Source organism: Polyangiaceae bacterium, assembly GCA_016715885.1.
In the GTDB taxonomy this organism is placed as follows: Bacteria; Myxococcota_A; Polyangia; order Polyangiales; family Polyangiaceae; genus Polyangium.
Map to the genome: position 1 here is coordinate 115,344 of JADJXL010000022.1, position 57,671 is coordinate 173,014.

Here is a 57,671-nt window from a genome sequence, read left to right on the forward strand (position 1 = left end):
GCGCCAATGAAAAACCAAGGTTTTGTTGAATCGCGCAAAGGATCCGCGCCAATCCCAAAGGCTCGGCCGCTTCCAGCGCTGCGCGCAGCGTTCGTTCAGCCTCCGCATACGCACCCATCGCATTCAGCGCGACACCTTGATTGCTCCGATGCAGCGCCACGTTCCGTACGTCGCCAAGCTCGGTCAAGTTGCGAATCAATTCATCGGCCAACGTCGCTGCCGAGGCAAGATCGCCCACGGCAAACGCGCGCACCACCCGCGCCTCGTGCACTCGTACGTGCACGGATGGATCCATCGGCGCCACCTCCGCTTCGTGCGTAATGGCAAGCTGAAACATGGCATCGGCCAAGTCGCGTCGTCCAGACATGTAGAGCATCGTCGCAATGCGTGCACACGCGATGACGACCGCGGGTTTTCGCGTAGAATGAGCATTGACGATTTCCGACAGCATCGGCGCGATGTAATCGAGCGGCGTCGCATCTCCGAGCTGAAGCGCGCACGAGACGAGCTCGTACGCAGCCGTGCACCACGTATCGGTGCCGCGAACGAGAACTTGAAGTGCCCGGCTCGAGCATTGAACCGCATCCACATTCTGACCGCGCCACCGATGTGCTTCCGCTTGAATGGCGAGCAGCGCGCCGAGGTCGTCATCGGCTGCTCCGCACGCCTTTCCCCGCTCGGCAAGCGAAATGGCGCGCGCCAAGTCACTCCCGCTCAATGCTTGCGCTGCAGCGCGCGTAAAATGCCGTATCGCCCGCTGCGGCTCGCCAGCTCGAGCATAATGTTCGGCCAATTGAGAATCGTCGACATTGCCCAGCGCCGCGAGATGCCGGGCCGCGAGCTTGTGGCCGAGCACGCGGTCATCATCCGTGAGCATCGAATACGCTGTTTCACGCACGTACGCATGCCGAAATGCATATTCTTCGCCAATCCCGGCGCCCGACCGGAGGCTCGTCTCGCGTCGCTCCAAAACTTCCGCCGCAATCAGTTTGTCGAGCAATACCCTTGCATCACGGGCGTCGTCGCCGAGCAATGCCACCAGGTTCGACTTGCTGAACGTCTCCCCGAAAATGCTCGCCGCACGAAGCGCACGCCTCGCTCGAGGGTCGACTTGTTCCAGCATCCCTTGCACCGTCGCCACGACACTATCCGGCAGCGAATAATCTTTGCTCCGAACGGCCGTACGAATGAGCTCTTCCAAGAAAAACGCGTTTCCGCCACTTCGTTCCGCAATGTGTGTGACGATCGCCGGTTTGCCCTTGGAACCGAGCGCTGCACGCACGAATGCTTGGCTATCGCGTGACGAAAGCGGGCCCAGCGTCATCGTCACGGGTGAACGCGATGCCCACAAGTCCGGAAGTTGTCGCGAAATCGCGGGCCTTCCTAGCGCGACCACGATGAACGGCAGTCGTTTGGCGAGCACCGGTTCGATGAGGCTCACCGTGGACACATCCCCCAAATGCATGTCTTCGAGCACCAGCACGATCGTGCCGTCTCGGCATTCCGCCACGACGAATTCTTCGAATGCCCGCCTCAGGCAATCCCACATCATCATCGAATTGCGCCGCGCGGCCAGAAGCTGCGGGCGACCTTCCGTGTCGAAGTACAGCCCCATGAATTCTGCAAAGAATTCGGTAATGGATGCTGCGCGCAGCGGATCCACGTGACGCCCAATGCGCGCCCGGAGCTTGCGTTGAGCCACGGCGAGCGGTTCGCCGGGCGTCAAATTGGCAATGCGCCGCATCGCGCGAGCAATCGGGCCGAACGAAGCGCCCGCCGCAATGGGATCCGCTTGACCAATCCACACTTCCGTCGGACGACTCCGTGCACCGAGCCATTGCACGAATTCTTGCCGCAAGCGCGATTTGCCCACGCCCGCTTCGCCCGTGATGATCACGGCGCGCGCGGTTCTGTCGCGCTCGGCTTGTTCGACGAGCTTGCAAAGCTGCGCGAATTCGGCATCTCGACCCAAAAAAGGAATCGGATTGCCAAGCAGCGTACGGCTGTGTTCGGCGACGTCACGCTCGCCCACGAGAAACAACCCACGCTCGTCGCCCCCCACGTCGAAACGCGCTCCGAGCAGCCCCGCCGTCACGTCGTCGACGGCAACGGTATCGGCGGGCGCGCGTTCGAGCACCGGGAGCAGCCCGTCGAGCGTCGTGCTGATGAGCGCATCGCCGGCACTTTGAACAGCAACGATTGCAGCACGTTCCCCTTGGATGCTCGCGCCGAACGAAAGCGCGCAACGTGCAGCGCGGGCCGCTTCTTCGGCGCTCGTGCGCGCATTGCGAAAGCTGACGAGCAAGTGCCCATCGACGAGCGATTCCACCGTCCCTTCCAGGCTTTGGGCGATGGGCTCGAGCAGCGCGCGGGCATTGGCAAATCCGCCGCTGCGATCGTTCGGAATGTCCGGCGGCGTGATGAGCAAAATGCAGCGCACTCGCTGCTCGACCGCACCGAGCGACCCTGTCGTATCGAGCGTCGTGCCGTCGGTCGTCGTCTCCTCATTGTCGAGCGACGCCATGCGATTGAGCTCGCGCGCCAGCGCTCCTGCATTCGGCGGCCTATCCGCAGGCGATCGTGCCAGCATGCGAGCGAGCAGCGCGTCGAGCCACGGGGGTGCGTCCTGGCGTAACGTTCCGAGGCGCGGGGCGTCTTCGACCACCACGCGTACGAGGTATGCGAGCGAGTCACCGCCCTCGAAAAGCCGCTTGCCCGTGAGCGCATGAAACATGAGGCAACCCAGCGCGAACACGTCCGCGCGCGCATCGATTTGCTTGTCGCCGCGCGCTTGTTCGGGCGCCATGTAGCCCATGGATCCCAGCAGCGCGCCGCGTCGCGTGAGCTCGCGTTGCGCGCCCCCCACGCGTGCGATGCCGAAATCGAGCAGCTTTGGATTGTGGATGTCGCCGCCGATGAGAATCACGTTTCCCGGCGCGAGATCGCGGTGCACGATCCCGCGTTCATGGGCGACGGCGAGCGCTTCGCTGATGCGTAGAAAGACCGACGTCACATCGGCGATGGCCATCGGCTTGTGAAAGCGTCTCCCGAGCGGCTCGCCGGACAGCCATTCCATGGCGATGTAGGCGTGTCTATCGGATGCGCCATGCGCGATGTAGCGGACGATGCTCGGGTGTTTCAGCGATGCGAGCACTTCGGCTTCGCGGTCGAAGCGAGCGCGGTTGGCTTCTTCGTCGAGCAGCACTTTGAGCGCGACGGGCTCGTTCGTGGCCAGATCGAGCGCACGGAACACGCGAGCCATTCCCCCTTGGCCGACGAAGGCTTCGAGGCGGAAGCGTTCGCCCACGACCTGCCCGATCTGCATGCGGGGCACAGTATCGTTGGAAAACGCGAAAAGGTCTACAGGGGAAAGGGGAGGGGTGGGAGATGGGGCGATGGGGCGTGCAGGAGCAGGCCCGGGTTCACGGCGCGGGCGTCGTTGACTGGTGGAGCGCCTCGAGCTCGTTCAGGCGGCCGATGAATTGTTGTATTGACGGTTTGCTGCGCCGGAGTTGCTCTGACAAACGTATGAAAAATATTTCTGGAATATCGGTTTGTCTTGGAGTATGAGTGGGCATGCCCAAGACAGACCGCGCATTTCGCGCGCTCTCTCGTCAAGAGCCCGACGTCATTGCAGCGTTGCTACGCGTTGTAAAACCCGGGCTCGTGCCTGCATCGGCGATGCTCGTGCCGGAAGATGTCGTTCCCACGCAGATAGATGGTTTGCCGCCGGAGATGGATGCCGATTGGGCGGCTCGCGTGAACGACGATGAGCTATTGCACATGGAGTGTCAGGGGTACAGGGATACGGGTTTTTCCTCGCGGGTGCTTTGGTATCACGTCGGGTTTGCCTTGCGGAACCGGGGCAAACGTCGAGTGCGCACGGTGGCGCTTTGGTTGTCGCCGCCTCCGGCCGATCAGCGCTTGGGCATTGTCACGGTTGGCGACATCAGCGTGCGTATGACGATGATTGTATTGTCCGAGGTGCCTGCGGCGAAGTTGCTCGAGGATGAGCGTACGGCGTGTTTTGCGGCGGGTGCTCATGCTGGAGATTGGTCGGATGTGGAGCTTTGCCGGCGCGTCGTGGCAGCGCTTTCGGCGCGCAAGGCGAGCTGGGTCGAGCGGCACATGGCGGTGGTTGCGGCACTGACGCAAAAGCGGTACGATGTTATGGTGGCAGCGATGGAACAGGCAAACATGGAACCGGTCATCATCGAAGACCTCGTCAAGTTTGGCGAAGATCGCGGCTTCGATCGCGGCGTGGAGCGCACGTTCGAACGCCAGTTCGCTCGTCGCCTGGGGCGGTCTCTCACGCAGACCGAGCGCGACACGCTGGGGCAGCGTTTGGTGACCCTTGGCGTCGAGCGCCTCGACGATGTGCTCTTCTCCTTGGGTCAGGAGGCCATAGCGGCGTGGCTCGCAGATCCATCAGCCGCATGAGAAGCGCCAGTCGGCCAGCGGCCAGGATCGTTGCTGACCTTACGCCATAGACACCTCGGGACCTTCGTGAAGTGAAGCGCCAAGGTGCTCGGGATACCTCCGAACCTGCCCGAACCGGAAAATTTGGCTACAGGGGGTACCTCGGGGCCTGCCCGAACCGGAAAATTTGGCTACAGGGGGTACCTCGGGGCCTGCCCGAACTGAAGATTTTGGCGCTAGGGGGTACCTCGGGGCCTTCCGAAAGCGAAACTTTTCTGTTTTGGGAGACCGGATGGCCTTCGCGATGCCCGCGTTTCGAGTTTTGGAAGGGGTTATGGGGCAGCAGGCGTCTCTGGCGACGGTGTCTCGGGCGTCGTTGTCGATCTTTTCGAAGTGGCTTCGCGGTGCAAATCGATGGGTTGCAGGGCGGCGCGCGCTTCGGCGATGGTTTTTGCGTCGTCGTCTTCGACGTGGGCGCAGACTTTGGTTGCATAAGCGACGATGGCACTTCCCAATGCGCGCACTTCTGCGCCGAGGTCCACGTGGGCTTGGTCGGCCTTGATGAGGATGCTTTGGACCATGGCGCCATATTTGGCGTGTCGTTTGCGGATGTTATCGAGGAATTCGGGGCCGGCGATGCGGTCGATATCGGTTTGCAGGCCGTCGTCATCGATACGCTTGAGAATGGTGTCGGCGGTGGCCCATTGCACGGGATAGGATTCGGTCAAGAAGGATAGGCCTTGGTCGTTGAAGAGAATGGTCGTGAGCTCGCCGGCGCGTTTTGCATCGGGGTATTCGGCGGCGGGGAGCATTGCGTATGAGGACAAGCGTGATCGAAGCGCGCCCCAGGAACCATCGCCGGCTTGGTCGACGACGCGTTTGTCTTCTTCGGAGACGGAGCCCAATGCTTTTTGGCGCAATGCGAGCTTTGCTTGGGCCTTGTCAGTGGAACCTGCGAGCTTTTGGGCTGCTTTGTGGACACGCGCGGGCATGCTTTGGGGGCACGCGGTGACGAGCGCTCGGGCAAGCACGATGCCGGATTCGAGCGTCATGCGCGGAGCGCTCGTGTAAGGCGAGGGATCGAATGCATCGGTTGTCATGGTGGGAAGGCTACAGGGAGAAGGGCGGGAGAGGCAAGAGTTTTGTCAGCGGCGGAAACTGCGGCGTTCGATGCAGGAAGGTGGCTGCGATGCACAAGTTGGTTCACAAGGGAAGCCTCATTCGGCGTTGGTTATGTGCCGCCGCAGTGAGGAAGATGCGGGCGGGGCACTGGTCGAGATTTCGTCAACGGATGTTGGACCAAATTGGGATGAAATATTATGCGATGCGTTGGCGGTGAGCCTTGAGTCTGTGCTGGGATTCCTGTTGACATGGTGGGCGTAACCGGAAAGCATCCCATCTTGGTAGGATCAGTCGTTGGGCGTACTTCACGCCAATCGAGTGCTCCCGGTGAGGAGATGCAGATGAAACGAACGAGAACCGCTGCCGCCATCGCGATGATCATGGGTGCAGGAATTGTGGGGGGGCTTGCATTGGTCGCTTGACGCCGGAAGAGGAGGTGGTTGGTGTGGCTGAAAGTCGCTTGGTGGAGTACTGGCAGAACAATGCGCCATGCAGTTTCTCGGCGTGCACCGGTGGGCAGGTGCGGACATGTGGTGACGTTTGCGTGACGCCGGTGACCGTGGGAAACGCGTGCTCGCAAACGGATTGCGCCAGCACCAGCGTTTGTGAAACTGGAGCGAGTTGCGTGACCATCTCGGGACAATTGAAATGCGCGTTTCCACCCACCGGTATGACGCTCTTTTCTGATTGCAGTGGGGAAAGGACTGGCTGTCCGCATGACTTGTTTTGTCGCGACTTCGACACGTGCACATCCGCGACTGGCTTTGGTGAGCGCTGCTCGGTGGGCTCGTCGCATGGGCATTCGTGCGACAGCGACTGGGATACCCCAGACTGCTGGCCGTGCATGCCGGGAACGGACTGCACCGGCGCCACGGGCAACAAGAAATGCCGCAAGTCGTGTAGCAGCAATGAGGACTGTCCGTGCGGAGACAGTGGCGCGATAAACGGCTGTAATCCAGAGGATGCTTATTGCTACCGCTGCGTGAGCACCGGCGAAGCCTGCAACGAGAATACGTTGTGCTGCGATACGGGGACGTATTGCGGTCCCATTTCGCAAGTGTGTTGCCCGGAGGTCGGCACGTCGTGCACCGATGACGAGGATTGCTGCTCGGAGCATATTTGTCGCAGCAATGGTACCTGCAATGCTTGTATTGCGGACAGTCAGTCGTGCACGTCGAATGACGATTGTTGCAGTGAACTTTGCTCCGGTGGTCAATGCGTGGCGGATTGTACGAACAAAGTAGGTCAGCCGTGCACGGTACCCATGCAAGCTGGTGAATGCGCCAAGGGTACGATAACGTGCACCAATGGCATTGAAGGCTGCTCGGGACCGTCTTCGTCCTCCGAAATATGCGACGACAAGGACAACGACTGCGATGGAAAGACGGATGAGGGAGTCGTTTACAGCCCGTCCACGTGCAGCACGACCGGCATTCCTGGTTGTGAATCGACCTTCGAAGCGCAGGGCGTCAAAGTCTGCGAAGAAGGCTCGACGATTTGCAGGGCCGAGGCAGGTGTCAATTTCTGCGTCATTTGTGATCAGGTCCTGCCTGGGTCACAGTCCTGTGGGTATTGCGTTGGAAGCTCTACGCAGTGTACGACGGATTCGCAATGTGCCCCCGGAGCGATTTGCTTAATGGATTCCGGGCTCGGATACAAGGTTTGCCAGGACGATCCAATGTGCAGCACCACCGTAAGCTGTTGGCTGCCTTCGGACAACGGGACGTGTCCATGAGGTACCTATTGCTCATGGCGGGTCTTCTCAGCCCAATTGGTTGTGCCGATGAAGTCCGATACGACACGAGCGGCACGTCGAGTGCTGGTGGCGGAGGAGTTGGTCCCGCCCCACTTCTGGATGGCGCCAACCGCAATTCGTGTCTTGGCAAAAACCTCGAATGCGCGGGGCAAAGCTGCTGCGCGACGGCATTCGTTCCAGGTGGCACGTACAATCGATTGAACGATCCCGCTTATCCGGCAACGGTGAGCGATTTCTACCTCGACATCTTCGAGGTCACCGTGGGCCGAATGCGATCGTTCGTCGAGGCGTACCCGGAGTCTATTCCGCAACCTGGAGCTGGGGCTCATCTCAAGGTACCGGGGAGCGGATGGGATAAAAGCTTAAAAATGGCAGAGACGCAGGAGCAATTGAGGTCTTGGCTCGGCACCGTCGTCGCTTCGAGCGACAAGGATCCATTTCTGCCATGGACCGACGATGTAGGCCCGAATGAAAACCGGGCAGTCACCAATGTTACCTGGCAAATTGCGCAAGCGTTCTGCATTTGGGATGGTGGGCGTTTGCCCACGGAAGCGGAATGGAACTATGCGGCATCGGGAGGTTCCGAGCAGCGGAAATATCCATGGGGCAGCGATCCTCCGACGCCCGAACTTGCTGCACTCAACTACAACAATCCAGGTGGGCCATACAATATGGCGGACCTCGACGTCGGGTCACTCCCTAAAGGCGCTGCTCGCTGGGGCCACCTGGATCTGAATGGTGGCCGCATGGAGATGCTCTACGATGCGAATCTCCAGCCGGAGTGCTGCGACACAGAGATTTCCCCGCTCCCAGTGCCGTGCAAGGACTGCTTGGTGTTGCCGACCAATGGTTCGGATGCGCGTATCTTGCGCGACGTCTCGGCTTTCTACTTTTCCGATCTGGAACCGCCAGAAGGCGCGACGGAGTACCGCAACAATTACTTCTGGACCACCTTTGTCGACATAGCCATTGGCTTCCGCTGCGTGTACGAGCCCGTTGCCGATTGAGGCCATGGCCATGAAACGCACGGTGCTTCCAGCATAACCTCGCCAGTCCAAGCTCCAAGCTTAGCGCTTCCAATCGGCGCCGCCCATAGCAGCGACGCGCTTCAGCGCGACGGGCTCGTTCGTGGCCAGATCGAGCGCACGGAACACGCGAGCCATTCCCCCTTGGCCGACGAAGGCTTCGAGGCGGAAGCGTTCGCCCACGACCTGCCCGATCTGCATGCGGGGCACAGTATCGTTGGAAAACGCGAAAAGGTCTACAGGGGAAAGGGGAGGGGTGGGAGATGGGGCGATGGGGCGTGCAGGAGCAGGCCCGGGTTCACGGCGCGGGCGTCGTTGACTGTCGATGAAGTGTGGTGTTGACGGTTTGCTGCGCCGGAGTTGCTTTGACAAACGTATGAAAAATATTTCTGGAATATCGGTTTGTCTTGGAGTATGAGTGGGCATGCCCAAGACAGACCGCGCATTTCGTGCGCTTTCTCGTCAATCGCCCGATGTCATTGCAGCGTTGCTACGCGTTGTAAAACCCGGGCTCGTGCCTGCATCGGCGGTGCTCGTGCCGGAAGATGTCGTTCCCACGCAGATAGATGGTTTGCCGCCGGAGATGGATGCCGATTGGGCGGCTCGCGTGAACGACGATGAGCTATTGCACATGGAGTGTCAGGGGTACAGGGATACGGGTTTTTCCTCGCGGGTGCTTTGGTATCACGTCGGGTTTGCCTTGCGGAACCGGGGCAAACGTCGAGTGCGCACGGTGGCGCTTTGGTTGTCGCCGCCTCCGGCCGATCAGCGCTTGGGCATTGTCACGGTTGGCGACATCAGCGTGCGTATGACGATGATTGTATTGTCCGAGGTGCCTGCGGCGAAGTTGCTCGAGGATGAGCGTACGGCGTGTTTTGCGGCGGGTGCTCATGCTGGAGATTGGTCGGATGTGGAGCTTTGCCGGCGCGTCGTGGCAGCGCTTTCGGCGCGCAAGGCGAGCTGGGTCGAGCGGCACATGGCGGTGGTTGCGGCACTGACGCAAAAGCGGTACGATGTTATGGTGGCAGCGATGGAACAGGCAAACATGGAACCGGTCATCATCGAAGACCTCGTGAAGTTTGGCGAAGATCGCGGCGTGGACAAGGAGCGCCAGCGTGTGTACGAGCGCCAGTTCGCTCGTCGCCTGGGTCGGCCCCTCACGCAGAGCGAACGCGATACGCTTGGTCGGCGCGTCGCTACCCTTGGCGTCGAGCGCCTCGACGATGTGCTCTTCTCCTTGGGTCAGGAGGCCATAGCGGCGTGGCTCGCAGATCCATCAGCCGCATGAGCAGCGCGATGTTGGAAGGGGAGGTCATCATCGAAGAACTCGTCAAGTTTGGCGAAGAGCGCGGCTTCGAGCGCGGCTTCGAGCGCGGCGTGGAACGAGCGCGTCGCTGCACGTACGAGCGCCAGTTCGCTCGTCGCCTGGGTCGGCCGCTCACGCAGAACGAACGCGATACGCTCGGGCAGCGTTTGGTGACCCTTGGCGTCGATCGACTCGACGATGTGCTCTTTTCCTTGGGCCCCGAAGCGACCGCAGCTTGGCTCGCAGATCCATCGGCCGCGTGAGAAGCGGGCCATCGGCGCTTCAATTGGCTGACCGCTCGAGCGCAATCTCAGGCGATGTGCACGTCCATTGTCGCAATCGCACCGTGACGAGCTTCATTGCAGCGGGAAAGGCGTCAGGAAATAATCGGTTCCGGCCGAATGACACCCCGTGCAAAGTCCGACGCCGTTTCCATCGGCAATGGGATTCGATGGATTGGTCGTGCTGAAATTCTCGTACCAGTAAAACCCATTTCCACCATCGCTATCCGCTTGCGTCTTGACGAATACCGCCCAGCCCGTGAGCGCAGCGCCTCCGCCGTACAGCTCTTTGACGGAAGCAGCACCTGCGGGGAAATTCGTCAAGTTGTTGGTGAGCGCGTCAAAGAGAATCGGATTGAGGAACGTGCGTACGTCACCACCATGCGGACCGGTCGACGCATGGTTCCCCGATTCCGCCGCAAAACTCAGGTACTTGCCCGCTTGAAGCCAGGGAAATAGCTCGGCCCCGGATGTCGGCACGAGCCCGCTATCGCCACCTCCCGCGCCGCCTCCCTGTCCGCCACCTCCGCCGCCACCTCCGCCACCGTCGCCGCCAGTGGAACCCGTGCTGCCCGACGAAGTGCTGGTGTCGGGATCAGGATCGCCACATGCGGCAAAGACGAAAGGAAAAAGGATCACACCAGCCCATGTCCATCGCCCACGACGCAGCATAGTCACCTTTCTTTGGTCGCTACCATCTTAGCTCGGCAAGACGTGCGGTGTCATTCACGAATCGCCGAGGACCACACTTGCGCATGGCTACGGCGACAATTGCGCTTGACAGTCTGGACGAATCTGGATAGGCCTGCGCGTTTCGCGCAAAGGTGAATCCATGGTGATGCAAGATTCTCGAACGAGTGGGCTTCTTCTCGCGTTGTGCCTCGGACTTGGGAGTGTCGCAGCCGGTTGTGGAGGTGACGGTGCGACGACGCCGACTGGTGGCGGTGGAGATGGCGGGTCGAATACGGGCGGCGACGGCGGCAGCTCGAGCAGCAGCAGTGGCAATGGTGGCGCTGGTGGAATGGCGGGTGCTGGCGGGAGCGGCGGTGGAATGGCCGGCGCTGGCGGTGGCGGCGGCGCCGGCGGAATGGCTGGCGGTGGCGGCAATGGTGGCGGTAGCAGTGTAGGATGCAAGGTCGCCGGTGATTGCAATGACAACGATGCATGCACCATCGACGTGTGCGTGAACGAAACGTGCGCCGCTGCGCCGATCGAAGTGGATGACGGTGACGCTTGCACGGTCGATGGTTGCGATCCGCAAATGGGGCCGACGCACATGCCCGTGCCGGTCGACGATGGCAATGCTTGCACGTTCGATACGTGCGATCCCATCGCGGGCGTCCAACATGCGCCGGTCAATCCCGACGACAACGACGTGTGCACCGTCGACTCGTGCAATCCCATGACGGGCGTGGTCAATACGCCCGTCGACGTGAGCGATGGCAATGCGTGCACCGACGACTTCTGCGATCCGGTGCTTGGTGTTTCCCACAAGCCCACGGTGATCGACGACGGCAACAAGTGCACGTTCGATACCTGCAATCCCATGACGGGCGTGCAGCACGTGCCCATCAATCCGAGCGACAACAATGCGTGCACCAGCGATTCGTGCGACCCGATGCTCGGCGTGATCAACACGCCCATCAATCCGAACGACAACAATGCCTGCACGATCGATTCCTGCGATCCGATGCTCGGCGTGTCGAACGTGCCGGTCAATCCGAACGACAACAATGTGTGCACCGCCGACTCGTGCGATCCGATCCTAGGCATTCAAAATGTTCCCGTGCCGGTCGACGACAACAATGCCTGTACGACGGATGCGTGCAATCCGCAGACGGGAGTGACGCATACGCCCATTACGTGCAACGACAACGACGCGTGCACGACGGATACGTGCAATCCCGCCATGGGCTGCGTGTTCACGCCCAATACGGTGGTCTATTTCGAGGAAACCTTTGCGAACAACGTGAAAGGTTGGCAGCTTGCTGGTCAGTGGCAAATCGGTTCGGCCATGGCATCACCGCCTTTCATGAATATGCCCACACCGATTCCGGATTTTGGCCTCGATCCGGCGCAAGATCATTCGCCATCGGCGGACAATGGCATTGCAGGCGTCGCCATTGGCGGCAACATCGGGCCCACGCTGCTCGAACCGCTCACGTACTTGGAAAGCCCGACCATCAACATTTCGAACGCAATCGCACCCGGCAGCGTGTACCTCGAATTCTGGCGCGTATTGAACAGCGATTACCCGCCGTTCGCGGAATCGACCATCGATGTGTGGAATGGCAGCTCCTGGGTGTCCATCTTTGCCATTCTAGCATCTCCGCACGTCAGTGAAACGAATTGGACCAAGTACACCTACGACGTGACCGCGCACAAGAATGCGGCCTTCCGCGTCCGCTTCGGCTACTCGGTGCTTCGCGATGACGCGTACACCACGGGGAGCTGGAACATCGACGACGTGCGGCTCGTGCCCCAAAACTGCCCCTGAACCATTCTCGCTACGTGCGGGTGTGCCCGCAATCGGGCCGTGCGGCACACCCGTACATGCGACGGCCACGTCAACGTGATCCCATTCACACTTCGTACGTGCGACGGCCACGTCGACGAGCCTTCGACACGTGGCTGTACATGCGACGGCCACGTCGACGTGCCTTCGTCACGTGGCTGTCCATGAAATGGTCGTCGCGATGAGCCCTCTCGACGTAGCCGTAAGCTTGCAGGTCGCGTTTGGCGATCCCGCATGATGCCGGACCATGGAGTTCGCACCGTCACGAGCGATCCGAGACCATTTTTGCTCCAAGGTGCCACATCGAGGTGAAACTTGGTGGAGAATTCATTCGCGTGCTGCTAAGGAACGAGGGAGCTGCATGAATTATCGCGACTTTTGTCGACAACACTTGCCGGAACACCTCGATGAACGCGGCGACCTTGCGCCGCCATGGGAGCAATTTCCCGAATACGAAAGGCACACGATTGGCTGGCGAATGGGGTCGGGTGAATCGTGGCTCGGGTATTTCGATGTGTTCATGGAGCAGCTCGGGACCGACTTCGACACGCGCCTCGCCTACCTGAAAAGGCACGCGAGAGCGCCATTTTCATGGAGCGAAACAGTGTATTGGCTCCTGCATCCGGACGCTCCGGACGAAGAAGACGAGGATGACGACGACGGCGAGCTCGCAAGGCAGCGTGTTCGCGAGCGTCAGGCGTGGCTTCTCGAGCGGGATCTCATTGCGTCGGACGTCGCTTATTCGACCTGGCGCGCAAAGCAGAAAAGCATCGTGTGGCCCTGGAAGTTCACGGATACGCCCGTCGAGGCTATGCGTCACTGGACTCGCGATATGTGGTTTTGGTCGCGACACGTCGCGGAGGCGCGGGCGAAAGGGAATCTCCCAGAATTCAATGTGCCGGAAGAGTGGCTTTTTTGTGCAGATGCCATTCGCAATGGAGCGACGGGGCCCATCGTGCCCGATGATGGGCTTCTATCGCTTGCGCGGTGTTTTGCTGCGGGCGATGTCATTGCACCGTGGCAAGCGGGGCTCACCGTGGCCGATTTCAAGGATTCGTTCGACGACGACATGGGCTATGTCGACGCATTCCGGCTTTGGGGAATGTCGGCTTTCGACGATGTACCGATGATCGAACGATACGCCGAGGCAACTCGAATGCCGCGCGAATGGGGCGAATGGATGGCCGAGCAGTTTCCGCTGGATTGAGCTGCTATTTGGCTTCGGCTAGCACGACTCCGCCACTTCGTTGATTGAGCTTTGGGAGGCTTGATTTCTCCGCACTGCGGCACCCCGAACTCGCCGCCTTCGGCGGCTCGAACAGCGGGGCCCCCGCCGCAGCGCCGAGAAATCAAACAGCTCCCAAAGCTTGGCGTGTACGATTTAGCAAAGTCGTACTATAGGGCGTAAAGCTCTCGTCTGTCCGGGGGCGACGTGGATGCACGTTTGGACGCGATCCACGCCCGCGCTTGATCTTCGGTCGCGGTGAATTCGAAGGGGAAAGAAAAGCTCTTTGGCATGATACGCGCGCCGGCGGTGAGGGCCATCATCATGGCGACGCGAATCGGAAACGGCGCGCCGCACATGACACCTGCCATTATCGGGTAACGCTCCTGGCCGCCCTTGAGGAATACGTCGCGTACGCGTTCGCCGGAGCTCTCGAAACGAGAGACGTCAACGAGCCAATACATGGGGCCATGCTGCCGACCGAGATCGTGGATGCGATTGATGATGGCTTGGGCCTCGACCGCCGTGAGCGGCCCCACGAGCGATATGCAAACCGTATCGGGGGATTCAAATGTCACCCGGTGCGCCATGAATGGGGGAAAGCTGGATGACATTGCGACCATGATGATCCTCCGGAGGATCAGTAGCGTAAGCAAATCACGGGCCAGCACTGCAATCTTTGCAATTGCCCACAATCCGGGCTAATTGGCGAGGGCGACAACGTTGTGACGCTGAATGGGTCTTGCAGGTGGGAAAGGAATGCCCATTCGGCTTGCGAAGGTGCAATGCGCCGGGCTTCGCGGTGGCAGGTACGTAGCCTGTGCTACTTTTTGCGCCTTACGAAAACGAAATCAGACGGGATAGGTGTTGTGGCTCACGGCATCGCCGGCGGCCTGACGTGGAAGCCGCAGCGATAGAAGGTGCTGGTGATGTCGGCGGCATTGGCCTGCGTCGCTTCGACCTTCATTTTGAGGCTCGTCGTGCCCGCGGGGACGGCAATTTCGTAGGCGAAGAGTTGCTTCGTTGCGGATTCGGTCAGATTGCCTTTGCCTGCGGCGAGGGGCATGTCGTCCGTACCGAGCGGCGTGACCTTGAAACCACGCAATGCCGAGCCGCCACGTTCGGATTCGCATGCAACGGAGAGCTGCGTCGATCCGGCAGGAACATCGATGCTGTAATAATCGATGTCGCCGGCCATGGCGATGTCGCCATCGACGAAGTAGCTCGCGCCTTCGGGTTGATTGGCCGATGCGGTCAAGGTAGCGGGCATGGCCGCGGCGTCGTTCGGTTCCACTTCGACGGGATTTCCCGATGAGACGTAGTGGTTGAAGAAGTAGAAATCGTTTGTCCCGGCCGTGGCACCTGTGGCGCGAGCCATGACGAACAGGTAATCTTTGCCGGGCTCGCAAGGCGCAGAGAGGTTCATGGGTTCGGGGGGGCCCAAGGTCGTGTCATAGACGTTGGGATCGACTTGCGCGATTTTGACCATGGGATCAGCCGCGTCGACCACGTATGCGACGACGTTCTTGTCGGCGCTGCTCCCATTACCTTGGGCGCTGGGATAGAAGAAGTTGAAATGGCATGCCGCGCGAGCATCCGGATCGACTTTCACGCCGGCAGGCGCGGTGAAGGCCCACATGTCGACGTCCTTGTCGTCGGCAAAGGTGCCCCAGCCGAGGCTGCGATAAAGCGTTCCCATTTGAACGTTTTCGTAATCGACGGGACCCGCGGCGTCGCTTGGCTCCGTGCTCATTTCGCCCTGGATGCCCATGGCTGTTTCATTGAGCACCCCGGCGAGAATCGAGTAATCGCCCACGAGAATCTCTTCGACCGGCGAACATTGGCCGGGGAAGAGCACGTTGCATTCGGTGACTTCGACGCAATAGGTGCCCGTTTCCGGGAGGATCGTGTACATCGCGCTGTCGTTCGTGTACCGCGGCATGGGGTACGGATCGTCATTTTGGGCGATGTCGACCCAGCCGCCATTTGCGTCCTTTACTTTCAGCGTGATGACGAGATCCGGGTAGGCGGGATCGAATTCATCCACGTCGAGCTTCGAATCGGTGATGAGCGCAATGGCGTCGCCCGCCGTGCCTTCGAAGACGAAATAATCTTTGTCGTCTTGCGTTGCATCGGGCGGCAAGAAACTCCCCACATCGAGCGTGTCGCCGAAGGCAGGTTCGCCAAGCGCAATTTGGACTGCCGTATCACAATCGACGTTCGCGTCGGGCATGAATGGAGTGCCTGACGACGAGGACGAGCTCGACGATGACGAGCTGGACGAGCTGCTCGATGAGCTGCTGGATCCCGTCGTCGTTTGCGCCGGGTCATCCGAGCAGCCGGACGTAGCGGAAAGAGCGAGCAAGCCGGAAGATATGACAAACCCCAAAAGAACCTTCGAACGCATGGGACCTCCGCGGGAAAATGAGAAGCACGGGCAGCCGCAAAACGCGACTGCGAGAAGCAATTCGATCACTACATCATCGAGGCTCGCGCTTCAAGCACGAAGAATGGTTTCAAACCACGGGCATTCCCATCGCGCGGCGCACGTCATTGAACGCATTCGTGAATCGTCCGTCTTTGCCTCGAAGAACGAGCGGGGGCTCGTCTTGAAGAGACACGCCTAGTTCAGCATTGGGTCTGCGCATGACGTAAACCGAAAAAAGCGCTTCTTTGCCTTCGCGCGGCACGATGTCGCGCCACTTTTCGACAACGAGCCCGGCGCGTGCCGCACCATCCAGCACGCGGGTGCGTTGTCGCGCCGCACAGCAGCCGACGAATGGCGCATCCGCGGAAAGAAGGCGCGACGCGGAAAGGGCGTAGTCTTCTACGCCGCCACGCCATTCGAATCGACACGGGCCGCATTGCACGCGGGAAGATTCCACACCCGTGCCAATGGGCATGTACGGCGGAGTTCCCGTGACGAGATCCACTTGGCCAAACCTTTCGGCGAGCGCGGTATCACGCAAATCACCAAAAAATACATCGCAACGATCATCGACTCCGTTCCATGCGAGCGACCTGCGAGCCAATCCAGCGCTGATGTCTTGGGCTTCGACGCCGGATACTCGCGCCGAAGGAAAACGCCAGGCAAGAAAAAGAAGCACCGTGCCAATGCCGCATCCGAGGTCGACGATGCGACGCGGTGGATTCGAGGTCACGGTTTCCGCAGCGTACCATGCGGTAACGAGGTCATCGGCGGACCAGCGGTGGCCATCGATTCGCTGCAAAATACGAAAATCGCCTGCCAAGTAACAAAGATCCTCACCCTCGGCAGGCCAGACGTCTTCGCGATCCGGCGTGTTTGGACGAGGGCCAGGCGCCACCCAATCGGCAGGACGGCGAGCAGGGCGAACGATACCGCCGGCAGGGGACTTGTTTTCGGCTGTGGCGACCGAGGGAACCATGGGGCGCGATGTCTACCACGAGACCCGGGCCGCGTGCCATTGGTTGATGCATCAACATAAATTTCGCGTCTGACGCGAATGTGAGACCCACATAAAAGATCTCGGAAAACGCGAGCAAGGCTGATAATCTGCGTAGTCGCCATGAAGACGACACCGATTCTTACTGCTTGTTGGATGGTCGCAGCAACGTCGATTGGAGCTTTCGGGTGCTCGGGAGATGCACAGACGACCGCAGCCACAGGGGTGGGCGGGTCCGTGACGACGGGCACGGGGGGTGAAGCCGGGGCTGGCGGAGCGCCGACGGGATCTGGCGGCACTGGCGGCATGACGGGATCGAGCAGCAGCTCGGCAAGCAGTTCGTCGAGCAGCAGCAGCAGCACGAGCTCGGCAAGCAGTTCGAGTGGTATGGGCGGCGCTGGCGGCGCTGGCGGAGCTGGCGGAGGTGGCGGAGGTGGCGGTGCCGGTGGCGGAGGTGGCGCGGGTGGTGGCGGGCCGCTGACGGCATCGCAATGTTACGCCAACGTCTTCGTCAACGGTCAATCCGCGGGTCCGAATTACGATCAATTCAATCCAATCATCGGATCGCATTGCTTCGGGACGAATCATCAGGACATCACGGGCATCGAGCGGGTGGTGTTCTTGGGTGATTCCGTGACGGTGGGGACACCACCGACGTTGTCAGCCGATTATTATCGTTCGCAGCTCGCGGACAAACTGGCGCAGAAGTTCAGTCTAGCAGCACCAAACCAGCTCTGGAAGACAGTGAATTTCATCGATGGGGTGTCGCTGCTCGAGGAGTCCGGGCCGTTCGCGAGCTGTTCCAAGTGGGGCGCGCGCACGGACGATTTCCTCATGGGAGGCGGGCAAATCGCGAAATGCTTCGAATCCGACAAACTGAGCAAGCGGACGCTCGTGATTACGACGATGGGCGGTAACGACATTGCTTCCTTGACGAAAGATGCAGGCGACGGCGCAACGCAGATGGAGCTATGGAACAAGGCGCAAACGTTCGTGCAATACATGCGCGACACGATGGCGTGGTTCTATACGCCCGGACGTTTTCCGAATGGGATCTTCGTCGTTTTCGCGAACAATTACGAATTCACGGACGGAACGGCCGACGTGCAAACGTGTGACGTGTCGGGTCTGGCTGGCTTCGACAAACCCGTCCCAGCGCCCGAACAGCTCAAAGAAATCATCATTTGGGTGAACGAGCAATACATGGGCATCGCAAAGGAATTCAATTCGGACATGATTTTCCTGCTCGAGGAATTCTGCGGGCATGGGTTCGAGAATGAAAACCCGCAAGCGCCGTGTTATCGAGGACCGGGGACGCCGCGATGGTTCGACTTGACGTGCATCCATCCGAATCCGGCGGGACACGACCACATCACGGACATGTTCATGGCGGTGGTGAACGAATGACGGAGCTCGTGGAGATAGCCGAAGGCATTTGGTGCGCAGAATCGGAAATGAAAATGCCCGGCGGCGTGCGCATGAATACGCGCATGACGGTCGTGCGTTCGTCGAATGGCAAGCTCTTCGTTCATTCGCCGATTCGGATGGATGAATCGCTCGGTAAAGCAATCGATGAGCTCGGTGAAGTAGGGTGGATCGTTTCGCCAAACCGATTTCACCATTTGTTCTTCGGCAAATGCGCGGAGCGTTATCCGGGGGCTCGAACATTCGGGCCGCCAGGGCTCGCGGAAAAAGTTCCGGGGCTGCGTGTCGACGAAGTGTTGACGGATTCGGCACCGATCGAGTGGGCAGCCGATTTCGAGCAGATCGTGGTACAGGGAGCGCCGAAGATGTCGGAAGTTGCATTTTTGCACCAAGGCACGCGGACATTGATCGTGAGCGACTTGTTTTTCAATATCGTGCGGCCGGCGGGGCTGATGACGAAGGTGGTGCTCACGCTGATGGGCACGCGCGGGAAGCTCGCCAAAAGCCGATTGTGGTCGACGATGACGGAGGACAAGGCTGCTTTCGATGCGTCGGTGCGCAAGGTGCTCGAATGGGACTTCGATAGGCTCGTGATGGCGCACGGGGATGTCGTCGAAAAGGACGCACGGGCGAAGGCCAGGGCGGCGATGGGGATTTAAGGGCGAATTGCGAGCGAGGTCTCAGCCCGATTTTCGCGGGCTCGAACAGTGGGGCCCCGCGATCGAGGTCTCAGCCCGATTTCCCGCACTCGCGGGACCCCAAACTCGCCCGCTTCGCGGGCTCGAACAGTGGGGCCCCCCCGCGAGCGCAGGAAATTCGGGCTGAGACCTCTTGTGCGAGCTTGTGGCCTGGTCAGGGAAGATCCGAGGCCAGCAACCCATCAATCCCACGGGCACGTTGTCATTTATCGAATTTGACGGGCGATACGCGCTGGGCTGCGCGTACGACGGATGCGACGAGACGCGGCGTGTGGCGGCCGAGAAATACGCCGAGTTTGCCGTGCATGGTGACGATGCATTCGGGCTTTCGGCGCCAAATGCCGTCGACCATTTGTGCCGCAGCTTCGTCGGTCGGCATGACGAGGAATTGCGGAATGGGGTCCTTGCCGTTTTCGCGCAAGTGACCTTTGTTGTCGATGAGGCGAATTTCCGATTCGACGAAACCAGGCAAGATGAGCGTGACGCCGACGCCTTTGGGGGCAAGCTCGAGCTCGAGGCCCTGGGCGAGCGCCGCGACGGCTGCTTTGCTCATGGAGTAGTTGATGGTGCCGGGGGCGACGACGTGGCTGGCGACGCTGCCGATGATGGCGATGCGCCCGCGGGATCGTTCGACGTCGCCGAGCGTTGCGCGAATGGTGCGCAGCACGCCAAAAACGTTGGTCTCGAATTGACGGCGGAAGTCGTCGAGCTCGAGTTTGGCGAAGGCTCCCGTGATGCCAATTCCAGCATTGGCGACGACGACGTCGATGCGCCCGGCCGCATTGCGCACGGCTTCGACGGCGCGTTCGACGTCGCCGTCGCGCGTCACGTCGCATTCGAAGGGGAAGGCTTGTCGTCCGAGCGCGCGCACGTCGGAGGCGACGGAGTCGAGCGCATCTTTGCGGCGTGCGAGCAGCGCGACGTCGGCGCCTTCGGCGGCAAAGCGGCGGCACAAGGCAGCGCCAATGCCGGCGGAGGCGCCGGTGACGATGACGGTTTGTCCGAGAAAACGTCCCATGGTGGCGCGAGCATGCCCGAAAACGGGCGATGGGACAAGAGGAGCGTGATGGAACGTCAGACGGCGTCGTACATGGCGGCAAAGGAGGCGGCTTCGCCGCGCAGCAGAATGTCGATGCGGGGGCTCGTCATGGCCGACGTGTGGAGTTTGGCCGATCGAACGTCGAGAATGGCGGGAACGAATTCGGGTTGCGATTCGCAAAGGCCTCGAGAAAGCAGCGCGAGAACGAGCGCCGTGCGTCGCGGGGTGAGGGGATCATTGCGGAAATAGAGTTTGACGAGGTGCTTTTTGCCGTCGATGACGAGACCAAGCTCGGGATTGATGTCGACTTCGAGCGCGCCGAGCGAGAGGCCGGAACGCGGCGGCTCGAAGAAGTTTTTTGCGCCCTGGGCGAGAAAAGCGCGATATCCGTGGATGACGCGCGGATAATGTTTTTTGCGTGTTTCGTCGGTTTCGTTCCGACAAACGTCATCGAGTGTCGTGGCGGACAAACCATGCCGATGCAGATTGACGATGGCTTCTCGGATGGGACGATAAAAGTCCGAGCACAAATCGTCTTTGCGCTCTTTGTAATCACGGACGCCGCGCAATTTGGGGGTGCCAGTGGCGAGGATGAAATCGACGAAATACGTGAGCGAAATTCGGTCCATCGGAATCCTCCTGGGTTGCTGAGACGAAGTGTCGCTGTGTCTACTGCTTAGACGAAATAATAACACCAGTATTTTCGACTTGCACGGCTTTTTGAATACCCAAGGACAATAAATGTCCGGCCCATTAGGGTGACGAATAATGTCCGCTCGATGGATGGATGCATTGTGAAGGCTCGCGCCGAGCGTGCGTGGAACGGGGAGCGGCTGGCGATTCTGGAGCCGGTGCGCGGAGTGTAGCTCGGAGGACGACATGCTTCCCCTCGGTGCGAAATCTGCACGGCGATGAGGCGACGATCCGTCACATCGTCACGCGGCGAGCGTCGAGACGTCATGCCGCAAAGTGCTTTGCGTACGTAGGTGTGACCGAATGCGAGCTGTGCGGGTCGGAATCCTGCACGAAGTGCTTCCAATTCACGCCGAAGTCGGATAGAAGAGGTACGAGCATCGCGCATGCGCCGCCCGGTCACCTTGGTGAAAAATTCCTTGCAATCAATAATTGTTGTAAAAGTTGGTCCGATCCGCCACGGCGTGGAGGAATGATGAAGCGCTCCGTACGTTACGCCTCGATTTTGGGAACATTGCTCACGGCATCCGTGGTTCGTGCGGGCGGCCCCGATCTACCGGACTACAATGCGTACGAGGATGCGCCGGAGGTGGTGGATCAGCCGCTCGCGAGCACTTTGGTTCCCGAGGGGATGGCGGCTGGGGTGGCGAGCATCGACGAGAAGCGCGGGGTGCCGACGATTTATTGGGCGCCGCAGGATGGGCCGCTTTCGCCGGGATCGTTTCTGTCGCGTCCCGAGGCGTCGGCGCGGTTTTACTTGGAGCATTATGCGCCGCTTTATGGTCTCGCATCGGGTGCGCTTTCCGTCGCGAAAGCCGTGATGGTGCACGACACGGGTCGTGGAGGGATCATTGTCGTGTTTCGTCAGCAAGCGGGCGGAATCGATGTGTTTCAGACCGAGGTCAAGGTTCTGATGACACCGAACCACGAGCTCGTGGCCATTACCGGTAATTTGCATCCGCAGGCGGCCCCGAAAATGGGGCGCGCAGCAAAGTTTACTCTATTGCCGCAAGATGCGATAGCGCGAGCATTCAATGACTTTTTCATGACGAAGGTGCCTCCCAGCGCATTTCTGGACGCGAACAGGCCTCGTCATGGGTATGCGTTTTACCGCCTCGTCGATACCACAGAGACGGGTCGCAAAAATATTGGTTTGTCCCGACCAGCACGCATCAAAAAGGTATATTACGCGATGCCGGGGGAGCTCGTCCCGGCATATTATGTCGAAATCTGGGGCGGCGAAAGATCGGGCGCGAATTCGGTTTTGTATTCGTACGTGATCGCGGCCGACGATGGGCGGCTCTTGCAGCGTCGAAGTTTGACGCGAGATGCCGCATTTCAGTATCGGGTTTGGTCGGACGGGGCGCCGCTTCATACGCCGACCGATGGGCCCATTGCCGATTTTGCGCCGCATCCGACGGGCGTGCCGGATGGCTCGTTCCCACCATTTTCACTTCCGGTGCTCGTAACGGTGGACGGGTTCAATACGAACCCTTCAGGCACGTTCGATCCGTGGCTTCCGGCGGGCGCGACGGAGACGGTGGGCAACAACGTCGATGCGTACATCGATGCGGCGAATCAGGATGACCCCACGGCGCCGAATTTCAGGGCCAATGTCACGGCGCCAGGGGTATTCGACCGGACGTACGACACGCTCGAGAGCCCATCGGTCAATCAAGAGCAGCAGAAGGCGTCGATCACGCAGCTTTTCTTCGACAACAATTACCACCACGACTACTTTTACGATTCAGGCTTCGATGAAGCTGCCGGCAATGCCCAAATGGACAATTTTGGTCGCGGCGGCTTCGGCAATGATCCGCTTCTCGCCGAGGGGCAGGATGGGAGCGGCACGGACAATGCCAATATGAGCACGCCTGGCGACGGGGATTCGCCGCGGATGCAAATGTACGTGTTCAGTGGCCTAGCCAATTTGAATTTTTCGGTGAATCCGGGCAATCAATCGTTTGGCGTGGGTACTGCGAGCTTTGGTCCGCAAACGTTCAATGTGGGGCCGGTGGAGTTGCTGCTCGCCGAAGACGGATCCACGGTGGATTTGGGTGGCGGAAATCCGACGGTGAACGACGCATGTCAGCCGCTCACGGGCGGAATGGGCACGTATGGGGGCAAGATCATCCTGGCCGATCGCGGAGGCTGCACGGACAAAGTGCGCGTCACGAATGCGCAAGACGCTGGCGCTGCGGGCATCATCATTGCCAACAACGTTGCGGGCGGTGGAACGTTCAACGTGACGGCGAGCGGTGGCATGATCCCGCAAAATACGCCCATTTTTTCGATTGGTACGGCGAATGGTGCGGACCTGAAGGCGCAATTGTCGATGCAATCGCTCACCGCATCGATGCTGCGCACTGGTGTCATTCAAAGGGACGGTACGATCGACAATGGCATCGTTGCACATGAATGGGGGCATTATCTCCACTTCCGCTTGACGAGTCCCGGGACGCAGCAAGGTGGCGGCATGAGTGAAGGCTGGGGCGACGTGATTGCTTTGATGCAGCTCGTGCGCCCCGACGATGATTTCAACGGCGTTTTCGCGACGGGCATTTATGCCGCGCAGACGTTCCACGACAGCGGTTATTTCGGTATCCGCCGTTATCCTTACTCGACGGACTTCACGAAGAATGCGCTCACTTTCAAACACATATCGCAGGGACAAGCCTTGCCTGTCGGCGTGCCCTCGTCGAACATTTTTTCGAACGATAATGCCGAAGTGCACAATGCGGGCGAAGTTTGGTGTTCAATGGTTTGGGAATCGTATGCCAACCTGCTCGAAGACACCGTTGGCGTCAATCCGCGGCATACGTTCGACCAGGCCAAACGAAAAATGGCCGATTATATCGTGGCCGGCATGAAGCTCGCGCCCGTCGACATGACGTTCACCGAGCAGCGCGACGGTATTTTGGCAGCAGCCGTTGCAGGCGGCGACATGGAAGATTTCAATGATCTCACGGCGGGGTTTGCCGTGCGCGGTGCGGGTTCGTGTGCCGTGTCGCCGTCGCGAAATTCGACGACGCTCACGGGGGTCGTGGAGAGTTTTTCATCCAATCCCAATGCATCCTTCGTGTCGCTCGTGCTGAGCGAATCGACGCCGAATTGTGACGGTGATGGCGTGCTCGATGCGGGCGAAATGGGGCAAGTCGCGATCAACGTGCAAAATACGGGATGGGCGCCGCTCGTGGGCGCGACGGTGACGCTCACGTCGAGCGATCCGAGCATCCTTTTTCCGAATGGCAATACGGTGAATCTGCCTTCCACGAATGCTTATGCGACGAGCACCGCATTCGTCGATGTCGCGCTCGCTCCGGCCGTGAACATGACGACGCTCGTTTCCTTCAGCGCGGTCATCAATGCGCCCGGCGCGTGCAACACCATGACCAATGGTTCTGGATTTGCCGAAGTGCATTATGATTCCGCGGCGCCTCTTTCGGCCAATGCATCTACGACGGAGACGTTCGAGGGGCTCGTCAAGACGTGGTCAGCCAAGAATGCTATCGGTGGACCGACGGTCCATTGGCAGATCGTGCGTCCCGTTGCCAATGACCTCAATGAAATGGCATTTGGCGCCGACATCAGCGGCGTGAGTGATCATCGATGGGAGTCGCCGGATCTCGAGGTTGGGGCGGGGCCGTTTTCGATGACGTTTCAGCATCGATATGATTTCGAGCAATCTTCTTTTCCGCCCTTTGGAATGCAGAATTGGGACGGCGGCGTCATCGAGGTCAGCGAAGATGGCGGCATGACGTGGGTCGACGTCAACACCATTGCCGGCGCCAATCCCGGGTACACCGGCACGATCAGCACGCTCGCCAGCAATCCACTCGGCGGGCAACAAGGTTATTCGGGTGCGACGGCGGGTTTTTCCGCCGGTACCATGGTAAACCAAACGATTGACTTTGGAACGGCCGTGGCGAACAAGACCATACGTATTCGATTCCGCATCGGTACGGACGAAGCCGTTGGTGCAGGTGGTTGGTTCATTGACGACATCGCTTTCACGGGTCTCACGAACAAGCCTTTTTCGACGCAGACTGCGAATGCAGGCATGTGCAACCTCGCACCGATTGCGGATGCGGGACCGGATCAAATCGTGCCGAGCGGGGCGAACGTGGCGCTCGACGGATCGGGTAGTTCGGATCCGGACAACATGCCGAATCCGCTTACGTACGCGTGGATGCAAACGGCGGGCCCGGGTGTGACGTTGTCGAGCGCGACCGACGTCCAGCCAACGTTTGTTGCGCCAAGTGTTGCAATGAGCACGGTCCTTACGTTCCAGCTCGAGGTGAGCGACGGAGCCGCGGCGGCGAGTGATTCCGTCAACATTACGGTCGAACCTGGCGGCACTGGCGGCATGGGTGGCGGCGGCATGGCGGGCGCTGGCGGCATGGGTGGCGGCGGCATGGCGGGCGCTGGCGGCATGGGTGGCGGCGGCATGGCGGGCGCTGGCGGGATGGGCGGCGTTGGCGGAATGGGCGGCGTTGGCGGGATGGGCGGCGTTGGCGGGATGGGCGGCGTTGGCGGGATGGGCGGCGCTGGCGGCGCGTCGTCGTCGTCGAGCAGCGCGTCGTCGTCGTCGAGCAGCGCGTCGTCGTCGTCGAGCAGCGCGTCGTCGTCGTCGAGCAGCGCGTCGTCGTCGTCGAGCAGCGCGTCGTCGTCATCGAGCAGCGCGTCGTCGTCGTCGAGCAGCGCGTCGTCGTCGTCGAGCAGCTCGTCGTCATCATCGAGCGGCTCGTCGTCGTCATCGAGCAGCGCGTCGTCGTCGTCGAGCAGCGCGTCGTCGTCGTCGAGCAGCGCGTCGTCGTCGTCGAGCAGCGCGTCGTCGTCGTCGAGCAGCGCGTCGTCGTCGTCGAGCAGCGCGTCGTCGTCGTCGAGCAGCTCCGGCATGGGAGGCGCTGGCGGTGGCGGTGGTATGGCGGGCGCTGGCGGTGAGGGTGGCGGTGGTATGGCGGGCGCTGGCGGTGAGGGTGGCGGTGGTATGGCGGGCGCTGGCGGCGACGGTGGCGGTGGTATGGCGGGCGCTGGCGGTGATGATGCCAACGGATCCACCATTGTCATCGGAGGGTGCGCTTGCTCGGTGCCAGCCTCCAATGAATCGGCACCGGTACGCGATGTTGGTGTTTCGCTCCTAGCAGTCATTGGCGCATGGCTCGTTCGCCGCCGCCGCAATGACAAACCCTCTTGACCCTAACGCGGGGAAAGGCGACCGTGTTGGTCGTATTTCCCCGGCTCACTTCGATGCTTGCAATGAAGGATGTGTGCCCCGTTTCGACGAACGCGGCATGGAGGAATGATGAAACGCACTGTACGTTACGCTTCGGTCTTGGTTACGATGCTCACGGGATCCTTCGCGTTCGCTGGCGGGCACGGTTTGCCCAACTACGACGCTTATCTCGACGCGCCTGAGGCGCAAACTCGGCCGCTTTCGAGCAACTTCGTGCCGTCGGAAATGGTGGTCGGTGTCACGAGCATCGATGAGAAGCGGGGCGTGCCGACGGTCTTCTGGGCGCCGCAGAATGGCCCGATGGCTCCGACTTCGTTGCAAGCGCGCCCCGAAGCGGCGGCGCGGTATTATCTGGAGTACTACGCGCCGCTTTATGGCCTCGGGTCCGGAGCTCTTTCGACGGCCAATGCAGCGGCCGTGCACGACACCGGAGGCGGAATCATCGTCGTATTTCGGCAAAAGGCACAGGGGATCGACGTTCATCGTGCCGAGCTGAGTGTCCTCATGCGTTCGAATCGCGAGCTCGTGGCAATCATGGGGAATTTGCACCCGCACGCATCGGCGAAGATGACACGTTCGGCGAAGTTCAGTCTGGCGCCGCAAAATTCGATTGCTCGTGCGTTCAACGATTTCTTTGGGACGAAGGTCCCGGCGAGCGCGTTCGTCGATACGAAGAGGCTCGAATACGGGTATTCGTTCTTCAATCTCGTCGATACGGCGGAGACGAAAAGCAAAAATATCGGTATGGCACGACCAGCCCGTGTCAAAAAGGTGTACTTCGCAATGCCGGACAGCTTGGTTCCCGCGCATTACGTTGAAATCTGGGGTTGGGACAAGACGGCAAAAGAATCGGTTTTGTATTCGTACGTGATCGCAGCCGACGACGGCCGGATGCTCGAACGGCGCAGTTTGACGCACGATGCCGCATTCACATATCGCGTGTGGTCGGATGGAGCGCCCAATTTTACGCCACCGGATGGCCCGCAGGCCGATTATGCGCCGCACCCGACGGGATTGCCGGATGGTTCGTCGCCTGCGTACACGGCGCCCGTGTTGGTGACGGTCGACGGTTTCAATACGAATCCTCAAGGCACGTTCGATCCATGGCTCGCCATGGGCGCGACGCAGTCGACCGGCAACAACGCCGATGCCTACGCGGATCTCGATGCCAACAACAATCCGGACTACCGCGCAACCACGACGGCACCAGGGGTTTTCGATCGAGTATACAATACGTCGCAAAACCCGACCGTGAGCCAGAATCAGGTGCGCGCGTCGATTACGCAGCTCTTCTTCGATGCCAATTATCTGCACGATTATTGGTACGATTCGGGCTTCAACGAGGCGGCGGGCAACGCGCAGCAAAACAATTATGGGCGCGGTGGAGCAGGAAATGATCGCCTGCTCTTGGAAGCGCAAGATGGAGCGAACACCGGCAATCGCAACAACGCGAACATGTCGACGCCGGCAGATGGTTCGTCGCCGCGCATGCAGATGTACGTATGGGACGGGCCGCCGAATGCGAGCTTGACGGTGAATCCGGGCAACCAGACGTTCAGCGCTGGCGTTGCGGGATTCGGGCCTCAGGCGTTCAACATTGGGCCTGCGCAAATCGTGGTGGCGCAGGACAATTCGACCGCCGATCAGGATGGCGGCAACACCGGCAACTTCACGGATGCATGTCAGGCGCTGACCGGCGGCGGAAACACGTATACGGGAAAGATCGTGCTTGCCGATCGTGGAGCGTGTGCCTTCGTGGACAAGGTGAAGAACATTCAAAATGCGGGAGGCATCGGCGCCCTCATTGCAAATAACCAAGCAGTGGGCTTGCCCCCGAGCCCGATGGGGGGGACGGACAATACGATCAACATTGGTACGCTCGGTATCACGCAAGCCGACGGAGCCAGCCTGAAAACGCAAATTCAGGGCGGTACGATCACGGGAACGATGGTCCGCGGACCGGCGACGGACCGCGATGGAACGATTGACAACGGTATCGTCGGACATGAATGGGGCCATTACATTCATCACCGATTGACGAGCCCGGGGACGCAGCAAGGTGGCTCCATGGGCGAAGGCTGGGGCGATTTCGTCGCATTGCATATGCTCATTCGGCAAGGCGATGATCCCACGGGTGTTTACGCGACGGCCGTGTACGCGGGCGCCACGTTTGGCGATAGCGCGTATTACGGAATTCGTCGGTGCGCGTATACGAAGGACATGATGAAGAATGGCTTGACGTTCAAGCACATCTCGGACGGTCAAGCGCTGCCGCCCAGCGTCATCGATTTCGGCAACGAAAACTCCGAAGTGCACAACGCGGGCGAAATTTGGGCCACGATGATGTTCGAGGCGTACACGAATCTGCTCCTCGATGCGCAAGGCCCCAATGCTCGGCATACGTTCGACCAAGCCAAACGCAAAATGGCCGATTACGTCGTGGGTGGCATGCAGGCCGCCCCAGCGAACATGACGTTCACCGAGCAGCGCGACGGCATTTTGGCAGCGGCGATTGCCGGCGGAGACCTGGAGGATTTTCAGGATCTCGCAGCAGGTTATGCCACGCGTGGCATCGGCGCCTGTGCCGTGTCGCCAGCGCGCAATTCAACGACGCTCACGGGCGTCGTGGAAAGCTTTACGGCCAATCCGCAGCCGGTCTTCATTTCGACGGAGCTCACCGAGGGCGTGCCGAACTGTGATGGCGACGGCGTGCTGGATGCAGGGGAAACCGGTCAAGTGGCGATCAACATCCAAAACCTTGGCTGGTCACCGCTATCGGGCGCAACCGTGACGGTCACGTCGAGCAACCCGAGCCTCACGTTCCCCAGTGGGAATTCAACAATGTTGCCGATGACGAACGTCTTCGAAACGACGACGGCTTACGTGCCGGTTGTCTTGTCGAATGCCGTGAATGCAACGACGGTGATACCCCTCAATATCGTCATCAATGCACCGTCGGCGTGCACGGCGACGACCAATGCCACCGGTGCGGCCGAAGTGCATTACGATTCGTATGCACCCCTGACGCCGAATGCATCGACGACCGAAACCTTCGAGGGGCTCGAGAAGACCTGGTCGGCGACGCTCGCCTCGGGGACGGCCACGACGCTTTGGCAGATCATTCGGCCGAACGCCACCGCCGCGAATGAATTGATCTACGGTCAAGACATCGCCAGCGTCAGCGACCATCGTTATGAATCGCCAGACCTCGCCGTCGGTGCAGGCGCCTTCTCCATGACCTTCCAGCATCGGTACCAATTCGAACGTTCGCAGGGTCAGAACTGGGATGGCGCCGTCATCGAATACAGTGAAGACGGCGGCATGAACTGGGCCGACATCAGTACGCTCGCCGGGGTCAATCCCGGTTATGGCGGCACCATCAGCACCCAGGCCAGCAATCCCCTCGGCGGTCGGACGGGGTACGTCAATGCTACGAATGGTTTTGCCAACGGCACGATGGTAAACCAAACGATTAACTTCGGCACGACGCTCGCCAACAAGACCATCAAGCTGCGCTTCCGCATTGGTACGGACGAGGCTGTTGGCTCGGGCGGTTGGTACATCGATAACATCGCCTTCACGGGCCTGACGAACAAGCCCTTCTCGGCTCAGGCGGCCGAGGATGGCATGTGCATGAACGAGCTACCGATTGCGAATGCAGGCGTCGATCAGGTCGTACCGAGCGGCGCCAATGTCATGCTCGATGGCTCCGGAAGCTCTGATCCGGACAACCAGCCGAGCCCCCTTGCATTCGCGTGGTCGCAGACCGCGGGGCCAGGTGTGATGCTTTCCGCGCCAATGAGTGCCATGACGAACTTCGTCGCGCCCGCTGTCATGATGGATACGCTCCTCACGTTCCAGTTGACGGTGGACGACGGTGCCGCGTCTGCGAACGATTCGGTGAACGTGTTGGTGCAGGCTGAACCGGGCACCGGCGGCGCTGGCGGCATGGCGGGTGCTGGCGGCATGGGCGGCGCTGGCGGCATGGCGGGCGCTGGCGGCATGGGCGGCGCTGGCGGCATGGGCGGCGCTGGCGGTATGGGCGGCGCTGGCGGCATGGCGGGTGCTGGCGGCATGGCTGGCGAAGGCGGCATGGCGGGCGCTGGCGGCATGGGCGGCGCTGGCGGCGGCATGGCGGGTGCTGGCGGCATGGCTGGCGAAGGCGGCATGGCGGGCGCTGGCGGCATGGCTGGCGAAGGCGGCATGGCGGGCGCTGGCGGCATGGCTGGCGAAGGCGGCATGGCGGGCGAAGGCGGAGCTGGCGGCGGGTCCACTCGGCCGCCTCCGGTGCTCAGCGAAGGCGGTTGCGATTGCTCCGTTCCTGGCGGCGAGCGTCCAGAGCCCGCTCGCGATGTCGCAGGCTCGCTCCTCGCACTCGTTGGCGCGTGGCTCGTGCGCCGTCGTCGCAGCGGCAAACCCTCCTGACAACCTGCATCGAGGGGAAAACGAATCGCTCGATGCGTTTTCCCCTCGCGCGCATTCGGTTCCGCCCACCCATTGCTCGTCAATGGCGTGGGCGGTTTGTTTGGAGGTATATGGGGGACGATGAACGCGTAGGGGCGGGAAACGCGGTTGGTCCAGTCATGCCATTCAATCAGTGTGGCGTGGCCGGAGCCATTGCTGCAATGACGAATTGGCCAATTGCGGCCAGCATTCCGAGCGCAAACATCATCGACCGCGCCTTGTCGACATTGGCAACGTACAAGACGCCATGTAGAAAGCGGGCCACGACCCACACGATCGCAAGAATCATCGAATGCGTCGGGTTGGCATGCGTGACATGCGCTACGAGAACTGCGGGCGCATACACGGCAAGTGCTTCCATTGCGTTCTGGTGCGCAGAATATGCGCGCGCACCCTTGCCTTCGAGCTTCGATGTTTGAAGGCGCGGATGCGCATTGTCTAAATTGCCGAATTGCTCCTTGCGAGCCGACAAGGCTACAGGCAGCCACGCATAAGGCAGGATCACGGCAACGAGCAAGGTCCAAAGCGGGATGGTCATGGGAAAAGTTCTCCTCGGCAAGATTCGGAAGACGAGAAACCGCGCTCTTCGCAGGATACACGGGCGAAAAATCGGGTGCGCGTTCCCCCTAATTGGCGAAGCGTAGATCAATTTTGCAGCGAAGCGCTAGTTTTCTGTTGTTCGACTGCGCAAACGAAGGGGCGCATTGTGGTTCATAACTCAAATCACAAATCCGGTTCGCGCAACGCGATGCGTCGAAAATGATTGTGAACACATTTGGCATACGGCCTGCTAGAGTGAATCGAGGGAAGGAGTTCCTTAACGATGATGACGAAACTTCATTGCGGTATTCTTGCGGCGTTCATGGCGAGCGCGGGGGCATTGACGGTCGGTTGCGACGAAACGACCACGACGGGGACCAGCAGCTCGAGCTCGTCCGGTTCCGGTGGCTCTGCGGGGGAAGGTGGAATGGCCGGTAACGGGGGAGCGGCCGGGGGTGGTGCTGGTGGCGGCGGAATGGGAGGAACTGGTGGAGTGGGTGGCGGCGGAAGCGGCGGCGGCATGATGGCCGTACCGGATCTCGATACCAATCTCATGTGGTATGGAGAAAACCGCAAAGCGCTCGACGAAATGATCGACCAAGTCGGGGTCAACAGCGCGAATTACGATCCGAACAAGAAGCCGGTCGCGATTTACGACTGGGACAACACCGTCATCAAGAACGACATTGGCGACATCATGTTCTTCTATCAAGTGAAGAACGACAAGATCATTCAGCCGCCGAACAAGGATTGGACGACGACGAGTCGGTATCTCACGACCGAAGCCGCAAATGCATTGGCCGCTGCCTGTGGTAGCTTGGCGGCTGCGGGAATGCCTTTGCCCACGAGCACCAATGCGGCTTGCGCGGATGAGCTCGTTGCGGTGTACACGACGGCGAAAACCACGGCGGGTGCAGCCGCATATTCAGGCTGGAACTATCGAACGATGGAACCGGCCTACGCGTGGGTCGCTCAATTGCAAGCCGGCTTCACGACGGATGAATTGAAGGGATTTGCCAAGACGGCGCTCGACGCTGCACTCGCGGAAACCGAGGGGGCGACACAAACGGTCGGCACGACGTCCGTCAATGCGTGGCTGAGAATTTATGCGCAAATCGCAAACCTCATCGACGTCATGCAGAAGAACGGAATCGACGTTTGGGTCATTTCCGCATCGTCGCAGCCCATCGTCGAAGCCTTTGCGGAGAAGGTGAACATTGCCGCCGACCACGTCATTGGCATTCGAACCGTAAAGGATGCCATGGGCAAACACACGTACGATATCGTGGGCTGCGGCTCGGTTCCCGACGGATCGGGCAATGGCAGCGGCAATCCGCTGGGCAATACGATGATCAGCTACATCGAGGGCAAGCGCTGCTGGATGAACACGGTGATCTACGGCGAGAGTGGTGCGGCAGCAGAAATGACGAATCCGGACATGGCAAAACGCCCCGTTTTCGGTGCTGGCGATTCCGATACGGACATTTCCTTCCTGCACGATGCGACGCACCTGAAGCTCGTGATCAATCGCAACAAGAACGAAATCATGTGCAACGGGTACGCGAACCACGACAAGAAGTGGATCATCAACCCGATGTTCATTCAGCCCAAAGGCCAATATGCAGCGGGCTATCCGTGCTCGACGACGGCGTGCAAGGACGAGGCAGGGGCTTCCGTGCCTTGTACGAACGAGCTAAAGGAAATCATCGCAGACCAGACGGACACGGTCTACTGAGCTGATTGGATGACGAGGGGCCTCGTCATGAGGCCCCTCGGGTTCATTGGCGGGAAACCTCAATCGAGACCGAGGCGGCTGCGCGCATCGCTGTATGCGTCGCTGACCGAGAATACGATGAGCTCGCGCGCCTCGGCATTTCGACCAATCCATGTGAGGCGCTCTTTGCCCGATGCCGGCGGTTGATTCGTATGACCACCGGCCCACGCAATGCCCGCGAGCGCGACATTGGGATCACCCACGGCGAGAAGTCCCGCACGAGCCCCCCAACCATTGATGGCCGTATTGAGCGTCGATGCGCGATTGCCAATGCTGCCGATGACGTCCGTTGCGAGCGTACGCACTTGCGGATCCACGTTTGCAGGCATTGCCTTGGCAATCTTGGCCGAAGCATCGGCAAGTTTGGCGGGGTCGACTCCTTGAGGCGAAAACGCCGTATTGAGCGCCTTCAGGTACGCTGCAAGCAGCGGCCAGAGGTCAATCGGCGCCGTTCGCGAGAATGCCGAAGCGTTCGTCTGAATCACCTTGAGCGCGCGGTGAATCAAGAACGTACGTACCGCGGCATTTTCCGATGCGACGAGCGGTTGCCCGAGAACGATCGTTGCCGGGTGCGAGCTTGCCGGGACGCACACGGCTCCAAGGGCTGCCGATTGGTAGATTTTAACGTCGCCAATGCCATAAGCGCGAGCGATGGACTTGATTTCGTCCGCAAGCTCGGCTTGGGGCGGCGGCAAAGGCATTCCACGCACCGAGGCAATATCGAACGTGACTGCTGAATCGAGCAGCGATCCGGTGCGTTGCAACAAATCGCGGAACGCCGGGGTCATGATGTCCGGTGCGAGCAAGTCATCGAGGGTCGCATCGCCCGCAGCTTCTCCTGCGCCGTTGATCTCGACCTCTGCACCATCGAGCGCCGCGACGCTTGCCCGCGCAATGCGCGCCTGCGCTGGTTTGCCCCGGAGCTCGGCAACCGTTGCTACGGTGCTGAACAAATACGGTTCGAATCGACCCGTACCGAGAGCTCGACGCGCATCTGCGACGGCCCGTTCGAGAAGAACGTTTGCCGCCTGCGCTTGATCGGTGCGTTGATAGAAGCTGGCGAGCGCGTGAAGCGCCGTGTCGTCCTTGGGCCACGTCTTACGGGCCTGAAGCAATGTTTGCTCGGCCTTCTTCGTGTCGCCCATCGCTTCGTAGATGGACGCAAGTCCCGTGGTCCTTCGGCACTTCGCCTCGGGATCCTCGACGTTGTTGATGAGGATCGTTTGCTGTTCGAGCGCCTTCGCGGTGTCGCCAGTCTTCTTGTAAAGCTCGACGAGTTTTTCCCGTGCCGCCTCGTTGTCGGGGAAGCGCTTCAGCACTTCCTGATAGGAAAGCTCGGCGCGTTCGGCATTTGGCAGCGGCCCATCGTAGAGCTCGCCGAGTCGCAAATAGAGATCCGATTGACGCTCTGGTTCGGAGACCAAGCGCGCCAGGCGAATCCAGGCTTGCTCCGCGCCCTCCCAATCTTCCTCTTTCGCACTGACTTCGGCGAACGCCGAAAGCGCTTCGACGTGATCGGGATACTGCTCGAGTGCAGCAGCGAGCGCGCGTTTTGCAGCGCCCGCATCGCCGATGTCGGCAAGAGCGCGGCCGCGCATGATCTCCATGTCGACACGTTCTGCCGGGTCGGTGATCGTCTCGAGACGTCGTTCGAGAAGTGCGGCGAGCTCGGCGCGAGCGTTCGTCGCGACGTACACGTCCTTCAAGCGCTGGAACACGTCGCGGTAGGACGGATCGGTCGAGAAGACATGTTCGAATGCGCCGCGCGCGCGTTCGCTGTCATTTGCTTTGTCCGCAAACAGAACGGCTGCCTTGTACAGGCCTTGCACGCGCTCTTCCGGCGTGATGCTCGTCTGCGCTGCAGCCTCGTACGATTCGGCTGCGTCTGCGAAGTTGCCGAGAGCTTCGAGGACGCGCGCTCGTTCGAGGTGCAGCACGAAATGGCTCGGCGTAGCTTCGATGGCTTTGTCGAGCAGCTCGCGTGCTTTTTCGAGGTTACCAGTACGCTCTGCCGATTCGGCCGCCCGAAGCGACAACGTTGAAACTTCCGAAGAGCGTTCCGTGCGCGCGGCCAGTTCGACGTCGACTTCGAGGGCCAGCGCTTCATCGCCACCCGCGCGTGCATGAGCTGCGGTTTGTCGCAGTGCCCAAATTCCGCGCGGCTGGTTTTTGTAGGCAACGTCGACCGCTTCGCGTGTGTCGTCCCAACCGCGGAGGCGCAAACGAAGACGGGCTGCGAGTTGTGCGTGCGCGATGGCTTCGGGCCCTTCGAGGGTCTTGGCCGTTGCGAACACCACGGGTTCGAGCTCTTCGTCGCGACCAGCAATGATGAGCGTGCTGGCGATGCGCCTGAGCGTTGGCAAGTGCGACGGTGCGCCTTCCAGAATCGCGCGACGCCAAAGGAGCGCGTTTCCGGGATCGTTTCGTCCGACTTCGTCGAGCTCCGCAAGGCGCTCGTAGGTTTCGAGTCGCTCGGTGGGATCTTCGGTTGCCTTTGCGTGCGCAAGCAGCGACTCGACGAGCTCGCCCGTGCCGTGGCCAGCGAGCGCCGTGCGGTACACGCATAGCGGCGCGAGCAGGTTTTCCCCGGCAAGCGTGGCTTGTTTCGCCATCACGGATGCATTGGCGAGGTCTCCGTCGCGTTCGTATTCGAGTGCTGCATCGAGCGCGCAGCGTGCGGCTTCGGCACCCGTCGATGCGGCTGCTCGTTCGGCGCGGAAAGCGGCACGATCGCTCGGCCTTTCCGGCGATAGACGCTCGAACAGCTCGCGCAGGCCGATGTCGTCAGGCCGCGCTTTGAGCGCGTGCGTGAGCAGACCCGTCGCGTGCCCCGCTCCCTCGGGCGTGATCAATGCCTCGCGCAGATAGTCGCGAGCTTGCTCGATCGGGTCTTCGCACGATTCGCGACGTGCATGCAGCCATTCGATGAGTCCATCGCGATCTCCGGCCGAGCGCGCGATGCCTTCGCCGATGTGAATCGACAGGGGCATGTGCGGATCCATTTCCGCGGCGCCTCGGAGAAGTTTGTCCCGCTCATCCTCGATTGTCGATCCAGGCGAATCGAGCTCGAGCAAGCGGTTGGCCGCTTCGGTGAGCACGAGTGCTGCACGCGTTCCTGGTTGCATCGATTGCGATAGCTCGGAAAGGATCGTCGCGGCTTCTGTCGGCTCGGCACTCGCCGCGGCTGCGCGGGCCGCTGCTTCGTGCGCGGAATCCGCTGCTCGTGCACGCGCGTAGCTTTCGTTTGCGAGTTTCGTGTTGCCCGCGAGCTCGGCGAGCAGTGCTGCTGCCAGCGCGCCGTCGCGGTCACCTTCGGCTTGCTCTCCACGCCATCCTGCGACTGCGTTGGCAATCTTGGCGCCCGCTTTTCCTTCGAGGTCGAGCTCGAGCGTGAGCGCACGACCCGTTCCACTCTCGGGAACGAACTCCGTGTAACCAAGGATCGATGCTGCGAGCGCATCGTTCGACGTGAGGGGTTTGTCGTCGGCACGAAGCGCACCGAGAGCGCGACCAAGAGCCGCGCCGGCGCGAGCTGCCGTAGCACCGGCTCCGATGAGGTTCGTCGACGGGTTCTCGAGATCCCGCGTCACGGCGCTCGAAGCTGCAAGGAGCGGGATGAGATCGTCATCGCCCGCGGCTGCTTCGACGGCTTGTTCGAACACTTCGCGCGAGCCGCCCGTGAGGGCCGTGAGTGCAAGTCGATCGCCCGCAGAGAACGCGATCGTGTCGCTGCCTTCGATCGCCGAGCGGGCTGCCTGCGCATCACCGAGCTCGATGGCGCGTGCTGCGAGCGCACGGCGCGCATCGGCGTCGTGTGTACCGTCGAGAGCTCCACGCAAGGCTTCGATCGCGTTGCCTCGCGTTTCCTTTCGTGCTGCCGCAAGCATGCTCGCGAGCCATCCCGCGCCGCCCTTGAGCGACGCGGCACTCTGCAATCGACCGAGCGTGGCGACGGCGGACGACACGTCGCCACTTTCGAGTGCTGCGCGCGCTCGGAGCAGCGCGTCGTACGTGGACACGACGTTGCGTACGCCGCGAGGAGCGTTGCCGCGATGGATGGACACCTTGGAGAAGGCGTCACGCAAGGCTGACAGGTCCTTCGTTTCCGGCGCGCGAACTTTCGTGAACGCGCTCGGATCCGTTGCATCTCCAAGCGCTTCGGTGAAGCGCTGCACGAAGGGACGCGGATCTGCCGCGTCCACGCGCTGCGCAACGTCGAGCCGCTTCTTGGCGCCGTCGTCGTCCTCGAGCCGAACGCGAGCGATATCGGAGCCGAGCATCGCGGCGTGCGCGCGCGCTGCGTTCGTCGGCAAAACGCGCGCTTCGCTGTCGAGCACTTCGAGTGCACCTTGCCAGTCTTGGTCCCGCATGAGCAGGCCGCGAAGCTGATGGTGAGCAAGCGGCGAGCTTGGTGCGAGCGTGCGCACTTCGGCAGCAATGGCCCGGGCTGTTTGCTCTTCGCCAGCCATTGCATACAGCTCGCACACGGCCACGAGAGCTCGTGCGCGCGCCGCCTTGTCCTCGATGGCCTCGGCTTCCGCTCGAAGCCACGCAGCGCGTTCTGCCCACGCATCGCGTTGTTGCGTGCCGACCAGATGCGCCGACGCGTCCTGTTCGTCCGGGAACGATGGAGCGGCGTCCACTGCCTTGCGTTCGGGACGCGATGCAGGAGCTTCTTCTTCGATGAGATCGGCCCCATCGATGGTTTCCTCGTCCGCCGCCATGCTCGCGTCCGCCGCAAGGAGCGCTTCGACCACGCCATCGGGCTGACGCATCGTCGTCTCTTCCTCGATGGCGTCGGCCTCGACTTCGGACGAACCTTCTTCGGCGGGCGGCGCACGCAACGCGCCGAGCAGCTCATCGGGTACTCGAGCCAATAGGGTCGCTTCGTTGTCGTCGTCGTCAGCAACGTTTGCGATGTCGAAATCGTCTTGGTGATCGCTCACGGGCCCTGATCCTTTGCTCCAGAATCGCTGCTCACCGGACGCCCATGCCGAGCTTCTTGCGAAGCTCGAGATAGTTGGGCGAAAGCACGAACGAAAGCAGGCGCCGACCGCGCTCACTCTCGGGGATGGTCGAACCAAGCTGATCCCTCGGAATTCCGAGCAGATCACTCAGGACGATCGAAACATCGCCAGCGGCGATCACCGCCATGCGATCGAGGCTGCGCCGCGCAGCAGCAGCCCAAGCGCGCGCATCTTGCTTGCTGGAGACGATCTTCAAACACGTCTCCCCAATGCTCTTGCGCACTTTGCGCGAGATCTCTTTGTGCACCGCGCGCTGGATCTCGTTGTAGACCGCATAACCGGGGTTGGCGATCTTGATGTCGACCTCGTTGCACGCCGCAATCACGACCGACGCGAGCGCCACTTCGTCGCGCGTTCGCAGCGAAATGATGCCGCGGCGCAACGCGAATACCGTACGCGCCACGGCCGAACGTGCGGCCGCATCGAAGGGCGCCGCAATCGCCGAACCCAGCACGATCGCTGGGACGTCTCCCGCAACTCCGCTCACGAGGTTTGGATTCGGACCGCCCACGTACAACTCGAAATCACCCTCGAACCCAACGGCTCCCATCCACTCGGCAACGGCAAGACGTAGCGGATGACCACCACGCGAATCGATACGCTCCTTCTTGCCTACGCCGAGCGTGCTGAGTGTCGGGCCAAGCGCGAGCGATACGGTCTCGGCCATCTGCACGAGCAGCTCGGCAATCGGACCACCATCTTCCGGATCGGCAATCTCCGCCATCGCCCTCGCGTCGAGCACGATCTGCGGACGAGCCGCCACGCGTGTGTCGAGTTTCTTGAGCTCCGATGAGATTGTCGTGTTGGAACGACCGAGTGAAACGAGGCATCCGAGCGTCGCCTGTCGCAACGCCAAGTCCTGCTCGAACTGCGCAATCTTCGCGAGCCGCTCGACCCGATCCGCATCGCAAGGATCCTCGGCGAGCTTGTTCAAGAGCACCGCCTTGGCGCGGCCGAGTAGGCGCTTCTGTAGCGACGCGTCGTAGTTGGTGGTCAGCACCATGTCGAGCGCTTCGCCGTCGTCGTTCGACTCGTCGAGCAGCTTCGTCACGGCCGCTTCTGCCTTCAGCGGTTCCTTGATCTTGTCCCGCCAGATGGCCATCGCGAGCCGCGCAGCCTCCATGCGACCTTCGCGCTTCTCACGCTCTTGCATGAGCTGTTCGAGGATCGCCGTCGCGCGTGACCACGCACCGGTGCGCGCTGCCACGCGTGCAAGACGTTCACGCACCGGAGGCGTGGACAAACCTGCTTCGTGCAGCCCAACGAGCACGTTGAGTGCCTTGTCCGGCGCGTTCAGCTTGTTCTCGTAAATGTCCACCGCCGCGACACCGGACATGAGCCGCTGCTGCGTCGGCGCTTCCTTGATCCTCGAGAGCCGCCCGAGATAATCCGCGGCGTCGCCGAACTTGCCCATCGTGATCGCAATCTCGCCCGACAGCGCGAGTGCGCCGACGTGATCGGGCTCGATCATCGTGACGTTCTCGAGTGCCGACAACGCTCCTTCGCGATCTCCCTTCTTGCGAAGCACGCGAGCGCGTTCCCAGAACAGCTTGCTGATCTCGACCTCGTCGTCGGCTACGTCGAGACGGCGGCTCATGATCTCGAGCAGCCGGTCGTCCTCGTTCCGCGCACGAACGCGTCGGAAAAGTTTGTCGAACGCAACCGATCGGCTCGGATCACGCTCGAATGCACGCGCAAACGAAATCTCGGCGTCGTCGTGCGCTTCGGTGTGCTCGAGCAAAATGAGACCGGCTCTCTCCCAGAATTCGGCGCCGCGAGCGTCATTGCTGCAGAGCGCGCCGAGCTGCGCGTAGGCGAGCGCCGTCGAGATGTGATCACCGAGCGCCTCGCTTGCCGAACGCACGCCTTCCCACGACACGAGGTCATCGGGACGCCGTTCGACGGCAGCGCGGAACGTGGCCAATGCCGCTTCCGTGTTGCCCGATGCAAGCTCGGACCAACCCGCCAAGGCCGCTGCATCGTTCGAAGCGTCTTCGCCCAACGCTTCGCCAACGTTTTTCAAGGCAAACGCTCGGCGCCGCGGATCGCAACCCGGCAATGACAGGTCCAGGTTCGTCAAGCGCGTCTTCGCGGACGTACCGGCAAGCAGCGGTTGCGGCATGCTCGGCTGATCCAGCGTTGCCACGATCGACGCGGACGACTCCATCGCAGCCCAGGGTTCGTCCCCAAGGAACGACGCCACCGCACGCCGCGCAGACACCTCGGCTTCACGATCCTTCGCCGCAAGTGCAGCGCCGAGCCATTCCAGCGCCACGTACAGCTTCGGTTCCGCACTGGCCCACGACGCCGCGCGACCCACCGTCGCCGCAACGTCCTGATCGATCGTCCGCGCGATGCGGAATCGTTCCGCACGCGCGATGGCCGTCGCTTCGTCACCCTGATCCTCGAGGCGATCGAGCGCTCGTTCGATCGCTTCTCGATCCGTCAGCGCATCCGGCCAGCAAAGCCGAGCCAAACCCGCCGCGACCGTGATGTCGCCCGAACCATCCGCTTCGGCGCGTTCGAGTGCGACGAGCGCTTCGCCGCGATCACCCGCTTCGCCCGAACCAATTTCCAAACCAAATCGCTCGAGCGCAATGCTCGCCGGATCCGCACCCGTTTCGAGCGCTGTTGCGAGCGCGCGGCGACGACCGTCGAGACTGTCGGGATCGGCTCCGCGCAGCGCCCACGCAAGCACCGCCGAAGCCGCCTTTGCAGCACTGCCGCGAGCTTGCTCGAGCAGGTCCAGCGTCTTGGCTCGATCACCGAGTCGCCACGAGAGAAGCGCAGCCTCGATGTAGAGCGCTGCGCCCAAGTCGATGTCGTCGGTTGCCGTTGCACATGCGGCGAGCACCGTGGACGCGGCCGCGAGGTTCTCCCCGCGCTGTTCGAGATCCGCGAGGAATATCGCGACGACCTCGTCTCCCGGTGCAGCTTCGTGAAGCTCCCGCAACCGAGCGCGCGCACGTTCGATGTCGCCCGTTCGAGCGCTACGAAGCGCCGCGACGACCCACAAGCCACGCGCCAAGTTCGCGTCCGATTCGACGCTCGCCAGCGCTTCGATCGTCTCGGGCGTCGCACGATACGCAGCTTCGCCCGGCGCCGTTTTCTTGATGCCCAGCGCGTACGCCCCGAGCACTCGACCAAGCCAGCTCGAACCCGTGTCACCGTCGCTTTCGAGCGCTGCGAGCTTGGCAAAAGCTTCGCCGGCACCCGCTACGTCACCACGCAGCGAACGGCTGCGGCCCACCTCGAACCACAAGCTCGCAACCTCGCCAGGTTCCGCACCAGCCGCGAGGAGATCCGCCGTTGCTTGCTCGTACCACGCGCTGTCCTTGCGAATCGACGCAAGCATGCGGGCAACCCGCGCGATCACGGCAGGGTTCGTCCCGAGCGTTGCGGCTCGCGCGAGCGCTGCTTTGGCCGCATCCGTGTCGCTCGCATTCGACGCCCACACGTATGCAGCAACGAGCGCCGCGCGAATCTTGCTGTCATTCGTCGGGCAAACTTCACCCGCCGCTTCGAGCGACTTGGCGAGCGCCGAAGGATCTTGCGCATCGCTCAAAAGATCGAGCTCGAGCGCACGAGCCATGATGGACGCAGGGTCCGCTTCGAGCGCGCTACGCAGAGCCGCGAGCGCACCGTCTCGATCGTTGTCGAGCATGGCGGCTTCGGCAATACGCAGCCAAAGCGCTGCCGCACCGGGACCCACTGCGCCTCGGTCGAGCTCTTCTCGTGCAAGCGCTGCCGCACCCTTCGCATCGCCCATCGTTTCCAGCGACGACAAACGCGCTCGAGCAATGACGGACGACTGCGGAAGTTGCTCGGCAGCACGCGCAAGCAGCTTTACCCACGCATCGTGATCTCCTGCCCGACGCTTGATCTCCGCACATCGCAGCCACGCATCCGCTGCGCACTCGGGCCGCCGTGCCCATCGCGGAACGCCATTCGCATCTCCGCGTTCGGGTTCGGCAATCGCCTCTTCGATGAGCTCCGCTTGGCCTTCGAGGGCACGCGACAGAACGGACGCGTTTTGATCTCGGATCGCGATGGCTTCGAGCGCCTGTTGCGAACGGAATCGGCCGTGGCCTTCGAGCGCTGCGGCGGAATCGATGAGATCGTAACCTCGTTGCGCGTCACCCGACTTCGCAGCGAGCTCCGCAAGCTCGATGAAAAGAAACGCTTTCCACGTGGCGTCCGTCGCAAGCTCCGCCCGCGCTTCGATGGCGCGCATCCGTCCGGCGAGGTCGTTTTCTTTCGCCGCAAGCAGCTCCAGCTCGAGCCACGGCGTCGGATCCTCGGGATTGGCACTGACGGCTTCTTCGAGCGCCTCTTTCGCCCCTGCAAGATCTTGCTCGTAATCCTGCAAGTACGCGGCTCGCTCCCAAAACGCGCGCGTGCGTTCCTCCGGCGTCGCCGCTGCGCGCGTGAGCGCGTCGAGCAGCTTGCCCAGGTTTTTGATGGACTTGCGTCGGGTCAAGATCCGAACGAGCGCCTCGAGCGGCTCACGGAACTGAGGGTCGGCATTGAAGGCCGCGAGATAATCGCGGGCCGCCGCCGGCTCTTCTCCATGCCGTTCTTCCAGCACGCCGCTTTCGTGAAGAAGCAAGGCCTGTAACGCCTTGTCCTCCTGTGCGGCGGTCTCGGATCGTAGTCGGTTGAGCAAGGCCGCCGCATCCTCGGCGGGCCCCGTGGGGGTGGATGTCTCTACCGTCATTGGGCTCGCAGCGCCTCTCGCGAACACGGGTTGCTGATGAAGTGCATTCCGCGACGCGCAGACTAACGAAACGCGCTGTCGAGAGTAAAGCCTCGTCCGCACGGATCGGGCGAACGGTATCTTTCGGTACTTCGCAGGTGACGCTCCGTCACTCGATCCGCTGAACGATCCAATACCCTCGCGGCGTGTCCACAGGCTCGCTCACGCCACCCTTCGGTAGACTGAACAGCACGTATTCCGGCGCGGGTTCGAGCACTCCGCGCGGCAGCCGTCCGGCATTTTCCATCGACCCCTTGTCGCCTTTGGCCACGGCCGCCTTGAAGTCGGTCTTGGCAAGCTCGGCGAGCTCCTTCGCGAGCTCCAGCGCAGCCTCGCGAGAACGCGCAGTCGCCGGCACCCGAGCCGCACCAGGCGCCCCTTGCGCCCCGCGATACGTCACGAGAACGACGCCGAACACCACGGACTTCGGCGCATCCGCCGCCAAACCTGGCGGCGCTTCACCCGATAACAAGAGCGTTCCACCAGCATCTGCTTGCTGCGCCGGATCGATCTCGCCCGATGGTTCTGCCGCCGTGTCGGCGTCCGTTGTCGCTGCATCCAGATCGACGACGTCCGCATCGGATGCGTCCGACGCGCCCGCGTCTGCTGCTACCGAGCCCACGGATGCCCCACGACGATCCGCGGGGAAAATCACGAGCGCAAGAGCCCCGAGCACCAGCGTGGCGAAGAAGAGGGCGGTCCATTTCTGCATGTGGCCGAGCGCGTTAGCACATTTCTCACGATGCGCGAAAGCGCAGCACGACATGCTCCCCACATCCTGGCCCCAACAGCGTCGCAAAAGAGCAATGCGCCCAAAACCCTGATAGAAGGGGAAGAAGAATTTCAGACGATAGGTGCCTCATCCCGTGCCGAGCTCTTGTCGATCCTGGTGCATCGACGTCGCGCAAGGGCTGATGCGCCGTTCTCTTCATTCAGGGCGCGAGCATGATCAACGTCCAGTGCGACGGATGTAAATCTCCCTACCAGGTCGATGAGCGGCGAGTCCCCGCATCGGGGCTCAAAATGCGTTGCTCCAAGTGCGGCAACTCGATCTTGGTGGAGAAGCCGACGGTGGATCTTGCGGGACGGAGCGATCTGCCCGTCCCCGCGTCACCACGACCGAAGGGCGTCGCGCCCGTTTTTCCTCGCGGCCCGGTCCTTCCCAAACAAGGCCTTCCAACGCCCAAAGCCGTGGTTCCAACGACGCCGGAAAAAGCTGCGCTCGCTTTCGCGCGCGGCGAAGGCAGTCGTTTCGACATCCCCGCGATGGATGATGACGCTCTCGCCGAGCTCGATCTGCCGTCGCCCGCAACGTTGGTTTCAAAAGAAAAACCCGTTGCAGTCGCGATGGATCCGCTTGCGGACGAAGGCATTCGCGCATCCGACCGACCTACGGCTCCGCGCGCCGTCGATGAAGCAAGCGTGTTCGATCGAATCACGAGCGACGACCATCGCAGGCCGTCCGAACGACCAACGGCCCCGCACCTTCCCGCCGTTGCCGTTCCCAAAACGAGCGTCACCAAAGCTGCCGAGCGTGATGTCGACGTGCCGCCTCGAGGCAAAGCCACGGTGCGCCAAATGGCTGCGGTGATACCCGATGAAATGGCCCTCGATCTGCCTGCGCTCGCGCCGTCACGCGACGCCATCGCTCCTCCATTGCCGCAACCCAATCGTTCGGCCGCGGAGCTTTCTGCCGCTGGGACAAACCCGTCGGCACGCGACGCGAACAAGGCCGAGCTTCCATCTCCCGCGCGCCCACCAGCAAAACGCACGCTCGAGATCGACCTTCCGGATACAGGGCTGCCCATCGACGAAGCAGCAATGGCCTTCGGCGAAATCGACCTGCCTGCCACCGTGCCTGCGCATGCAGGAGCCAAGGGCTTTGGCGCGATCGGCTTGGCCGCTCCCGCGCCGCCTCGTGAACCGGCCAAGTCGTTCGGAGAAATCGATCTTCCCGCGGTCCCTGCACCTTCGCCATCCAAGTCCCCGGCTCCGGCGATGAAATCCCGCCCGGGCAACGCCGATCTACCCGTTCTGAGCGACGCGGCATTCGGCGAAATCGACCTACCTGTTCCCGACGTTGCGACGTCCGACGACGGCGGGTTTGGCGAATTCGAACTTCCTGCTCCCGAAGCCGACGCGTCCTTCGGCAAGCTCGATCTTCCGCTTCCGGTCGGACAGAGCGGCGAACATCAGTTCCCGCCTGCAGCCAAACCAGCGACGACCGCCAGCGCTGTCGCCGCGTTTTCCGTGCTTGGCGACCTCGAGCTGCCGCTGACGAGTGAATCGTCGATGAACCTCAGCGCGGTCGTGCTGCCGCCATCCAAGCCGGCAAGTCCTGCGCTCGACTTCGCGCTCGATGAATTGTCGCTGGATGCGCCCGCGTCGAAGCCGAAAGCGCCGAGCGATGCGACGCGGCAATCCATGCCATCCATACCGGGCGAAGAGTTTTCCCTTGGTGTGCAAACGAATAACACGCCTTCACCGGGGCCGAGCAAGGGCACGGACATCACGGGCGGTATCGGCGACGAAGTGGAGCTCGGTGTTGGCGATGCCGGTGCAGCGGATGCCGCAGCTCGGAAAGACAAACCTGCCAAAGGTGGTCGTCAAGATGCTGCGCCCGCTCCTGCAATGAGCCGCAAAGAGCGGTTGCGACGGCGTGCCCTCACCATGGGGATCGCCGTGCTCGTTGCCGTCGGCGGAGGATCCCTCGCGCTCCTGCCCGACATCGGTCCTTTTGGCATCTATGCCATCACCGACACCATCAAGGCCGATGATCACGCTCGAGCCCTCATGCAGCTCGAAACCAACGTTCAAACGATGCTCGACGAGGACACTGCGGGCAGTGCCGCTCGTGCATTGACCACGGCCAAAGCCGCGCAGATCAACTTGCCGCGACATCGAGCGACCGCAGCGTATACGGCCTACGTCGCTTTCCTCAGCAGCATTCGCCATGGACCGCGCGCAAGCGACGAGACGTTCGGCAAACAGTTGCTCGAGTTCGTCGCGGATACACCGAGCCGTGAACGCATGCTCGCGGTCGCGGCGAAACACAAGGCTGCAAACAAGCTCGAAGCCGCCAGGCGCGTTGTCAAAGACGCCGGCGGGCCGCAATCGAAGGACATCGATACCCTCGCGCTCATCGGGGAGATCGAGCTTGCCGCGGGCATGAAAGAAGACGCGCTCGCCGTGTGGAAACACGCGGTTTCGCTGCGGGAAAAGAGCGCCAGAGCGCTCTTCGGGCTCGCACGCGCGCAGCATGCCGCCGGTGACTTCAATGCAGCAGAAAAGAACGCTCGCGCAGTCATCGAGGTGTCCCCCAAACACGCCGGCGCTCGCATTTTACTCGCCACCATCATTGGTCGATTTCCAACCACCGAAGGAGAAGCCATCGCCCTCTTGAGCAAAGTGACGGATCAAGGCGAAGTGCGCACTGCGACGAGCGAAGGCCAAATCGTGCAAGCCTTCATCGAAGCTGGTCGTATCCATTTGCTCCGTTCACGTGTCTCCGCCGCGGCCGATGCGTTTGCCGAGGCCCTCAAGATGGATCCGCGCAACGTGCAAGCTCTGATTGGCGACGGCGAGCTCTTCTTCCGATCGGGCCGCAATTCACAAGCCCTGCTTCGATTCGAAGAAGCCATGCGCGCCGACGATACGAGCATTCCGGCAAAGGTCGGGGCGATCAAAACCCTTCTCGCGCTCGAACGCATGAAGGACGCCAAGGATCTCGCGAAAAAGATCCGCGAAGCAAAACCTGAATTGTCCATTGGCGCGTATTGGCTCGGCCGCGTCGAAGAAGCGCTTGGCAGCAAAAAAGACGCCGAAACGCTCTACCTCGAGGCAATCAAGCTCGGCGGCAGCGATTCGGACATCGTCGATGCCTACGTTTCTCTCGTCGCACTCCTGTCGTCGGTTGGTCGAGCTGAAGAGGCGCAAGCCAAACTTGCCGAGGCCAGCGCCAAGTATCCCGACCTCGCCGCACTCCATCGCGCCAAGGGTGAGGTGCTCTCGGAAGCCGGCCGCTATGCCGAAGCTCGCGCGGAATTCGAGGCAGCTCTTGCAAAAGAGGACGACCTTGGAACACGCTTTCGTCTCGGCGTGACGCTCCGCCGCATGCGCCTCTTCGAAGAAGCAATGGGCGTGCTCGACAAACTCCAGACCGCCGACAAGGATTATCCGGGCCTGGCGCTCGAACGAGGCATCCTTTATGCAGAAATGGGGCAAAGCGAACGGGCCCTCGAGATGTACGCCGCAGCGCTCGAAAAAGCGCCCAACGACGTCGACCTCAAGCTCCGCGTAGGATCGACGCAGGTCATTGCTGGACACCCCGACGAAGCAGAAAAAATCCTACGCGAAGTATTGAAAGATCGGGCCGCGTCCGCAGATGCCAATCACTTCCTCGGTCGGGCCCTGCTTCTCAAGGGTGGAAGCGCGGCCGAAGCCATTCGGTTTTTGGATCGCGCCACCGAAATCGATGCCAATCGCGCCGAATATTACCTGTACGTTGGCTGGGCTGCGAACGAGCTCAATCAAGTTCAGCGCGCCGAACAAGCCATCCAACGCGCCCTGGAGCTAGACCGGGAGCTTGCCGACGCTTATTGGCAACGAGCCATTCTCTATCACAAACAAGGCCGAACGCTCGATGCGCTCGCGGATCTCCAGGTCGCCCTGGCAAAACGGCCGTCACGCTATGAAGCGTATGCCACGATGGCGCTTTGTTATCAGGACCAGGCGCGCTGGCCCGATGCAACCGCCGCGTGGATCAAAGCGATCGAGGGCAATGGATCCATCGCGGAATGGCATTATCGCCTGGGCAAAATCTACGAAGGCAATGGCAATCGCGCGGCCGCCGCGCCCGAGCTCGACAAAGCCGTCGAGCTCGTCGAGGCGAAACCGAATATGTCGCAATCGTGGCATTTCGACCTGTATTTCCTTTACGGTGAAACCATGCAAGCCACCGGGCAAAAGGAAAAAGCCCTCAAAGGCTACAAACGATACCTGCAGCTCGCACCCGTCAACAATGCCTATCGGCCCGATGCCGAGCGAGCCATCAAACTCCTCGAACCACGGGGCCCTGGGTCACACTGACCTTTGCGCCCGAGCACATCATCGTTCTTCACCCTCCCACTTTGCGAGTTCGTCGTGTAACGTTCGGGCGTGTCGTCGTCTCACGATGCTTCACCGTCCGATTCGTTCGCCAAACGCGCGCTCGTTTGCATTCCCACGTACAACGAACGTGACAACATCGAAGCCATCACGCGTGCGGTTCTCGCGGCGGATGAGCGGGTCGATGTGCTCGTGGTCGACGACAATTCGCCCGACGGAACGGGAAAGCTCGCGGACGAGCTTGCGTTGACGCAGCCGCGGATTCGTGTGCTTCATCGCCCGGAAAAACGAGGGCTCGGCAAGGCGTACTTGCATGCATTTCGCGAGGCATTGTCGCTCGGATATGGGTTCGTCGTGGAAATGGATGCGGATTTTAGTCACGATCCGGGTCGATTGCCTGCATTGATCGACGAAGCGCAGCGAGGGACTCATTTGGTTCTGGGTTCACGTTATGTGCCTGGAGGAGGCACGGTGAATTGGAAATTGGGACGACGCCTCCTCAGTCGTGGAGGGTCGCTTTATGCGCGGACCATTCTCGGCGTGGACGTGGCGGATTTGACGGGCGGTTTCAAATGTTTTCGGCGTGAGGTGCTCGAATCGATCGACCTGGAATCCATCGACAGCACGGGATACGCATTTCAGATTGAAATGACGTACCGGGCATTGATGAAGGGGTTCTCCGTCAAGGAACTGCCCATCGTATTCGAAGATCGCCGCGTGGGCCAATCGAAGATGAGCCGTACGATTTTCTTGGAGGCGGTGGTGGTGGTGTGGAGGTTGAGGCTATTTGGGTAGCGAGATGAATGCCGCAGCGCCCTTTTTCAGCTTGCTTGCACAGGCTCCGGCTCCGCTGCCGGAGGTGGTTCGGCTGGCGCTTCCGGAGCCGGCACATTGGCCTCGGCAATCGCTGCATCCTCTGCTGCCAGCAATCGATCACTTTCCGCAAGTGCCGCGTCGTGCTGCGCGATGATTTTCGCCGTGCGCGCCTTCGCCAATCCCAAAAAGAGTAGCCCGAACAGCGCCCACGCGGCCGACATGAACACCGAACCGACCACCAAAATGTCTTCCTTGCCCCGATCGAGCGCATCGAGCGCAAGGAAAGCATAAAATGGAGACGGTGCGGCCACGACGAGCGCCGACCGATCAGACGCCGACGACACGACGCCCGCAATGGCCGCGACGACCCACGGCCCAATCGCGACGAGGAAATGCACCGCGAGAAGCAGCATCCGCGCCGCGAGCGTGGTGTTCGTGCGCGACCGCAAAAATGCGGCAAACCCCACGGAGAACGCGAAGAAACCCACGATGTACACGGCGACGATCAAGATTTCGCCCGTGTACGAGCCGCCCGAATACTTGGGCGGTACGGCAATCAGTCCTACGACCGTCGGAAGCATCAGAGCAACCGTGCCGACGAAGAGCTCGAGCGTCGAGGTCTTGACGATGCTCGGTCCCAGAAATCGCTTGAATTTTCCGATATTTGCCCGATCCCAATGGAGAACCACGCGGCGCGAAGGTCCGAGAGAATCGCCGGTGAAAAGATACACGCCCATCATCAGAAAGACGAAGTGGGCAGACAAGGCGGCAATGCACACGCCCATTCGATCCCGCGGGTCGACGGCAAAAATGGGGATCGACGTCGCAATGGCAAAAATGGGCGTGCAGATGGCATACCAACGCTTCAATCCCGTAGAACGGTCGTCGGTGATGCTCGTCAAATTCGCCACGGTCACTTCGTAGAGAAACCAGGCGGGCAGGGCAGCGAGCGCAATGGGCAAAAGCACGAGCAGTCCGAGGTACGTCAGGTCGAACGGCGCACGAGCATACGCTGTCGGAAGCCATACCGGAGGCCCATCGGGAACGCCCGGCCAAAGCGAATGCGCTCCGTAGGACAAACCCACGCCGAGAAACCCGTACACGTTGAGCGACACGATGACCGCGCATAGAAGCGATACGACCAGCGCAGCTCGCAAACTGTTCATCTTCGAACTGATCGCCAGACCAAATGCGACCGCAAGCCCCGCGATCAAAAACAAGAATGCGAATGCAACGATCGTTTCGGTCGCCGTCACACCGCCGAACAAGAACGGAAGCGCTCCGACCGGCGCGAGCATCACGACGTACATTCCAATCGACGTGTACGCCGCCAAAAACTTGCCGCGAGCAATGACGGCGGGCCGCAAACCCGTCAAAATCACCGCTTCCCACGTGCGTCCTTCGCGTTCAGCAGCAATCGCATTCGCCGCCACGCCTGGCCCCACGAACGTCACCACGAAGTACGCAATCGAGAAAAATACTTGAAAAAGAACGTACCCCGTCGTCGCCGGGCTTTCGTTCATCGATACGAGCCCACCGACCGAAGCAATGAGCAGCGTCGTGAGCACCGCCAGCACGCAAAGAATGACGGGCGTCCGTACGAGGCGTGCTGATTGCCGCAATTCGCGGATCCACAGCGGATTCGGGTCGTCCAAAAGCCGCCGAAAACGAAACCGTGCCCTGTCCCCCATTCGCCGTGAAACGGGACCTGCCGGTGCGTTCGTGCCCGTCTGTGCGCTCATTGCACATCCCCCCGCGTGACTTCCAGGAAGATTCGCTCGAGCTCGTTACGTTCGGGCTCGACGCCCACGATGCCAATACGTTGATGCACCAAGTGCTGAACCATTTCGGCGATTTTCGTTTCGGTGCCCGTGTACCCGACGTGCACGACGCCCCCGATGATGCTGACTTCCACGATGCCCGGCCCGCCTCGAAGCAAGTACGCCGCTTGTTCCGGATTGCCGATGACGCGGAGTTTTACGCGACGCACCGCCGGAGCCGCCGGTACCGGTGGCTGCCACGCTGCTTGTTGCGAAGGCTGCGCGGGATATCCCGGCGGCGCGCCTGGTTGCGCTGTCGGAGGAGCCACGCGCGCTGCGCCCGTGTATGCAGGCGGAGGCGCGTGCCCCATTGCCTCGGCCGCTCGAATGGCTTCCAGGCGCGACGAAATTTCGTGAATGGGCCCAGCCACCACGAGCCGTCCTTTTTCCAAAATGCCAATCGATGTACAAACATCCGACAATTCCGTCAAGATGTGTGACGAAAGCAAAATGGTTTTTCCCAGCCCTCGCAGCTCCAAGAGCAAATCCCGTATCTCGATACGCGCCCGCGGGTCGAGATCGCTCGCCGGTTCGTCCAGAATGAGCACCTTCGGATCGTGCAAGAGAATCCGAGCAAGCTGAAGCCTCTGCTTCATGCCTTTCGACATTTCCGCCACGAGACGATCCTGAAGTTTGCCGAGGTCGGTCAATTCGAGCACCGCGTCGACGACGTTGATCGAGGGAACTCGAAATGCGTCCGCGAAAAACTCGAGATACTCGCGCACCGTGATCCGATCGTAAACGCCGGCATGGTCGGGCATGTATCCAATGATTCGGCGGACTTCCTCCGGATCCATCGTCACGTCGATGCCGTCGATTTCCACGCGGCCCGCCATTGGTTCGAGCAGCGTCGCCATCACGCGAATCGTCGTGGTTTTTCCGGCTCCGTTCGGGCCGATGAAACCAAAAATTTCCCCCGGCCCCACGTCGAACGTCACGTCGCGCAAAACGTCACGATTGCCATAACGATGCCACAAATGACGCACTCGAATCGTCGGCGGCGGAAGAGGCGCAGAAGGCTCGGGCGATTCAATCTGGACCGCGCTCGACGCTTCGCTCACGGGCGACCTCCTTGACCCACGATCCGCACGAGAAGCCGATCTTGTTCGAGCTTCAGCCCCGCATCCGACGTTTTCCCTTCGCCCCCATCGAGCTGCGCCAAAAGTACCGGCACATCCTCCGGGAACCAATTCACGACCCCTCCGGCACTCTCTTCAATCGCTTGCCATGCCGCGCTGAGGCCCGCAGCATCATCATCGACGATTCTTTCGAGCGACGAAGCGCGTAGCGGCTGCATCGTCAGCGACCCCGACCGACCTACCGTTGCCGTCACGCTCGTTAACCAAGCTCGGCCCGGTTTCGTGCTGCCGACGTCTTGACCGGCGCTCGCCAATACTCGCTCGCCGTCACGAATGGTCGCAAAATAGCGAGCATTTCCGCCGGGCAGCATCAACAGCGCAGCGCGCATGTCACGACCGGAACGATTGATGACCGCTGTATCCGTTTCATTCTCCGTCACGATGGCAATGCCTTCACCAAGGTCGGCAAACCCATCCTCGCGAATGACCACGGTTTGCCATGGCAATGCGGCTACATCGACCAAACGCGCCCCATCACGATCGACCACCAAGTGATCGTTGATCGTCGCCGGCGCCGAGACGAATGCCGTATTCACGACCGATGTCGAATCGCTCGTGCGCACCGTGAGATCCTTGGCCCTCGGCGTAAAGAACCCTCGCCACCTGCGCGCCGTACCTTTCGACATTCCCGCGCCTGCTTCGACCAGCGTGAGGTGTCGTGACCGGCCACTGACACCCTTGGCCACGAACCCAATCACGACGATCGCGAAGAACGTGACGGCGGCAAAAATCGGGAGCCAAATCAGCGCTCGCAAAGGTTTGCCCTTATTGGCATTCAGCGTGAAATTGATGGGAGCCGCAATCACCGCGTACGCAAGGAGCAAAAGAGCTGCAACCGCAATGGCCCAGCGCGATCCCTCGTTCGGGTCCAATTGCTTGCGAATACCGTCCGACGAATACCCTGCCGGCGTCGACCCTTGACGATAAATGATCGTGCTACGCCGATCGAAAGCCCGACGCGCCATATCGAGCACGCGTCCCTGCACCCACGGATCGTCGACTGCGGGTTTGCGCGTCGGGTCGAATGCGAGCAAGTGAAATTCACCGAGCCCGTAATACGCCGACGCCCCATAACGACTACCGCGCAAATTGCCCCCGGAAAAACCCACGAGCGACTTGCCCACTTCTTCCTCGGCCGACTCCGCAAAAGGAATCTTCTTCGCGGCATTCGACGGCGCGATGGGCAGCCGCAATTCACGCAACGTCTCCGAATGCACGGACGCCATCGTGACGTCTCCCCCCGCAAACGCAGCCACCACCGGACTCCGAACATCCTCCGGTCGCGCCAATGCAACCGCCAGCGTGCCGCCGGCCAGGACAAACCCACTCAGCGCATCGAGCTCCACCGCCGTCACGCGCGACAGCACATCCGAGCGAATGAGCACGGCCGACGCAGGTGCATACAGCGCCGCTCGATCCGGAAGAACGGGATCACCCGTCGCAGGATCGAATCGCGGCGATCCAACCTGAAGCTGCGGACCCGAACCATACGAAGGCACGCTGCCCCAAGGCGCGTATTGCGGCGAAATCCAAGCTTCGTGCATCACTCCGCGAAGACGCGAAGCCTCGGTCACGTCGAGCAAAAACACGCCGGGCGAATTCGTCACGGTCGCCCCGAGCGTGCCTAGCTCGATGCCCGCGTCGTTACGCACCACGATCTTCACGTCACCATACACGTTCGCATGCGCTGGCAACCGCACCATCGCCGCAGCGCCCGCGCCAACGACGAAAGGCGCCGTCGCTCGATATCGAAATTGGTTTGAGTACAAACGGCTTTCGAGCTCGACTTCGCCGCGCACGGGCTGCTGCTCGTTGTTCTGCACGCGCACCAGGAACCCGCTGTAACCTTGCGGGACCGGCGCTGCGGCGCCGAACATCTGCGTGATGTCGACGGCGACTTGCGGCGCTCCTTGCTGAGGCACCTGTTCAATCGATGTGGCGGACGCCGTTGAAGCCAGAACGATGCCCGCCGTTAGACTCGACGCAAAAACAAAAGACTTCATCGACGCATCGCCTGCTCGACGTTCTCCGGACGCGTGGGCACGTTCTTCACGAGCTCTTCGACGACCTGATCGGTCGTGATTCCATCCGCTTCACCCTCGAACGAACGGATGAGCCGATGCCGCAGCACGGGCTTGGCCACGCGCTGCACGTCAGCAAACGACACGTGCGCTCGCCCTTCGAGCAAACTCACGGCCTTCGATGCCAACACGAGCGACTGTGCGCCACGCACGCCGGCTCCATAGCGAATCGCTCGACGCACGAGGTCCGGCGCGCCGCTCATCGATGGATCGCTCGCTCGCACGAGGCGCGATGCGAACCGCATGATGGGCTCTGCAACGGCGACGTCTCGACACGCCGATCGCAACTCGAGCACTTCGTCTCGATTGAGCACCGGGTTGGGCGCGTCTTTCGGCTGACCCGTCGTTCGCACGAGGATCTCGGTCATCTCGTCTTCGTCGGGACTCGGAACGATTACTTTGAGCAGAAAACGATCGAGCTGCGCTTCGGGCAAAGGGTACGTGCCCTCCATCTCGATGGGATTTTCCGTCGCGAGCACGAAAAACGGCTGCTCCATTGCATGACGTACGCCACCGATGGTGCACGCGTGCTCTTGCATCGCTTCGAGCAGCGAGCTTTGCGTCTTCGGCGTCGCGCGGTTGATTTCGTCCGCGAGCACGATCTGTCCGAACACGGGCCCTTTGTGCAGCGCGAAGTGGCGACTTCCATCGGCTGCCGTCACCAGAATGTTCGTGCCCGTAACATCGCTCGGCATCAGATCCGGCGTGAACTGGATGCGCGAAAACTTCAGCTCCAGCGCGCTCGCAATCGTGCGCACCAGCAGGGTTTTTCCCAGGCCCGGCGCACCCTCGAGCAGCACGTGGCCGCCCGACAGGATGCCCCAAAGCACCTGCTCGACGACCTCTTCTTGTCCCACGATCACTTGCCCGATCGTTTCCTTGAGTCGATTGCTCGCCTCGCGCGCCCGATCGAGGCGCTTTTGAAAATCACCAGCGCTCGTCATGTGAACCTGGAGCCTAGCCTTTCGTGGCCGTTCGATGTGGGGGTTTTCGAATCACGGCAAATCGCCTACTTCGGTTGGAAGTACCGACCCACCTGCTCGCGATACTCTTCCGGCACGTCGCTTCGTTCGACCGCGCCAAGCTCGGCAGGCGCCGCTTGTCCAAGTGCGCCCGTGCCTTGAATGTTCGCGGTTTCACCCGCTTTGCCCGTCGTTCGGCCGAGCGTCACGCCGGGCATCGACGGAGCCTTGTTGATCGGACCCGATGCGCGCGCCTTCACGCCCGGACCATCGACCACGCCGGTTTGTCCTTTGTGATCCCCAGGCCCGCCGCCTTCGCTGTGTCCGGCTTGCGGACTGCTGCCGTCTTTGCCCCCGTTTTTCCCTCCAGAACCAGGTTTGTCTCCTGGAACCGGCACAGGCATGGGCGCTCCTCCGAGCTGCCCTTCGCACTCACCCGCGCCTTCTTGCGCGTCGTCGAGCTTCTTCTGGCGCTGGCCTTCTTCCGAGCCTTCGCCTTGCTCCGCTTCGGCCATTCGTTTCAGCTGTTCCGCCAAGCGCTTTTGCCCTTCGGGCGATTCGAGCTCTTCGGCGAGCTCTTTCAACTGCTCCTTCGACGGCCCTTCACCCATGTCGCCTTCGCCCATTTGCTCGGCGCGCTTTTTCATGTTTTCCGCGAGCCGCTTGCGTTCTTCCGGCGTGAGTTTGCCCAGGGCCTCTTCCAATTTTTCAGCGAGCTTTTGTTGCTCTTTGGCGCCGCCCTTGCCGCCTTGAAAATCCTTCAGCGCTTGCTTCGCATCCTCGGGCAAACCTTCGCCGAGCGCTTTGCCGAGCTCGCTCAGCTTCTGGTTTTTCTTGGCCATCTCCTCCATGCGCTTGCGCTCTTCCTCGAGCGCTTTGGCGACGTCCGGAGCGTTGGCCTTGCGCGCAGCTTCCGCTGCTTCTTCCATCGTCTTCAGCGCCTTTTCGCGGTCTTCCTTCTCGAGCCGGTTGGCCAGCTTTTCCATCTCCTCGTCGAACGACACGAGGTCCCGGTCGCCGAGGGCTTTGGCCGCGTTTTTCAGGTCCGGGTTTTCCCCGAGCTTGCCCAGAGCCGATTCCAATCCCGCGCGCTGTTCACCATCGCCGAGTGACAACCGCTCGGCCGTGATGGCGTCTTTGAGCTTGGCGATCTCCGCTTGGGCCTCGCGTTTTTCCATGCCCTCACGGAGTTTGTCCCGGAGCTTTTTCGCTTCTTCGGCGAGTTTGTCGAGGCGCTTGCGTTGCGCTTCGTCGCGCGCGCTGGCGTTTGCCAAATCGATGATCTTGTCGAGCCCTTTGATCTCGGCGAGCTTCACCATGTCCGCACCCGGAGGCGGAGCGGGCGCTACTGGCGCGGGCGGAAGAGGCAACAAGCTCACGTAACCGATCGCGGCCAAACCGAGCGGAATGGCCAGATGCCAGGGGCGAAACCACGACACACGAGCTTCTTTTGGAGCCGCTTTCGACAGCACTTCGGCCGCATGCGTGATCACGACGGCGCGTGCAGGATCGTCGCCATTCGACTCGCGACGTTGCAGATCCACCGCCGTTGCGATGCTTTCCTTGCCGTCGAGACGACCATCGAGGTACAGGGCGACTTCGTTGTCGCTCCAGCGCTTGCGACGCGCAATCAGCGCGCCCGCTGCAGCACCGAGCGCGCCGCCGGTCGCCATCCACGGGCGCAAGGCTCCGTGCCGAGTTTGCCATGCCGCAGCGGATGCAGCGGTGCCGAGCACGAGGCCCAGAGCTGCGCCAGTGAGCACTCGTTCGAGCGCGAGACGCCGACGAACCCGGCCTGCGTAGCGGCGAAAAACATCGCGAAAAGAGCTGTCTACGGACGACGAAGCGCGCTTTGCCATCGTGGTCTTCTTTGTACTCGGTGACCGCCCGGAGCGCTACCGGGTTGCCCTGGATCGAACAGCAATCTTTCAGCGGTCTCTGCACACCAAACGTTGCATCGAATCGGTCTTGTGCGTGGTAGGCTCGCGCGCAGCGTTCAAAGCGCCGGCTCATCGCATGGATACTCACGTCGGTTTCCCCAGCCCCGTAGACGCCACCACCGAGCATGGCGTCGTGCTAGGGCGCCCGAACGAATTCGTCGACGTTGCTTTGGCAGCAGGGCGGTACTTTCAAGATGCGCTGCCCATCGTGGGTCGGACCGAAGAGCTGCAAACGCTCGTGAACTTCATCGAAACGCCCGGTACAGCGCGCGTCGTCGTCCTCGTGGGGCGAGCCGGATCGGGCAAGACGAGCCTCTTGGCAGCGCTCGCGGAGACGCTTTCGCAGCGCAATGTCACGCAAGCTGTGCGATTCGCGGCGGATGTCGCGTCCGTCGCAGCGCAGCATGCACCGCGGTTGCCCAAAGGTCCGAGCGTCATCGTCATCGACGATGCGCACCGAAAGCCATGCACGGCGGCGCTTTTGCACGCTGCGCAGCACCGTCCGGAAGTAGCGTTTGTCTTGACCACCCGCCCCGGCGGTTTGTCGCGGCTCGTGGCACTTTGTGCAGAGCGCGGACTTTCCGAAGCTGATATTCGCGTACTGCCCGAGATTGGGCCGCTATCGACGGATGACGCCGAACGTTCCGCCCGTCACGTGCTCGATGAAGAATTCGGCGCTCATGCAAAACAGCTTGCGACCATTTCTGCAGGCCACCCGCAACTCGTGTCGATTGCCGGGCGCCTCGTGCGTGAAAAAGCGCTTCATCCCGTGGCGCTCGAGCAGCCCGCGGATTTCGGCGCTCGAGTGCTGGCGCGAGGTTATGAAACGCTGCTCATGCGTGCCTCGGTGACGCCTGATCAAAAGCTTTTTGGTGGCGTGCTCGGTCAAGTCACCGATATGCTCGGGATCGTTGCTGCCCTTGCGCCCGTGCGTACGTCGGACGAACGGTTTTTGCAGGGCGCGGGCGAGCTTTTGGGATGCCGTCGTCGCGATTTGGTATCGGCATTGCGCGCATTGGAAACGACAGGCATCATCGAGCGTTCGGCGCCGGGGGCGCGTGTCGTGCCAACGGCGCTTGCC

At 61.3% G+C, this 57,671-nt stretch carries 33 protein-coding genes (2 of these 33 cut by a window edge); 15 read left to right on the top strand and 18 right to left on the bottom strand.

Going from position 1 to position 57,671, the window contains the following annotated elements; genetic code table 11:
* Positions 1 to 3,325: the 5' portion of a protein kinase gene (locus tag IPM54_32670; protein MBK9264526.1), read on the bottom strand. The gene continues 521 nt to the left of window position 1, outside the view; the window shows 3,325 of its 3,846 coding nt (coding positions 1-3,325); its start codon is at positions 3,323 to 3,325; the stop codon falls past the left edge of the window.
* A 251-nt stretch (positions 3,326 to 3,576) separates the two neighbouring features.
* On the opposite strand from IPM54_32670, the gene IPM54_32675 reads away from it, so the two are divergent.
* Positions 3,577 to 4,440, top strand: coding sequence for a hypothetical protein (locus IPM54_32675; GenBank protein MBK9264527.1), 864 nt, complete (start codon positions 3,577 to 3,579; stop codon positions 4,438 to 4,440).
* A 311-nt stretch (positions 4,441 to 4,751) separates the two neighbouring features.
* Here IPM54_32675 and IPM54_32680 read toward each other — a convergent pair whose 3' ends face one another.
* Positions 4,752 to 5,519, bottom strand: a complete 768-nt coding sequence (locus IPM54_32680) for a hypothetical protein (GenBank protein MBK9264528.1) — start codon at positions 5,517 to 5,519, stop codon at positions 4,752 to 4,754.
* A gap of 467 nt (positions 5,520 to 5,986) precedes the next feature.
* On the opposite strand from IPM54_32680, the gene IPM54_32685 reads away from it, so the two are divergent.
* Positions 5,987 to 7,276, top strand: a complete 1,290-nt coding sequence (locus IPM54_32685; GenBank protein MBK9264529.1) for a hypothetical protein — start codon at positions 5,987 to 5,989, stop codon at positions 7,274 to 7,276.
* Positions 7,273 to 8,304: an SUMF1/EgtB/PvdO family nonheme iron enzyme gene (locus IPM54_32690; GenBank protein MBK9264530.1), complete on the top strand. Its 1,032-nt coding sequence runs from the start codon at positions 7,273 to 7,275 to the stop codon at positions 8,302 to 8,304. Before IPM54_32685 ends, IPM54_32690 begins: the two co-directional genes overlap by 4 nt.
* 60 nt (positions 8,305 to 8,364) lie before the next feature.
* Here IPM54_32690 and IPM54_32695 read toward each other — a convergent pair whose 3' ends face one another.
* A complete protein-coding gene (locus tag IPM54_32695) occupies positions 8,365 to 8,523 on the bottom strand; it encodes a hypothetical protein (GenBank protein MBK9264531.1) in 159 nt (52 codons plus the stop codon).
* A 223-nt stretch (positions 8,524 to 8,746) separates the two neighbouring features.
* On the opposite strand from IPM54_32695, the gene IPM54_32700 reads away from it, so the two are divergent.
* Positions 8,747 to 9,610, top strand: a complete 864-nt coding sequence (locus tag IPM54_32700; protein ID MBK9264532.1) for a hypothetical protein — start codon at positions 8,747 to 8,749, stop codon at positions 9,608 to 9,610.
* Complete coding sequence (locus tag IPM54_32705; protein MBK9264533.1) at positions 9,607 to 9,891, top strand: hypothetical protein; 285 nt, start codon at positions 9,607 to 9,609, stop codon at positions 9,889 to 9,891. Before IPM54_32700 ends, IPM54_32705 begins: the two co-directional genes overlap by 4 nt.
* Positions 9,892 to 9,984: 93 nt before the next feature.
* Here the strand turns inward: IPM54_32705 and IPM54_32710 are convergent, their stop codons facing one another.
* Complete coding sequence (locus IPM54_32710) at positions 9,985 to 10,548, bottom strand: hypothetical protein (protein MBK9264534.1); 564 nt, start codon at positions 10,546 to 10,548, stop codon at positions 9,985 to 9,987.
* A gap of 193 nt (positions 10,549 to 10,741) precedes the next feature.
* Between IPM54_32710 and IPM54_32715 the strand changes: the two genes are divergently transcribed.
* A complete protein-coding gene (locus tag IPM54_32715; GenBank protein MBK9264535.1) occupies positions 10,742 to 12,406 on the top strand; it encodes a hypothetical protein in 1,665 nt (554 codons plus the stop codon).
* Positions 12,407 to 12,785: 379 nt separating this feature from the next.
* On the top strand, positions 12,786 to 13,631 hold the full coding sequence (locus tag IPM54_32720) for a hypothetical protein (protein ID MBK9264536.1): 846 nt from the start codon (positions 12,786 to 12,788) through the stop codon (positions 13,629 to 13,631).
* A 188-nt stretch (positions 13,632 to 13,819) separates the two neighbouring features.
* On the opposite strand, the gene IPM54_32725 is transcribed toward IPM54_32720, so the two are convergent.
* The 3 genes from IPM54_32725 to IPM54_32735 all read right to left on the bottom strand — a co-directional run bounded on the left by IPM54_32725 (position 13,820) and on the right by IPM54_32735 (position 17,056).
* Positions 13,820 to 14,227, bottom strand: a complete 408-nt coding sequence (locus IPM54_32725) for an STAS/SEC14 domain-containing protein (GenBank protein ID MBK9264537.1) — start codon at positions 14,225 to 14,227, stop codon at positions 13,820 to 13,822.
* A 296-nt stretch (positions 14,228 to 14,523) separates the two neighbouring features.
* Positions 14,524 to 16,056, bottom strand: a complete 1,533-nt coding sequence (locus tag IPM54_32730) for a hypothetical protein (protein ID MBK9264538.1) — start codon at positions 16,054 to 16,056, stop codon at positions 14,524 to 14,526.
* 109 nt (positions 16,057 to 16,165) lie between these two features.
* Positions 16,166 to 17,056 (bottom strand): methyltransferase, encoded by an 891-nt coding sequence (locus IPM54_32735; protein ID MBK9264539.1) that lies wholly within the window; start codon positions 17,054 to 17,056, stop codon positions 16,166 to 16,168.
* Between the two features lie 141 nt (positions 17,057 to 17,197).
* Between IPM54_32735 and IPM54_32740 the strand changes: the two genes are divergently transcribed.
* Both IPM54_32740 and IPM54_32745 read left to right on the top strand, forming a co-directional pair.
* Positions 17,198 to 18,481: an SGNH/GDSL hydrolase family protein gene (locus IPM54_32740; GenBank protein MBK9264540.1), complete on the top strand. Its 1,284-nt coding sequence runs from the start codon at positions 17,198 to 17,200 to the stop codon at positions 18,479 to 18,481.
* Positions 18,478 to 19,158, top strand: a complete 681-nt coding sequence (locus tag IPM54_32745; protein ID MBK9264541.1) for a DUF4336 domain-containing protein — start codon at positions 18,478 to 18,480, stop codon at positions 19,156 to 19,158. The genes IPM54_32740 and IPM54_32745 overlap by 4 nt, the downstream gene beginning before the upstream one ends.
* A gap of 241 nt (positions 19,159 to 19,399) precedes the next feature.
* Here IPM54_32745 and IPM54_32750 read toward each other — a convergent pair whose 3' ends face one another.
* Both IPM54_32750 and IPM54_32755 read right to left on the bottom strand, forming a co-directional pair.
* Positions 19,400 to 20,215 carry an SDR family NAD(P)-dependent oxidoreductase gene (locus IPM54_32750; GenBank protein MBK9264542.1) on the bottom strand — a complete coding sequence of 272 codons (816 nt, stop codon included), beginning with the start codon at positions 20,213 to 20,215 and terminating at the stop codon, positions 19,400 to 19,402.
* A 56-nt stretch (positions 20,216 to 20,271) separates the two neighbouring features.
* On the bottom strand, positions 20,272 to 20,865 hold the full coding sequence (locus IPM54_32755; GenBank protein ID MBK9264543.1) for a hypothetical protein: 594 nt from the start codon (positions 20,863 to 20,865) through the stop codon (positions 20,272 to 20,274).
* A 536-nt stretch (positions 20,866 to 21,401) separates the two neighbouring features.
* Between IPM54_32755 and IPM54_32760 the strand changes: the two genes are divergently transcribed.
* Positions 21,402 to 26,126, top strand: coding sequence for a M36 family metallopeptidase (locus IPM54_32760; GenBank protein MBK9264544.1), 4,725 nt, complete (start codon positions 21,402 to 21,404; stop codon positions 26,124 to 26,126).
* A gap of 105 nt (positions 26,127 to 26,231) precedes the next feature.
* On the top strand, positions 26,232 to 30,590 hold the full coding sequence (locus tag IPM54_32765; protein MBK9264545.1) for a M36 family metallopeptidase: 4,359 nt from the start codon (positions 26,232 to 26,234) through the stop codon (positions 30,588 to 30,590).
* Positions 30,591 to 30,759: 169 nt separating this feature from the next.
* Here IPM54_32765 and IPM54_32770 read toward each other — a convergent pair whose 3' ends face one another.
* Positions 30,760 to 31,167 carry an MAPEG family protein gene (locus IPM54_32770; GenBank protein ID MBK9264546.1) on the bottom strand — a complete coding sequence of 136 codons (408 nt, stop codon included), beginning with the start codon at positions 31,165 to 31,167 and terminating at the stop codon, positions 30,760 to 30,762.
* A 285-nt stretch (positions 31,168 to 31,452) separates the two neighbouring features.
* Between IPM54_32770 and IPM54_32775 the strand changes: the two genes are divergently transcribed.
* Positions 31,453 to 32,904, top strand: a complete 1,452-nt coding sequence (locus tag IPM54_32775) for a haloacid dehalogenase-like hydrolase (protein MBK9264547.1) — start codon at positions 31,453 to 31,455, stop codon at positions 32,902 to 32,904.
* Between the two features lie 59 nt (positions 32,905 to 32,963).
* Here the strand turns inward: IPM54_32775 and IPM54_32780 are convergent, their stop codons facing one another.
* The 3 genes from IPM54_32780 to IPM54_32790 all read right to left on the bottom strand — a co-directional run bounded on the left by IPM54_32780 (position 32,964) and on the right by IPM54_32790 (position 43,438).
* Positions 32,964 to 37,889 carry a tetratricopeptide repeat protein gene (locus tag IPM54_32780; protein ID MBK9264548.1) on the bottom strand — a complete coding sequence of 1,642 codons (4,926 nt, stop codon included), beginning with the start codon at positions 37,887 to 37,889 and terminating at the stop codon, positions 32,964 to 32,966.
* A gap of 31 nt (positions 37,890 to 37,920) precedes the next feature.
* A complete protein-coding gene (locus IPM54_32785; GenBank protein MBK9264549.1) occupies positions 37,921 to 42,636 on the bottom strand; it encodes a hypothetical protein in 4,716 nt (1,571 codons plus the stop codon).
* A 199-nt stretch (positions 42,637 to 42,835) separates the two neighbouring features.
* Positions 42,836 to 43,438, bottom strand: coding sequence for a peptidylprolyl isomerase (locus tag IPM54_32790; protein MBK9264550.1), 603 nt, complete (start codon positions 43,436 to 43,438; stop codon positions 42,836 to 42,838).
* Positions 43,439 to 43,671: 233 nt separating this feature from the next.
* Here IPM54_32790 and IPM54_32795 point away from each other — a divergent pair, with 233 nt between their 5' ends.
* Positions 43,672 to 47,814 carry a zinc-ribbon domain-containing protein gene (locus IPM54_32795; GenBank protein ID MBK9264551.1) on the top strand — a complete coding sequence of 1,381 codons (4,143 nt, stop codon included), beginning with the start codon at positions 43,672 to 43,674 and terminating at the stop codon, positions 47,812 to 47,814.
* A 69-nt stretch (positions 47,815 to 47,883) separates the two neighbouring features.
* Positions 47,884 to 48,627 (top strand): polyprenol monophosphomannose synthase, encoded by a 744-nt coding sequence (locus IPM54_32800; GenBank protein ID MBK9264552.1) that lies wholly within the window; start codon positions 47,884 to 47,886, stop codon positions 48,625 to 48,627.
* Between the two features lie 26 nt (positions 48,628 to 48,653).
* Here the strand turns inward: IPM54_32800 and IPM54_32805 are convergent, their stop codons facing one another.
* From IPM54_32805 to IPM54_32825, 5 genes are all read right to left on the bottom strand, one after another.
* Positions 48,654 to 50,390: an ABC transporter permease gene (locus tag IPM54_32805; protein MBK9264553.1), complete on the bottom strand. Its 1,737-nt coding sequence runs from the start codon at positions 50,388 to 50,390 to the stop codon at positions 48,654 to 48,656.
* Positions 50,387 to 51,529, bottom strand: a complete 1,143-nt coding sequence (locus IPM54_32810) for an ATP-binding cassette domain-containing protein (protein MBK9264554.1) — start codon at positions 51,527 to 51,529, stop codon at positions 50,387 to 50,389. The genes IPM54_32805 and IPM54_32810 overlap by 4 nt, the downstream gene beginning before the upstream one ends.
* On the bottom strand, positions 51,526 to 53,610 hold the full coding sequence (locus IPM54_32815; protein ID MBK9264555.1) for a hypothetical protein: 2,085 nt from the start codon (positions 53,608 to 53,610) through the stop codon (positions 51,526 to 51,528). The genes IPM54_32810 and IPM54_32815 overlap by 4 nt, the downstream gene beginning before the upstream one ends.
* Positions 53,607 to 54,632, bottom strand: coding sequence for a MoxR family ATPase (locus IPM54_32820; protein ID MBK9264556.1), 1,026 nt, complete (start codon positions 54,630 to 54,632; stop codon positions 53,607 to 53,609). The genes IPM54_32815 and IPM54_32820 overlap by 4 nt, the downstream gene beginning before the upstream one ends.
* A gap of 65 nt (positions 54,633 to 54,697) precedes the next feature.
* Complete coding sequence (locus tag IPM54_32825; GenBank protein ID MBK9264557.1) at positions 54,698 to 56,509, bottom strand: hypothetical protein; 1,812 nt, start codon at positions 56,507 to 56,509, stop codon at positions 54,698 to 54,700.
* 157 nt (positions 56,510 to 56,666) lie between these two features.
* On the opposite strand from IPM54_32825, the gene IPM54_32830 reads away from it, so the two are divergent.
* Positions 56,667 to 57,671 carry the beginning of an AAA family ATPase gene (locus IPM54_32830; protein MBK9264558.1) on the top strand. It continues 2,463 nt past the right edge of the window, so only the first 1,005 of its 3,468 coding nucleotides appear in the window; its start codon is at positions 56,667 to 56,669; its stop codon lies beyond the right edge, outside the window.

Excerpts from the sequence above, each read along its gene's own strand:
- IPM54_32740 (MBK9264540.1), top strand. The coding sequence starts at position 17,198 with ATGAAGACGACACCGATTCTTACTGCTTGTTGGATGGTCGCAGCAACG.
- IPM54_32680 (MBK9264528.1), bottom strand. The coding sequence starts at position 5,519 with ATGACAACCGATGCATTCGATCCCTCGCCTTACACGAGCGCTCCGCGC.
- IPM54_32705 (MBK9264533.1), top strand. The coding sequence starts at position 9,607 with ATGAGCAGCGCGATGTTGGAAGGGGAGGTCATCATCGAAGAACTCGTC.
- IPM54_32760 (MBK9264544.1), top strand. The coding sequence starts at position 21,402 with ATGATGAAGCGCTCCGTACGTTACGCCTCGATTTTGGGAACATTGCTC.
- IPM54_32695 (MBK9264531.1), bottom strand. The coding sequence starts at position 8,523 with ATGCAGATCGGGCAGGTCGTGGGCGAACGCTTCCGCCTCGAAGCCTTC.
- IPM54_32720 (MBK9264536.1), top strand. The coding sequence starts at position 12,786 with ATGAATTATCGCGACTTTTGTCGACAACACTTGCCGGAACACCTCGAT.
- IPM54_32745 (MBK9264541.1), top strand. The coding sequence starts at position 18,478 with ATGACGGAGCTCGTGGAGATAGCCGAAGGCATTTGGTGCGCAGAATCG.
- IPM54_32735 (MBK9264539.1), bottom strand. The coding sequence starts at position 17,056 with ATGGTTCCCTCGGTCGCCACAGCCGAAAACAAGTCCCCTGCCGGCGGT.
- IPM54_32765 (MBK9264545.1), top strand. The coding sequence starts at position 26,232 with ATGATGAAACGCACTGTACGTTACGCTTCGGTCTTGGTTACGATGCTC.
- IPM54_32700 (MBK9264532.1), top strand. The coding sequence starts at position 8,747 with ATGCCCAAGACAGACCGCGCATTTCGTGCGCTTTCTCGTCAATCGCCC.
- IPM54_32815 (MBK9264555.1), bottom strand. The coding sequence starts at position 53,610 with ATGAAGTCTTTTGTTTTTGCGTCGAGTCTAACGGCGGGCATCGTTCTG.
- IPM54_32790 (MBK9264550.1), bottom strand. The coding sequence starts at position 43,438 with ATGCAGAAATGGACCGCCCTCTTCTTCGCCACGCTGGTGCTCGGGGCT.
- IPM54_32730 (MBK9264538.1), bottom strand. The coding sequence starts at position 16,056 with ATGCGTTCGAAGGTTCTTTTGGGGTTTGTCATATCTTCCGGCTTGCTC.
- IPM54_32715 (MBK9264535.1), top strand. The coding sequence starts at position 10,742 with ATGGTGATGCAAGATTCTCGAACGAGTGGGCTTCTTCTCGCGTTGTGC.
- IPM54_32795 (MBK9264551.1), top strand. The coding sequence starts at position 43,672 with ATGATCAACGTCCAGTGCGACGGATGTAAATCTCCCTACCAGGTCGAT.
- IPM54_32690 (MBK9264530.1), top strand. The coding sequence starts at position 7,273 with ATGAGGTACCTATTGCTCATGGCGGGTCTTCTCAGCCCAATTGGTTGT.
- IPM54_32755 (MBK9264543.1), bottom strand. The coding sequence starts at position 20,865 with ATGGACCGAATTTCGCTCACGTATTTCGTCGATTTCATCCTCGCCACT.
- IPM54_32825 (MBK9264557.1), bottom strand. The coding sequence starts at position 56,509 with ATGGCAAAGCGCGCTTCGTCGTCCGTAGACAGCTCTTTTCGCGATGTT.
- IPM54_32770 (MBK9264546.1), bottom strand. The coding sequence starts at position 31,167 with ATGACCATCCCGCTTTGGACCTTGCTCGTTGCCGTGATCCTGCCTTAT.
- IPM54_32675 (MBK9264527.1), top strand. The coding sequence starts at position 3,577 with ATGCCCAAGACAGACCGCGCATTTCGCGCGCTCTCTCGTCAAGAGCCC.
- IPM54_32805 (MBK9264553.1), bottom strand. The coding sequence starts at position 50,390 with ATGAGCGCACAGACGGGCACGAACGCACCGGCAGGTCCCGTTTCACGG.
- IPM54_32750 (MBK9264542.1), bottom strand. The coding sequence starts at position 20,215 with ATGGGACGTTTTCTCGGACAAACCGTCATCGTCACCGGCGCCTCCGCC.
- IPM54_32820 (MBK9264556.1), bottom strand. The coding sequence starts at position 54,632 with ATGACGAGCGCTGGTGATTTTCAAAAGCGCCTCGATCGGGCGCGCGAG.
- IPM54_32775 (MBK9264547.1), top strand. The coding sequence starts at position 31,453 with ATGATGACGAAACTTCATTGCGGTATTCTTGCGGCGTTCATGGCGAGC.